The following is a 55,379-nucleotide window of genomic DNA, read 5'->3' as shown; positions in this document are numbered from 1 at the left end:
TTCCCTACCGCGATTCCGTCGGTGAAGTTCAGGGCATCATCGGTGGCTGGATCGACATCAGCGAGCGACGTCAGCTGTTCGACGAACTTCGCACCGCCAAGGAGCGAGCCGACGAAGCCAATCGCGCCAAAAGCACGTTCCTCGCCACCATGAGCCATGAAATCCGTACGCCTATGAACGCGGTGATTGGCATGCTGGAGCTGACCCTCAAGCGGGCAGACCAGGGCCACCTTGATCGGCCGGCCATCGAAGTGGCCTACAACTCGGCCAAGGATCTGCTGGAGCTAATCGGCGACATCCTGGACATCGCACGTATTGAGTCCGGTCGCCTCAGCCTGGCGCCCGAACGCGTCAACCTGAGGGAGGTGATCGAATCGGTAGTGCGTGTATTCGACGGCCTGGCACGCCAGAAGAGCCTTAGCCTGTTGCTCGAATTCACGCCAGACCTAGAAGATACCGAAGTCCTGATTGACCCCCTGCGCTTCAAGCAGGTGCTGTCCAACTTGATCAGCAATGCGATCAAATTCACTGAACGTGGCCAAGTAAAAATCAAGGTGCATGTATCCAACACTGAATTGGCGCAGCAGATCGAGATGAAGCTGGTGGTGGAAGATACCGGCATCGGCATCAGCCGGGACGATCAAACGCGTCTGTTCGAACCCTTTGCCCAGGCGGACAATTCGGGACATCTGGCCAGGAGCGGTGCGGGCCTGGGGCTGGTGATCTGTCGCAGCCTGTGCGCGATGATGGGTGGGCAACTAAGCCTGAGCAGCGTGCCTATGGTCGGCACTCAGGTGCATGTGAGCCTGAAGATGAATCGCCTGCAGGCACTGCCGGTAGTCGACGAACTCAAGCCAACAACACCTGCCAGCGTGTCTGTGCTCAATGTACTGGTGGTTGATGATCACCCGGCGAATCGCCTGTTGATGTGCCAGCAACTCGGCTACCTGGGCCACCAGTTCACCGCTGCCCAGAACGGCGCAGCGGGCTTCCAGGCCTGGCGCCAGGAGCACTTCGACTTGGTAATAGCCGACTGCAATATGCCGATCATGAATGGTTACGAGCTGAGCTGCTCAATCCGTGAATACGAGCAACGCGAGAATCTAACCCCTTGTGTGGTACTGGGCTTTACCGCCAATGCCCAGCCAGAAGAGAAAAAACGCTGCGCACAGGCGGGCATGAATGACTGCCTGTTCAAACCTATCAATCTCACGGCGCTGGAGCAGCAACTGGCGAAAATCAGTCCTCAACCCACCGGCCTGATCCAGGACATTGGCAACTTCGAGGCCCTTACCGGTGGCGATCCGCAGATGAGTCGTCTGCTGCTGGAGGAGTTGCTGAGCAGCAGTCGTCAGGATCGCCAGGAACTGGTCGCACTGATGGTTGCGCAGGCATCGCCCCAGGACATCATCGAACAGGCTCACAAGATCAAGGGCGCGGCTAGAATTGTCCAGGCCAGTACGCTGGCCTCGCGGTGCGAAGCCCTCGAACAGGCCTGTGCCCGTGGTGATGACAGGCCCTTGATCGAAATAGGCGTGAAGTCATTGGAAAAGCTGATGTTGGAACTTGAAAGGATGCTGCAAGAGCGGCTTCAAAGACTGGATGGCCAATAAGGGGCGGGTTGCGCCCCTCACTTGATCAGCAGTCGGTCAAGCGGAGGAAAATTGCCGCCAACTGTTCGATTCCGGCCTGATCCTGAGGGGTAAAGCGGGCCAACGACGGGCTATCGAGGTCGAGGACGCCGATCAACTTACCGTCCTTGAGCAGTGGCACGACCAGCTCACTGTTAGACGCGCTGTCACAGGCGATATGTCCTGGGAATGCATGCACATCCTCTACTCGCTGGGTCTGCTGCGACGCTGCAGCAGCGCCGCAGACCCCTCGGCCAAACGGAATACGCACACAAGCGATCTGCCCCTGGAAGGGGCCAAGCACCAGCTCTTCATTGCGATTGAGGTAAAAGCCGGCCCAATTCAAGTCATCCAGTTGGCTAAAGAGGAAAGCGGAAAACTGCGCGCTGTTGGCGATGAAATCGCGCTCATCAGCCAGCAGCGACTCCAATTGGGCACACAGTAGGGCGTAGCCACCGAGACCAGTGCCGGCTTGTTGTAAATCGATCATGGTTGACGCTCCAGTAATTTGAGACCCACCCAGTAACGGGCAAATTGATACGCGCAGCGGCCGTTGCGGTTACCGCGCCCGGTCGCCCAGCGCACCGCGAGAATGTCGAGGGCTTCGTCGCGCTGCCATTGCAAACCGGCCTTGCTCGCTAGCTCACCGATCCAGTGCTCGACCACATCCAGGAAATGCTCTTGGGTGAACGGGTAGAAGGACAGCCACAAGCCAAAACGGTCTGACAAGGCAATCTTGTCTTCCACGGCCTCGCTGGGGTGCAGTTCCCCATCCACCCTCTTCCAGTTGTCGTTGTCACTCTGATTTTCCGGCACAAGGTGACGGCGGTTGGACGTCGCGTACAGCAGCACGTTTTCAGGCGCCTGTTCCAGGGAACCATCCAGCACGCTCTTGAGCACACGGTAGTCGCCCTCGCCGGCTTCGAACGAAAGGTCATCACAAAACAGGATGAAACGCTGCGGCAGCTTGAGCAGTTGCTCAACCACACGGGGCAAATCCGCCAGGTGGTCACGCTCGATTTCGATCAGGCGCAAACCGGCCTTCGCGTGATGAGCGAGCAACGCGCGCACCATGGACGATTTACCGGTGCCGCGCGAGCCCCACAGCAACGCATGGTTGGCAGGCAGTCCATCAAGAAACTGCTGGGTGTTACGCGCCAATGTTTCACGCTGCTTGTCTACACCGATCAGGTCGGAAAGACGCATGTCCAGGCTTACGTCCAGTGGCAACAGAAAACCGCTGCGGCCTTCGCGCTGCCAGCGGGCGGCCAGACAGTGGCTCCAGTCGATGGCTTGGCGTGGCGCGGGCAACAAGGGCTCCAGGCGAGCGAGCACTGCATCGGCTCGCTCCAGAAAGGCATTCAATCGAGAATCCACGATTATTCCTCTGGCAAGTTCTTGTAAAAGATGGCGTATTGGCAACCCTGCGACAGACCGCTTGGGGCTGCGTAAAAAACGGTTCATGCCGGGCAAGCCTCAGCCTGTGGATGTTCAGCTATGCTTGCCGGGCGAAGGGAAACGTGAAGTGGTTCAACACTCGATGGATATCAAGTTCGCCCACCGCTTGTCTTATAAACAAGCCAGATTGACTGTGCTGGTCGGTTTCGTCTTGGGAACCTTGCTCAGCCTGATCCAAATCGGCATTGATTATGCCAGCGAAGACGCATCCATCAACCGTGAAATACGCTCACTGATCGAAATCAGCCATAACCCAGCATCACGTATTGCTTACAACATTGATGCTGAATTGGCCCAGGAACTGACCCTCGGACTGTTGCACTCCCCTGCCATCATTCGTGCGCAGTTGATCGACAACAATGGCGTGGTGCTCGCCGATGTCGACCGGCCTCGTAGAGAAAGCACCTACCGGCCTATCAGTGACTTCATGTTTGGCGCCAACCGCCAGTTCGAAGACCAACTGTTCCTGAGCCATATGCCCAACGACCCACTGGGTGTACTGCGTCTGGATGTAGACACCTACGCCTTCGGCAGCCGGTTCCTACACCGCGCCGAGATCACCCTGCTCAACGGATTCGTACGCAGCCTATTACTGACCGGGATTTTGCTGGGTCTTTTCTACGTGATGCTGACCCAGCCGCTGGTGCGCATCATTCGTGAGTTGAGCACTCGCAAGCAGGCCCACCTGGACTGTCCGCCCGGGCATGAAAATGACGAAATCGGCGTACTGGTGAACGTCGCCAACCAGCAATTTGAAAATATGGAAACCGAAATCCAGCAGCGCCGCCACGCCGAAGACCGACTGACGGAATACCTGGGGCAACTGGAAGATATCGTCTCCGCCCGCACACTTGAACTCAAGGCTAGCAACCAGCGACTGACCCAGTCCAACGATGAGCTCGAAACGGCGAAGATGAATGCAATAGGCATGGCTCAGGCTCGGGCAGCCTTCCTGGCGAACATGAGCCACGAAATCCGCACCCCGCTCAACGGCCTGCTAGGCATGATCGCGCTGTCGCTGGACAGCGCGTTGAATGCTGAGCAGCGCCAGCAACTGTCTATCGCCCATGACTCCGGCAAAGTGCTGGTGGAGTTGCTCAACGACATTCTCGACCTGTCCAAATTCGACGCTGGTCAGTTGGAGCTGGAGCGCATCCCGTTCGACCTTGGTGCACTGATTGAAGATACCGCCAACCTCTTGTCGCAGAATGCCGCACCGAGCGTGGAACTGACGTGTTTGATCGACCCGCAGTTCCCGGCCCAAGTGCTAGGTGACCCGACCCGTGTACGTCAGATCGTCAGCAACTTACTGTCCAACGCTCTGAAGTTCACGCGATTCGGTCGAGTTGATGTGCGCCTGCGCACTTACGACGGCGGCGTGAGCATTGAGGTCTGCGATACCGGCATCGGCATTGCGCAGGAAGCGCAAGTGAAAATATTCCAGCCGTTCACCCAGGCCGGCGCCGGGATCACTCGTCAGTTTGGCGGGACAGGGCTGGGTCTGGCGTTGACTCACAATCTGTGTGAAGCCATGAAGGGACGGTTGAGTATCAGTTCAGAGGTAGGCTTTGGCAGCCAGTTCTGTGCGCAACTGCCATTACCTACCCACTTGCCCGCCGTGCAGCCACCGCCTCTCACAGGCAAGGTCGTTGCCATCACCAACATCGGCGGTGGCCTGACCGAGTTGCTCACGACCCTGCTGCCCAGTTGGGGCCTTACCCCCCAATGTTTCACCATGGATGACGACTTGAGCGGGCAAACGCCTGACTTGCTGATTACCGACTGCCCTGAATGTCTGTTCCGTATACGACCGGGCATTACCGCGCCCATCCTGCTGGTGACGGCCTATGGCAATTTCATGCCCAGCGAAGAGGTCGCGGCGTTGGCGCCTTTGCACCAGCAAGCACGCCCCTTGAGCCGCAACGCGCTGTACCAGATTCTTCAGCGCAATTTACGCACCGACATGCACCTGGTTCTTGACCCCATCCAACTGGATGCCGCCCCACTCGCGCATCGCGGCTGCATACTCCTGGTGGAGGACAATCCGGTAAACCAACTGGTGGCCAAGGGCATGCTCAGCAAGCTGGGCTGCGAAGTGATAGTGGCCGCCCACGGTGGTGAAGCACTAAAGTTTCTTGAAGAACAACGCTTCGATATGGTGCTGATGGACTGCAACATGCCGGTGATGGATGGCTACGAGGCCAGCCGGCAGATTCGCCGCAGCGGGCGCTGGCCAGACCTGCCGATTGTCGCGCTGACTGCCAACGCCATGCCCGAAGAACGAGAGCGCTGCCGTGCGGCGGGGATGAATGACTATCTGGCTAAACCGTTCCGCCGCGAAGAGCTCAATGCGCTGCTGGACCTGTGGGTGCCTCGGACGACAGCGCTCTGATCTGCGCCAATAACTGATCCAGGCCATCGCGCAAGGTGTCGGCCTGATTCAGATCAACCCCACTGTCGCACAACAGCCGAGTCTTCAGAGCGAGGGCCTGATCACGCAGTTCCACGCCGGTGTCACTCAAGCTCAGATGCACCTCCCGTTCATCCTGGGCACTGCGCCGGCGCCGCACCAGTGAAATCTGCTCCAGCCGTTTGAGCAAGGGTGTCAGCGTGCCCGAGTCGAGCATCAGGCGTTCGCCCAGAGCTTTGACTGTCGGCTGCTCAGGGGCTGCGTCGTGCCATTCCCATAACACCAGCATCGCCAGGTATTGCGGATAAGTCAGGCCCAACTGGTCGAGCATCGGCTTATAAGCGCGGGTCACGGCCCGTGAGGCGGCGTAGAGTTTGAAACACAGCTGGTTATCCAGTGCCAGGGACACCGCGGGCAAGTCGGTCATTTGAGCAGGGCTTCGATCTCTTGGGTAAGGTCTTTTGGCTTGGTGGTAGGGCCGAAGCGCTTGACCACCTGGCCGTCACGGCCGATGAGGAACTTGGTGAAGTTCCACTTGATGCCCTTGGACCCCAACAGGCCCGGCGCCTGTTTTTTCAATTGCACGAACAGTGGATGGGCATCGCTGCCATTGACGTCGATCTTCTTGAACAACGGAAAGCTGACACCGAAATTCAGCTCACAGAACGTTGAGATAGCGCCTTCGTCACCGGGCTCCTGCTTGCCGAACTGATTGCAGGGAAAGCCCAGCACCACCAGGCCCTGGTCTTTGTACTGCTGCCAGAGCTGTTCCAGCCCCTTGTACTGAGGGGTGAAGCCGCATTTGCTGGCAGTGTTGACCACCAGCACGGCCTTGCCGGCGAAATCGGCCAAGGTCTTTTGCTCACCCTTGATGGTGGTGCAAGGGATGCTCAGCAGGTCGTTGCTCATGGCAGTGCCTCGATAAAAGCGGAAAGAAGTAGAAACATAGTAGGCAATTCAATTGTGTGCAATTGAATTGATCAAACTGATGATCCGTTATGGGCGCACGTGGTGAGGGAGGATGCTCCCTCACCACGCAGGCTTAACGCGGGACCAGGTCCAGGCACACCGAATTGATGCAATAACGCAGGCCGGTCGGCGGCGGCCCATCCGGGAACACATGGCCCAGGTGCGCGTCACACTTTGCGCAGGTTACCTCGGTACGGATCATGCCGTGGCTGACATCACGAATCTCGATCATCGCGCTGTCGGCAATCGGCGCGTAAAAGCTGGGCCAGCCGCAGCCGGAGTCGAATTTGGTGGTGGAATCGAACAGCGGCTCATTGCAGCAGATGCAGTGGTAAACGCCGTCGGTCTTGGTGCCGTTGTACTTGCCGCTGAAAGGCCGTTCGGTGCCTTTGAGCCGGCACACGTTGTACTGCTCCGGATCGAGCATGGCCTTCCACTCTTCAACGGTTTTCTGCAACTTTTCCATCGGTACACCTCGGCAACTGAAAAAGCCTGATCTGTGTCTTTTCCATGGATCAGGCGGCACGTATGATTGCGCCTCTTCAAAACGCCAGTCTGGCACCCGCGCTATCGGCATTCAAACGTATTTATGGGTGCGGGCCTCGCAGGATTCGCAGTACGGTAGTGCACACACCGTCTGGATCGTTCATTTTCAGGATCACATCGCCATGCAGGTCAGCAAATCGAACAAGCTCGCCAACGTCTGCTACGACATTCGCGGCCCAGTGCTCAAGCACGCCAAACGCCTGGAAGAGGAAGGTCATCGCATCCTCAAGCTGAACATTGGCAATCCGGCGCCTTTTGGTTTCGAAGCACCGGACGAAATCCTCCAGGACGTTATCCGCAACCTGCCTACCGCTCAGGGCTACAGCGACTCCAAAGGCCTGTTCAGCGCGCGTAAAGCGGTGATGCAGTACTACCAGCAGAAGCAGGTGGAAGGCGTCGGCATTGAAGACATCTACCTGGGCAATGGCGTGTCCGAACTGATCGTGATGTCCATGCAGGCCCTGCTGAACAATGGCGACGAAGTGCTGGTACCGGCACCGGACTATCCACTGTGGACCGCTGCCGTGACACTGGCCGGCGGCCACCCGGTGCACTACCTGTGCGACGAAGGCGCCGACTGGTTCCCGGACCTGGCTGACATCAAGGCTAAGATCACTCCGAACACAAAGGCACTGGTGATCATCAACCCGAACAACCCCACCGGCGCGGTGTATTCCAAGGAAGTGCTGCTGGGCATGCTGGAACTGGCACGCCAGCACAACCTGGTGGTGTTCTCCGACGAGATCTACGACAAGATCCTCTACGACGACGCCGTGCACGTATGCACCGCCTCCCTGGCACCGGACCTGTTGTGCCTGACCTTCAACGGCCTGTCCAAGTCCTACCGCGTGGCGGGTTTCCGCTCCGGCTGGATCGCCATCTCCGGTCCCAAGCACAACGCCCAGAGCTACATCGAAGGCATCGACATGCTGGCCAACATGCGCCTGTGTGCCAACGTACCGAGCCAGCATGCGATCCAGACCGCTCTGGGCGGCTACCAGAGCATCAATGACCTGGTACTGCCCCAGGGCCGCCTGCTGGAACAACGCAACCGCACGTGGGAGCTGCTCAATGCGATCCCCGGTGTGAGCTGCGTGAAACCCATGGGTGCGCTGTACGCTTTTCCACGGATAGACCCGAAGGTATGCCCGATCCTCAACGACGAAAAGTTCGTGCTCGACTTGTTGCTGTCGGAAAAGCTGTTGGTGGTTCAGGGCACCGCGTTCAACTGGCCGTGGCCGGATCACTTCCGCGTGGTGACCTTGCCGCGCGTAGATGACTTGGACATGGCGATTGGCCGTATTGGCAATTTCCTCAAGACCTATCGCCAGTAGTAGCATGGCGCTGTACGACCGACATTCGGTCGTACAGCGATTATCTGGCAACACTTCTCCGATCTCGCCCTTTTTCTGTATGGCACTTGCCTCTCTCAAGCCACGTGCCCCCTATAATTGCAGGGTTGTGAGGCAAAAAGTGGGGCATCTCTGGTGACATTCCTAGTCGGAAAATCCCTTCAAAGCTCTACATTCAGGCTGTAGGACACAGTTTGAAATAGTCGCTCGGTTGAATCACCCCATGCCGCACCTTATATACCCCGCAGTACGCGACATATTAAGCATGAGGAGAACTCTACAACCATGATGCGCATCCTGCTGTTCTTGGCCACTAACCTGGCGGTCGTGCTGATTGCCAGCATCACCCTGAGCCTTTTCGGCTTCAACGGGTTCATGGCGGCCAACGGGGTTGATCTGAACCTCAATCAGCTGCTGATTTTCTGTGCGGTCTTTGGTTTTGCAGGCTCGCTGTTCTCGCTGTTCATCTCCAAGTGGATGGCGAAGATGAGCACCAGCACCCAAGTCATCACCCAACCACGCACTCGCCATGAACAATGGCTGATGCAAACCGTGGAGCAGTTGTCTCAAGAAGCAGGTATCAAAATGCCCGAAGTCGGGATTTTCCCTGCTTATGAGGCCAATGCCTTTGCGACGGGCTGGAACAAGAACGACGCGCTCGTGGCCGTCAGTCAGGGCTTGCTCGAACGCTTCTCACCCGATGAAGTAAAGGCAGTACTCGCGCACGAAATTGGTCACGTAGCCAACGGCGACATGATTACCCTTGCGCTGGTACAGGGTGTGGTCAACACCTTCGTGATGTTCTTTGCGCGGATTATCGGTAACTTTGTGGACAAAGTAATCTTCAAGAACGAAGGCGGTCGCGGTATCGCCTACTTCGTGGCGACCATCTTTGCCGAAGTGGTGCTGGGCTTCCTGGCCAGTGCGATCGTGATGTGGTTCTCGCGCAAACGAGAGTTCCGCGCAGACGAAGCCGGCGCGCGCCTTGCAGGCACCAATGCAATGATCAGCGCGCTGCAACGCTTGCGTTCCGAACAGGGCCTGCCAGTGCACATGCCTGACAGCCTGACCGCCTTTGGCATCAACGGCGGCATCAAACAGGGTTTGGCTCGTATGTTCATGAGCCACCCACCACTGGAAGAGCGTATTGACGCGCTTCGTCGTCGGGGCTGATACCTGGTAATGCAAAAAAGGGGCGATCTGATCGCCCCTTTTTTTGTGGGCACAGTTTTATGCCCGCGCGACTCTGTAGACCCGCTCGTCCAAGCCCGTGACGCCGTCCTGCACGAACTTCCAGCTCTCACCCAGAATGTCTTGCTTCTCGATCACCTGCAGGCTCCAGTGTGCTCCCAACAGCACCTTTACCTCTTCATCCGTCACCGCAAACGGTGGGCCTGCCTTTTGCGTCTGGTCGTAGTCGAGGGTGATCAGCAAACCCTGGCAGCCTGGACGTACCATGTTGTTCAACTGCTCGGTGTATTGCGAACGCATCAACGGCGGCAAGGCGATCAGAGCGGCACGGTCATAGACCGCAGTGCAATCAGCCAGAACCTCAGCGTCGAGAGCGAAGAAATCGCCGCACCACACTTCGATCAAATCAGCCTGATACACCGTGAACACACCGCGCTGAGTGATTCGCGGCGTCAGGCTCTGCTCGCTGAAGAAGGCTTCAACCGCCTGTTCTGATAGCTCAACGCCGAGTACCCGATGACCCTGGGTGGCCAGCCACATCAGGTCCAGGCTTTTGCCACACAGCGGCACCAGTACCTTGGCGCCCTCCGCGAGCGCCAACGAAGGCCAATGCCGTTGCAAATAAGGATTAACCTCAGGCAAATGAAAGCCGAGCTGGTTTCTCGCCCAGCGCTCCTGCCAAAACTTGGGCTCCATGGAATCACCTCCGATAATTCGATCAAAACGCGCTAAAACTTATATTAGATTTAGATCAATGATCTGATTGAAGATGGCTACATGTTAACGCTCAGGACTCTTCTTATGTTCCCCAGCCTGTTTATCTCCCACGGTTCGCCCATGCTTGCCCTTCAACCCGGCGCCAGCGGACCGGCTTTGCAACGCCTGGCTGCCGAAATGCCGCGCCCTAAGGCGATAGTGGTGGTATCGGCACATTGGGAAAGCCACGATTTACTGGTCAGCGGCAGCGCCGCACCCGAAACCTGGCACGACTTCGGCGGCTTCCCCCGCGAGCTGTTTGCCGTGCAATACCCCGCACCGGGCAACCCACAGTTGGCGGGAGAGATTGTCGGGCTGCTGCGCGCCGACGGACTGAATGCACGCATCGACGACCAGCGCCCCTTCGACCATGGCACCTGGGTGCCTCTGTCGCTGATGTACCCCGCGGCGGATATCCCAGTCGTGCAGGTATCCTTGCCCAGCCGCATGGGCCCTGCCCTGCAGACGCGAGTCGGGCATGCATTGACCAGTTTGCGCGAGGAAGGCGTACTGCTGATCGGTTCCGGCAGCATCACGCATAATCTGGGCGAACTGGACTGGCACGCAGGGCCTGAAAGCATCGAACCTTGGGCGCGGGGCTTCCGGGATTGGGTGGTGGATAAGCTCGCTGCCAACGATGAAGCCGCGTTGCACGACTATCGGCGCCAAGCGCCCCACGCCGTGCGCAGCCACCCAAGCGATGAACATCTGTTACCGCTGTACTTTGCGCGTGGGGCTGGGGGGGACTTCAGCATCGCGCACCAAGGCTTCACCATGGGCGCCTTGGGCATGGACATTTACCGCTTCGGCTAACTCTTTATTGTTAAAACGGCGAGGCAAAAAAAATCCCCGAACCAGTCGGGGATTTTTTATGTGTGATCAATCAGCCCAAGGGCGGATCAATCTTCGCGGTAGCGACGCAGCTTCAACTGCTTACCGGCAACGCGAGTGTCTTTCAGCTTGGTCAGCAGCTTCTCCAGACCGTCTTCCGGCAGCTCCACCAGGGAGAAACTGTCACGGACCTGGATACGGCCGATTGCTTCACGTGCCAGGCCACCCTCATTCAGGATAGCGCCCAGCAGGTTCTTGGCAGCGATACCATCACGCGCGCCCAGCGCGGTACGGCAACGAGCACGACCTTCAGCCAATGGAACCGGAGCACGACGCTCACGATCACCACGGTCTGGACGGTCGCCGGTACGCTCTGGACGATCACCGCGTGGCGCGTTGTTCGGTACCAGTGGGCGCTCTTTCTCGATAGCTGCCAGGGTCAGGGCCTGACCGTTTGTAGCCTTGCGCAGCAGGGCAGCAGCCAGGGCACGTGGAGTGCAACCGATATCGGCGGTCAGGCGGTCCAGCAGGTCGCCGTGAGTCGATTCAGCGTCAGCCACCAGAGGCGACAGGCTGTTGGTCAGTTTCTTGATGCGGGCATCGAGAACGGCCTGGGCATCCGGCAGGCGGACTTCGGCAACTTTCTGACCGGTTACGCGCTCGATCACTTGCAGCATGCGGCGCTCACGTGGAGTCACCAGCAGCAGTGCACGACCTTCGCGACCGGCACGGCCTGTACGGCCGATACGGTGAACGTAGGATTCTGGATCGTAAGGCATGTCAACGTTGAACACGTGGGTGATACGCGGAACGTCGAGACCACGAGCCGCTACGTCGGTCGCAACAACGATGTCCAGACGGCCATCCTTGAGGGAGTCGATCACGCGCTCACGTTGGTTCTGGGCAATGTCACCGTTCAGCGCAGCGGCTTTATAGCCTTTGGCTTCCAGGGCACTGGCCAAGTCCAGGGTCGCTTGCTTGGTGCGCACGAACATGATCAAGGCGTCGAAGTCTTCGACTTCCAGCAGGCTCAATACAGCCGAGGTCTTCTGGTCAGCGTGAACCAACAGGTGAGCCTGTTCGATCGCGGTAACGGTCTGAGTCTTGGTCTGGATCTTCACGTGTTGCGGATCGCGCAGATGGCGCTCGGCAATGGCACGGATCGACTGTGGCAGGGTGGCCGAGAACAGTACGGTCTGACGGGTCGGTGGCAGTGCCTTGAAGATGACTTCCAGGTCATCCATGAAGCCCAGCTTCAACATTTCGTCAGCTTCGTCGAGAACCAGGTGGTTCACGGTCGACAGTACTTTTTCGTCGCGACGCAGGTGGTCGCACAGACGGCCTGGGGTAGCCACGACGATCTGAGCGCCATTACGGATGGCTTTCAGTTGCGGGCCCATCGGCGCGCCGCCGTAAACGGCAACAACGGTAACGCCCGGCATTTGCTTGGCGTAGGTTTCAAAAGCGGTTGCTACTTGCAGCGCCAACTCACGGGTTGGCGCCAGGATCAGGGCTTGCGGCTCGCGCTTGGCAGGATCGATGCAGTGCAGGATAGGCAGGGCGAACGCGGCGGTTTTACCGGTACCGGTTTGCGCCTGGCCAATCATGTCTTGGCCGGCCATGATGATCGGGATCGATTGCTGCTGAATCGCCGAAGGTTCTTCGTAGCCGGTCGCAATGACGGCAGCAAGAATGTTCGGGTTAAGATTAAAAGCGGCGAAGCCGCCGGTTTCCTGGGTCATGGGTCTGCCTCTAAGTGCATCCGCAAAGACCCATGCTCCAAAGCTGCGCATGCCGTGTTGAGACTCAAGAGTCGCCCTGGCTGCTTTGTCGGCGGGGATTTGCGAAAACGAATGAATGAAAAAGATTCGTTAAGGAAGAGTCCGCTGTGCGGACATGCAGCCGAAGCTGACTTCGGGGAATTGCGCTACCTAAACGCGGCCCGGTTAAAGGCCGGCGCGCACTATACCGGAAATACTTGAAAAAGGGAGCTTTTTTTATCGCAAAGCACCGATAAACCGTGGTGCGTCACAGTCTTTGCAGATAACCCTGCCAGGGTCTATTTTTCAAAGGCCCGGCCCTGTTGGTCATAAGGCTTAAACGATTCACCCTTAGACCAAGACCTTTGGTCTGAAACCCTTCTCTCCACCCGAGGGCACACCCAATGAATCACGCCAGCAGCAGCCGCGTCAGCCGTGAACTCCAGAGCCATGTCCTGCTGTTGGGCCTGAACCGGGTGGCCAAGCGCAACGCCTTCGACCTGGATTTGCTCAATGAGCTGAGCTTGGCTTATGGCGAATTTGATCGAAACGATGACGCACGAGTGGCCGTAGTATTTGCCCATGGCGACCACTTCACCGCCGGCCTGGACCTGGCCAATGTCAGCGGGGTAATGGCGGGCGGCTGGCAACCGCCGCTGGGAGGCTGTGATCCCTGGGGCGTTTTCGCAGGCCCCAGGGTCAGTAAACCGGTGATCGTCGCCGCCCAGGGCTACTGCCTCACCATTGGTATCGAGTTGATGCTCGCGGCGGATATCAACCTGTGTGCGAGCAATACCCGCTTTGCGCAGATGGAAGTACAGCGTGGGATCTTTCCGTTTGGCGGTGCGACATTGCGCTTTCATCAGATCGCAGGCTGGGGCAACGCCATGCGCTGGCTGCTGACCGGCGACGAGTTCGACGCCCATGAAGCCCTGCGCCTGGGTTTGGTGCAGGAAGTCATGGCCAGTGAAGACCTGCTGCCCCGCGCCATCGAACTGGCCAGTCGCATCGCGCGCCAGGCGCCGCTTGGCGTCCAGGCCACCTTGATGTCGGCCCGCCTGGCACGTGTGGAAGGCGAAACCGTTGCGGCCGCCGCGCTGCCGCCGATGGTGGATAAATTGCTGAACAGCGAGGATGCCAAGGAAGGCCTGCGCGCGATGGTCGAGAAGCGGCCGGGGGTATTCAAGGGCATTTGAGTCGCCTATACCGACGCCATCGGGGCAAGCTCCCTCCCACATTTGAAATGAGTTCCAAGTGTGGGACGTGCGGTGCGACGATTCGACTCGCCCCCGATGGCGTCGGTACAGGCGACTACGTAGCCGGCCGAATCGCCTTGATCAAGGGCTGCAACGAATACCCCAGACGCGGCGCCAACAACTCAGCCCGAGTAGAAAGGGCGTCAAGATCCAGCTCCTGATCCAGCTCCGAAGGTACCAGCAAAATCACATTGCCCTCCTTCACCGGCAGTTCCCAGTAGTGCCGGTGATACAACCCACGCAACAACGCCGCGCCCAGCGGTTTGCCGTCGTCAGTCGCCCACTGATTGATCACCAGCCAGCCGCCGGGGTTGAGTTTCTTCTGGCAGTTTTCCAGGAAGGTCCACGCCAGGTGCCCAACGCCGGGGCCGACATCGGTATAGAGGTCGACGAAAATCAAGTCCGCCGATTCAGCGGTCTCCAGCAACTCCAGGGCGTCGCCGATGCGGATGTACAGGCGCGGATCATCGTCCAGCCCCAGGTACTCAATGGCCAGGCGCGGCACATCGGGGCGCAGCTCGATGGCTTCGACGTCTTCCAGCGGGAGGAACTTGAGGCACGCCTGGGTCAACGTACCGGCGCCCAGACCGAGGAACAAGGCGCTCTCCGGCTGTTCATGGCACAACGCGCCGATCAGCATCGCGCGGGTGTAGTCGTACTCCAGCCAGCTCGGATCTGCAGTGAACACGCAGCTTTGCTCAATGGCGTCGCCGAATTCGAGAAACCGGTAATCGGCCACTTCGAGCACACGGATCATGCCGAAGTCATCATGAACTTCGGCGAGCAGGCGCTCGACACGCTCCTCTGTCATCACTACTCCTAACGGGTTTGCTGTACGGCAAAGGCGCGATTGTCGGCCAACCGGCAGCAGCAGGTCACGCACTAATTGCTGATAACATTGGCGCCCGACCGTCAATCAGCCAATCGAGTTCATGATGAGCCAACCCTGGAGCCCCGACAGCTGGCGCGCCCTGCCGATCCAGCAACAACCCCAGTACCCGGACGCTGCACACCTGTTGCGGGTGGAGCAGAGTCTGGCCAGCTACCCGCCGCTGGTGTTTGCCGGGGAAGCCCGCGAGTTGCGCCGCCAGTTTGCCGAAGTGACCCAGGGTCGCGCCTTCCTGTTACAAGGCGGCGACTGCGCCGAGAGTTTCGTCGAGTTTTCCGCCGCGAAAATCCGCGACACCTTCAAGGTGTTGTTGCAGATGGCGATTGTGATGACCTTCGCCGCCGGCTGCCCAGTGGTGAAAGTCGGGCGCATGGCCGGCCAGTTCGCCAAGCCGCGTTCGGCCAACGATGAGACCATCGACGGCATCACCCTGCCCGCCTACCGTGGCGATATCGTCAACGGCATCGGCTTCGACGAAAAAAGCCGTGTACCCGATCCGGACCGCCTGCTGCAGTCGTATCACCAATCCACCGCTACCCTCAACCTGCTGCGCGCCTTCGCCCAGGGCGGTTTCGCCGACCTGCATCAGGTGCACCAGTGGAACCTGGACTTTATCGCCAACTCCGCCCTGGCAGAGAAGTACAGCCAACTGGCAAACCGCATCGACGAGACCCTGGCCTTTATGCGCGCCTGCGGCATGGACAGCTCGCCGCAGTTGCGCGAAACGAGTTTTTTCACCGCCCATGAAGCGCTGCTGCTCAACTACGAACAAGCCTTCGTGCGTCGCGACAGTCTGACCAATGACTATTACGACTGCTCGGCCCACATGCTGTGGATCGGCGACCGCACACGTCAGTTGGATGGCGCTCACGTCGAATTCCTGCGCGGGGTGAACAACCCGATCGGCGTCAAGGTCGGCCCGAGCATGAACCCGGAGGATCTTATCCGCCTGATCGACATCCTCAATCCGAACAACGATCCGGGCCGCCTGAACCTGATCGCGCGCATGGGCGCAGGCAAGGTCGGCGACCATCTACCCAACCTGATCCGCGCCGTGCAGCGCGAGGGCAAGCAGGTACTGTGGAGCTCGGACCCGATGCACGGGAACACCATCAAGGCCAGCAGCGGCTACAAGACCCGCGACTTTGCGCAGATCCTCGGCGAAGTGAAGGAGTTCTTCCAGGTGCACCAGGCCGAGGGCAGCTATGCCGGCGGGATTCATATCGAGATGACCGGGCAGAACGTCACAGAGTGCATCGGCGGCGCGCGCCCGATCACCGAAGATGGCTTGTCGGACCGCTACCACACCCATTGCGACCCTAGGATGAATGCCGATCAGTCGCTGGAGTTGGCGTTCCTGATTGCCGAAACGCTGAAGCAAGTCAAACGCTGAAATTTTAGTTGGCAGAATTGAGGCCATCGGGAGCAAGCCCCCTCCCACAGGGAAACGTATTCCAAGTGTGGGAGGGCGCTTGCTCCCGATGGCGCCCTAGAAACCAGCGCCGCCATTGAGCATCGCAAGCCGCAACCGAGCGGCGCTCGGGCGCTGGCAATTGAGCTGTACCTGTTCCAGCCCCAACCAATCGGCCATCTGCCGCAGGTTCAGCGCAAGCGCAAGCATCCCTTCATCATCCAACCCCAGCTCTTCCTCGTGCACCGCATGCACCGCCAAACGCCCGTTGGCGCGCTCCGCTCGCAGGTCCACCCGCGCGGCAATACGTTCGTTGTGCATAAACGGCAGCACGTAATAGCCATACACCCGTTTGTCTTGCGGGGTGTAGATCTCAAGCCGGTAACGGAAATCGAACAGGCGCTCTGTGCGGCTGCGCTCCCAAATCAGTGAATCGAACGGCGACAGCAGCGCACTCACCGATACTTTGCGCGGCACTTTCGGTTCTGGCAGGCAGTAAGCCGGTTGCTTCCAGCCTTGCACCTGGCACACCAGCAATAGCCCCTCTTCGACCAATTCGGCCAGACGCTTGCGACTGTCGGCGGGATCGAGGCGGAAGTAATCACGCAGGTCTTTTTCGGTGCCCACCCCCAAGGCGGTGGCGCTGTGCAATAACAAGCCGCGCTGGGCCTCGGCTTCAGTCAACGGGGCTTGCTTAAGGATATCGCCAGGGATAACGCGCTCGGGCAAGTCGTAAAGGCGCTCGAAACCACGACGACCGGCAACGGTCACCAGGCCGGCGGCGAACAACCATTCAAGCGCGTGCTTTTCATTACTCCAGTCCCACCAGGGACCTGCGCGCTCTTCGCGGGTGGACAGGCTACCGGCACCGAGGGCGCCTTGCTGTTCGACGGTCTTCAGCACACGCTGAATGATGGACTGCTGCTCCCTTCCGAAACGCGCCATCTGCGAATAAATGCCTTGCCCCTGCTGCGCCCGCGCCATGCGCCAACCCATCAAGGGGTACATCGCCATGGGCAACAGCGAGGCTTCATGCCCCCAATATTCGAAGAGCGAACGCCGCCGGCCCTGGCTCCAAGCGGCCTGCTCAAGCAGTAAAGGAGAATAGCGACCCAGACGGGAAAACAGCGGAAGGTAATGGGAACGCACCACAGCGTTGACCGAATCAATCTGCAATACACCGAGGCGTTCGATCAGTCGATTGAGGTGCGCGGACTTGATCTCTGCAGGCGGCTGGCGCCCGGAAAAACCTTGGGCCGCCAGCGCCATGCGTCTAGCTTGCTTGAGGGAAAAAGACTGGTCGGCGGGCATGGGAATCTCCTTGAAGGCGCGCGACCTACCCTACTGCATCCGGAGTCATTTTCGCAGCGGGTCTTCCCAGAAGTGCAGATGGCTCTCCTGCTCCACATCAGCGCGGCTAAGGCCGATGTCCTTGAGCGCTTCATCGCTCATGCTCGCCAGCATTCGGCGCTCTTCGTGCAATGCTTGCCAACGGGCTACGGTTTGAAACAACCCGGCAAACGGCCACTTCGCCATCAACGCAAAACCACTCTGACCTTTCATCTTCTCGCCCTCCCTTGGGGATGACGTCAGTGTGTGCGTGGCACTATGATCAATCCAACGAATGTTTCTTATGCAATACATCTCTGGGATTGATCAATGTCCAGCTACCCAAGCATCGACACTGAAGTGCTGCGCACCTTCGTCGCCATCGCCGACCAAGGCGGTTTTACCCGCGCTGGCGAACTGGTCAACCGCACTCAATCGGCGGTGAGCATGCAGATGAAGCGCCTCGAAGAAGACGTGTTGCAGCGCAAACTGTTCGAGCGCGACGGCAGGCAGGTGCGCCTGACGCCCGAAGGCCAAGTACTGTTGGGTTATGCGCGGCGAATCCTGAAACTGCATAGCGAGGTGTTCAACACCCTGCGCGAGCCGCATATGGTGGGGCTGGTGCGGATCGGCACGCCGGATGACTACGTAATGCGCTTCCTTCCAGGAATCCTCAAGCAATTTTCCAAAGCGTACCCGCTGATCCAAATCGAACTGCATTGCGAGTCGTCAACGGTGCTGATGCAGCGACGCGACCTGGCACTGACGGTAATCAGCCGCGAACCTGGCAAAGAAATCGGCGAACTGTTACGCACTGAACGGATGGTCTGGGCAGCAGCGCCCTGCTTTTGCGTGGAAGACCACGATGCCGTGCCCCTGGCAGTCTCCGGCGCCGACTGCTTGTATACACAGTGGACCCGCGCCGCTCTGGATGCTTCCGGCCGAGACTATCGCCTGGCGTACCACAGCACCAACGTGGCGGCGATCCAGGCGGTGGTGAGTGCTGGCCTGGCCGCGATGATCTGCATGGAAAGCCTGGTGACTGAAGACTTGCGCGTACTCGGCAGCGACGAGGGTTTCCCACCGCTGCCCTCGATGAATCTGCACTTGCTGCGCAATCCGCAAATCACCTCGCCAATCACCGAGTGCCTGGCCGAGTACATCCTGGAAGGCTTCAGACTTTAAAGGTCAGCATCACGGCACACACCACCAGGAAACCGCAGAACAGGCCACGCAACAGGCGCTCGGGTAATGCGTGGGCAACTTTCACGCCCCAACTGATACTCAGCAGGCCACCGACCGCCAGGGGTATGCCGATCATCCAGTCCACTTCGTGGTGCCAGGCGTAGGTGACGAGGGTCACGCCCGTGCTGGGCAAGGCCAAGGCCAGGGACAAGCCTTGAGCGACGACTTGGGTGGTGCCGAACACACTGGTCAGCACCGGAGTGGCGACCACCGCGCCGCCGACACCAAACAGGCCGCCCATGGAGCCGGATACGGCGCCCAGCACCCCGAGCCAGGGCCAGGAATAACGCATTTGCGCGGTCGGCGGCGCGTTGCGGGTGAACATGCGCAGCAGGTTGTAGCCCGACAACGCCACCAGAAAGGCAATAAAGCCAATCCGCATCGCGCCGGCATCAAGGCCTACCGCCCAGATCGAGCCCAGCCAGGCAAAGCTGAAACCCATAATCCCAAGCGGCAGCGCGTGACGCAGTTCAATTCGGTTGCGCTGGTGGTAACGCCACAGGGCGAGCATCACATTTGGCACGACCATCACCAGCGCGGTGCCCTGAGCAATTTGTTGATCCAGGCCAAACAATACGCCGAGCACCGGGATCGCAATCAGCCCACCGCCAATGCCAAACAACCCGCCCACCGTGCCCAAGGCAGCGCCCAGCACCAGGTACATCGCTAAATCCCACACCGCTCATTACTCCACAATCCCAGGCTCTGCATGCTACGCAGTCGGCCCTGGCGCGGAAACGCACAGCAACGCACAATGGCTGTGCCAATTTTGCACAAGCACTCAGCCATGAACCCCAATACCCTCACTGATCAGTTGAGCCTGTTTCTAGATGTGCTCGAAACCGGCAGCTTTTCCGCAGCTGCACGCCGCCACCCACTGACGCCCTCCGCGGTGGCGCGGCGCATCGACAGCCTGGAAAGCTCAGTGGGTAGCCGCTTGTTCCAACGCAGCACTCATGCGGTAGTGCCGACGCCCGCTGGCCTGGCGTTTGCCGAGCGGGCGCGGCGGATTGTCAGCGAATTGCAACTGGCGCGCGCCGAAGCGGTGTCCCTGAGCCATGCGCCCGAAGGCTTGATCCGCGTGGATGCGCCCGCGGCGTTTGGTCGACGGCATCTGGCACCGGTGATTGCGGACTTTCTGAAGGTCTACCCCGGCCTGGACGTGCACCTGCATCTGATCGACAGTTTTGTGGATATGCAGGGTGCGCACTTGGGCAAGGTCGATCTGGTACTGCGGGCCGGGCATATCGTCGACACCCGGTTGATCGCCACGCCCTTGGCCAGCATCGTGCGCATCGCCTGCGCCAGTCCCGCCTACCTCAAAAGCCGCGGCACGCCGACACATCCGCGAGAGTTGAGTGACCATGACGGCTTGGACTGGGATGGCCTGGCGCCGATGTTCGCGTGGCGCTTCGAGTTGGACGGGCGCCGCGCAACCTATCGCCCGCGGCGCATCCGAATGAGCGCCAACAATGCCGAAGCGCTGCTCTCAGGCGCGTTGGCCGGGTTGGGCATCGCCCACCTGCCCACTTGGCTGGCCAGCGAATACCTGGTGCGCGGCGAGTTGCTGCCGCTGTTTTGCGAAGATGGCCTACCCAGCCCGGAAACCACCGGAATCTATGCGCTGCGACTGGAACAGCAGGCCAACGCGCGCAGCCGCTTGCTGCTGGAGTACCTCAAATCCCGTTTCAGTCCAGTGCCGCCATGGGATCTGGCGCTACAGAGCGGCCTGGTCTGAGCGCCTGGACCGAATTATCTGGCGCATTAAAGATTTGCCCGCTAGATTTCAGCCCATATACGTTTTTAAGGCACCGCCATGAGCAAAAACCCTGATCCGTGCGAATCCCTGATGCTGAATAACCAGCTGTGTTTCGCCTTGCACTCCACTTCATTGCTTATGACCAAGGTCTACAAGCCTCTGCTGCAAGCTCTCGGCCTGACGTACCCGCAGTACTTAGCCATGATGGTGCTGTGGGAAGAGGACGGTTTGACTGTCGGCGAAATCAGCAGCCGCCTGCTGACGGACCCTGGCTCACTGACGCCACTGCTCAAGCGCCTGGAGGCCGAAGGCCTTCTCAGCCGCACCCGCAGCCGCGAAGATGAACGGGTGGTGGTGGTGGAATTGACTGCCGCGGGACGTGCCTTGCAGGACAAGGCAATGGGTATTCCGCAGTGCATCCTCGGGGCCAGCGGTTTGGAATTGGAGCAGTTGCGCAAGCTGCAAGCTGATCTGATTGCGTTGCGCAGTAACCTGCAAGGCGCCGTTTAGCCACCCTCACGCATTGACTTGCAGCACTCTCCGGAAAACATTTCAAAAATTATCTTGCGCACTAAACATTAGCGCGATACATTTGCCCCACAAACTAATTAGCGCGCAAATATTTTGCGAAACACTAGACCGAGGACGACACCATGCAAACTCTCTACACCGCAGTAGCCACCGCCACCGGCGGACGTGATGGTCGCGCTGTTTCCAGCGATAACATTCTCGACGTTAAGCTCTCCACGCCTAAAGAGCTGGGCGGCGCCGGTGGCCAAGCCACTAACCCGGAACAACTGTTCGCTGCTGGCTACTCGGCCTGCTTTATCGGCGCGCTGAAATTCGTTGCCAGCCAGACCAAACGCAAAATCCCGGACGACGTCTCGATCACTGCCCACGTAGGCATCGGCCAGATCCCCGGCGGTTTCGGCTTGGACATCGACCTGCACATCAGCCTGCCAGGCCTGGCCCAGGATGACGCGCAAAGCCTGGTCGATGCGGCTCACCAAGTCTGCCCGTACTCCAACGCCACCCGTGGCAACGTCGATGTGCGCCTGCATGTAACCGTATGAAAAACACCCGCCCATAAAAAAACCCGACGTGAAGTCGGGTTTTTTTATGGGCGGAGCCAGAATTACTTCTTGGCGCGGCCTTTGTACGAACCGCCTTCGCGGGTGTCGATCTCGATCAGGTCGTCGATTTCGATGAAATCAGCTACTTGCAGCTCGGTACCGTTAGCCAGCTTGGCAGGCTTCATCACCTTGCCCGAAGTGTCGCCGCGAGCGGAGCCTTCGGTGTAGGCAACTTTACGCACGATAGTGGTTGGCAGTTCAACGGAAACCAAACGCTCTTCGAAGAAGATCGCTTCGCAGATATCTTCCATACCTTCTTCCACGAACGGCAGAACGGCTTCAATGTCTTCAGCGTTCAGCTCGTACATGGTGTAGTCAGTGGTGTCCATGAACGTGTAGGTGTCGCCGCTGATGAAGGACAGGGTCGCTTCTTTGCGGTCGAGGATTACGTCGTCCAGTTTGTCATCGGCGCTGTAGACGATCTCGGTCTTGTAACCGGTCAGCAGGTTCTTCAGCTTGGTCTTCATGATTGCGCTGTTACGACCAGACTTGGTGAACTCAGCTTTCTGAACCAGCCAAGGGTCGTTTTCGAGACGGATCACTGTACCGGGTTTCAGTTCTTTACCAGTTTTCATTGCATATATCCGAAATTTGGATGGGATTTACAAAAATCAAGGTGGCGTATCATATCCAACTTTCATAAAACTGTACCAGCGCCGTCGCAAGATCAGCCTGCAAGCCCTGTTCCAGACACCACGTTTCGGCGTGTTGAGTGACTTCCGGCCAGTGCTCCAACAATTTTTTCCACGGCTGTGCCATGTCACCCTCGGTGTTCCAAGCCTGCCAAAGCGCGACCAACGCCGCCTTCGCGGCCGGTGATAAGGCGGCGGTGTACAACTCCAGGAAGGCATCTAGCTTGTCGAGGTGTATGTCTTCGTCCTGGCGGTAGATGTGCCACAGCAACGGGCGCCCCGCCCATTGGGCGCGGACGAACGAGTCTTCACCGCGCACTGCGTTAAAGTCACAGCACCACAGCAGGTGGTCATATTGCTCCTGACGCACGAACGGCAGCACCTGCACGGTCAGAGACTTACGTTGATGAATATCGCCCGCGACGAGCCCTCCTACACCGAGCCAGCGCTGTACGTCACCGAGGATGCGGCCCTCCGGCACCAATAGATGAGTGGCACGCCCATCCGTCGATAAGACGTCCAGCCATCCGGCGAGACCAGCGTTTTCGTAGGCAAACAGTGAGAACAGCCGCGCCCCATCATGCGGAATCACACCTAAGGTTTGCAGGAATTGTCGCTGCGCAGCGACATCCAGTTGAAAAGCGTGACGCTTTTCCAGCAACCCCGCCTCACGGAGCAAACCGCCAGTACCAGGTCGGAAGCCGGGGAAAAAGAAGTACTTCTGTACTCCCTTGAACTTCACCGACGGCAGGCGATGGCAGCCCACCACCCAGTCCTCGGCACTGAGGTAATCCAGGTTCATCCACAACGGCGTGCGCTCACGCTCGGCCATGGCTTCCATATACTCAGGCGGTAACTGGCAGGCGAAAGCGGCAATCACCACATCTCCGGCAGGAGTTGGAGACCATTGGGCTGGCCAGTGGTGTACATCAACGCCCTCCTGCCACTGTTGCTCCCGCTGCACATCCACCTCGGGGCACATGCGTTCGAAGGCCCGCAGGTCATCAACCCACAAGCGCACCTCGCAGCCATGCTCCACCACCAATTGCCGGGCCAGCCGCCAAGTCACGCCGATGTCGCCGAAGTTATCGACAACACTGCAAAAAATATCCCAGCGGGCTTTCATTCCGGGCTCCAACGCTCAAAGGCTCGATTGTCCGCATAAATGCGCCGATGCAGAAGGCTTGATCGCGATTATTCTGCACAGTGGCTGTGCGACAATCGCCGCTACGCCGCAAATGCCCGCCAGGAGGCCATCATGTCGGATCAATCGTTGTCGCTGCTCAAGCTGTGCATCGCTATCGCCTTGGGTGTATGGCTGGGGTTTATCGCCATTGCGCTGACCACCTGGCTGGCGTCGAGCTACCTGTTCCCGCAAAGCCTTGCGCCGGTGGCGCAGGCAGTCCAGCAATTAGGCAAGCCGACCGTTGTCGCGCCTGAGCCACCCAACCGTATGTTTGAGCAGTACCAGCAGAACCTGCACAAGCAGGAACAGCAACAAGCCCTGGATCAGGCACGTAACAACGCACGTAACCTGTCCAACCCCAAATGCCAGTTCTGGCTGCAACAGGACCAGAACGCGCCCAATGAAAAGAGCCGGGCCAATGTCCTGCAATTCTGCGAATGATCAAGCACAACCATGAATAAGCACGCCGTCCTCCAGTTGATCCTGGAAAAACTCACTGTCGATCTCGATATCGCCCAACGCGCCGCGCAGACCGCCTACGAAACCGCGACTCACGAAGAGAACATTGCGGAAAACAAATACGACACCCTGGGGTTGGAGGCTTCGTATCTCGCGGCCGGGCAGGCCAAACGGGTCGAGGAAATCAAGCAAGCGCTCGCGCTGTGCCAGAACCTGCAGTTGCGTGCCTACGATGATCAACGAGGCATAGAAGTCGGCGCGCTATTGGGCCTGGAGGACGAGAACGGTCGCCAGCAATGGCTATTCCTGGCGCCTGATGCTGCAGGCTTGAAGGTGGATGTGGTCGGGCAACCGGTGACTGTCATCACCCCGCGCTCGCCCATGGGCAAAAGCCTGCTGGGCAAGTTCGAAGGCGATGAGGTAGAGATTCTGGTGGCAGGCGCCCGGCAACTGTTTACGGTTACCGAGGCCCGATAAACCACTCAGTGGACGGGCAATTCAACGCCGTCGAACAGCTCTTCCAGTTCCTGTTTGTTATGGCACTGGATCGCCTTGGCCATCACTTCGCGGGTCAGGTGCGGCGCAAACTTCTCGATGAAGTCGCACATGAACCCACGCAGGAACGTGCCACGCCGGAAGCCGATCTTGGTCACGCTGGATTCGAACAACTCGCTGGCGTCGAGAACCACCAGGTCTTTGTCGAGGTTGGTGTCGACGGCCATCTTGGCGACGATACCCACGCCCAGGCCCAGACGCACGTAGGTCTTGATCACGTCGGCGTCGGCGGCGGTGAACACCACTTTCGGTGTGAGGCCGCGATGGCTGAAAGCTTCGTCGAGCTTGGAGCGGCCAGTGAAACCGAACACGTAGGTCACGATCGGGTATTCAGCCAGGGCTTCGAGGGTCAGCTTCGGCAGTTTGGCCAACGGGTGCCCCTGCGGTACCACAACGCAACGGTTCCAGCGGTAGCAAGGCATCATCACCAGGTCACCGAACAGTTCCAGGGCTTCGGTGGCGATGGCAAAATCGACGGTGCCATCAGCAGCCATCTCGGCGATTTGCATCGGCGAGCCCTGGTGCATGTGCAAGGCCACGTCCGGGTATTGCTTGATGAAATCGCGGATCACCGGAGGCAATGCATAACGCGCCTGGGTGTGGGTGGTGGCGATCGATAGAGTGCCTTTTTTCTCGTTGGAAAATTCCTGAGCGATCTGCTTGATGCTTTCGACTTTACGCAGGATCTCGCCGGCAGTAGTGATGATGCGCTCACCAGCCGGGGTGACACGGGTTAGATGCTTGCCGCTGCGCGCGAACACTTCGACGCCCAGCTCGTCTTCGAGCAGGCGTATCTGCTTGCTGATACCGGGTTGCGAGGTGTACAGGCTTTGAGCGGTAGCGGAAACGTTGAGGTCGTGGTGCGCCACTTCCCAGATGTAGCGCAGTTGTTGAAGCTTCATATGTGTCCCTCAAAGCAGATAGACGCCACGGGTATCAGCGACGGTATATAACTATATTAAAGGTTAGACGGATAAATCTAGAACTTTTTATCGTTTTCTACCGGTCATACGTCATCAATGCGTCGACCTTGTAAGGACGGCACCAAGTAAACCGGCACCGTAGACAGCTGCAGCACCCGTGCCGCGGTACGCCCAAGCGGCGCTGTCGTGCCGGTTGCATGGCTGTGGCTACCGACGATCAACAGGTCGACGGACAGCTTGCGAAGTTGGTCGAGAATCACCTCGCACGGGTCCCCCTGAATCACACGTACCGAGCGGATCAACTTCAAGTCCTGCTCACCCTCCCCCAACTCCTCGCGGAAACTGTCGAGCACCCGCTGCTCGATGGTCGCCATCACCGTGCTAAGCCCTTGAGTCTGCCATTCACTCAACGCAGCTTCATCAAGGTAGCTCTGCAGCACCGATTCGGCGAACAGCCCAATAGGCTCGACCGCGTGAATCACATACAGGTCAGCCTTGAACGTTCGCGCCAGCGCCAGTGCATGCTGCATCACATAGGGCGCGTACAGACCGAGGTCCGTGGCGTACAGCATCGAACGAATCATAAAACCTCCTGGACTGCCAGGGTGGAGGAGATTGAATGAGCTTAGCAGCGGCCCTAACTCTCGGCCTGAATCCTCACCTCATTACTGATGCCATGGGGCACGTGCCCCGTGGCCACCACCTCCCTGGCTTTCTCGCAATGACCGGCTTGGTCATCGAAAAATACATCAGCGGCAAACGCTTCCAGGAACGCGGACTTCTCCAGACCGCCAAGAAACAAGGATTCGTCCAAGCGAATATCCCACTCACGCAACGTGCGAATCACCCGCTCGTGAGACGGCGCCGAACGGGCGGTTACCAAAGCTGTGCGGATCGGACAGGCCTCTTCAGGAAACTCACGCTGCAATACGTTCAGCGCGGCCAGAAACCCCTTGAACGGACCGCCGTGCAAGGGCTGGCGCGCCGATTCGCGCTCGCTGGCCTGGAACGCGGCTAACCCGCCGGCCTGGTACACGCGCTCCGACTCATCGGAAAACAACACCGCGTCGCCGTCAAAGGCGATGTGCAGTTCCTCGCTGGAAGCCCGTCTCGGGCCGCCCGACAAAATCGTCGCCGCTGCAAAGCCGGCATCAAGGGCACTGCGCACATCCTCAGCATGGGTCGAAAGAAACAGATGGCAACCAAAGGCGGCCAAATAAGGATAAGGGCTACGCCCTCCTACGAAAGCGGCGCGGGAAATATCCAGGCCGTAGTGCTGAATAGAGTTAAATACGCGCAGGCCAGTGTCGGCACTGTTGCGCGATACGAGCACCACTTCAACCCGGGCACGACCCAGGCTGGCGTTGAGGCTCAACAGCTTTTTGACCAACGGGAAGGCGTCGCCGGGCTCAAGGATTTCTTCCTCGTGTTCGATCTGGTATTTGCGGTAGGCCTCCACCCCTTGAGCGAGATAGACCTTGTGGCTGTCGCTCAGGTCGAACAAGGCCCGCGACGAAATCGCCAGCACCAGTTTGTCGCCCAATCCCTTCGCCATGCATTTACCCCCGAATCAGCGGTTATGCCGATCAATAAAACTCAAGGCCTGATACAGCGCCTGCATACGCGGTAATTCGCAGCCCGCGGCTTTGGCGGCTGCCAGAGGGCGAGCATAGATGGCCTCCAGCTCCAGCGGGCGCTTATGTACGTGGTCGTGGTACATGCTCGGCAAGTAATCGTCCATGGTTTCGGTCATGGCAAACATCTGCTCAGCGTAACTCTTGGGGATTTCCTGGCCACAGGCATGGGCACCCTGCACCACTTCAGCCATCAGCGCCTGGATCAGTTGGCGACTGGATTCGTCGGCCATCAGGGCCGTGGTGCCAGTCCCCAACACTACCGAAAGGCCGTTGTAAGGCACGTTCCACACCAGCTTGTGCCAGCGCGCCTGATGCACATTGGCCATGGCCTGGGACTCGATACCAGCCTTATGAAACAACGCGGCGCCTGCCTCGACAATTGCTTTCTGACGAACCTCATCGTTAGCAGCAGAACCGCTGTGATAGCCCAGATTGACCCGGCCCAAGGCTTGATGCTCAACCACACCCGGACCAGAACGGTGCACGCCGATATAGCACAGGCCGCCGAGCAGATGCAGCGACAGCGGCAGGTGTTCTCGCAGGCTGTCTTCTACATCCAGGCCGTTTTGAAGCAGCACCACTTTGGCATCCGGCGCCGCGATTTGGGCAATGGTCGGCGCCAACTCAACATTGCCCGTGGACTTGGTGCCCACTAGCAACCAGTCACACGGCGGCATATCGGCGGCGCGCGCGTAGGCCTGAACCGGGTACAGGTGCAACTTGCCGTGCACCGTGCTGTTGATGTGCAAGCCGTGCTCGCTGACCGCGGCATATTCGCTGCGCAGCAGAAAGTGCACATCGAACCCGGCGCGCGCCAGCATCACACCGTAGAATCCCCCGATGGCACCGGTTCCGATAATGCCAACGCGTGGCGACTGTACTGTCATGGCAAATCCTCTGGAGTACGGATCAACGCTTGATTGATCGCGTCGGCAAGATCGGCAGATGTAAGACGTGTCTGTAATTGTCCGAGGAATTGACCCTCGCACACGACGAACAACGCGGGCAAATGAAAGATCTGGTAGCGTTCAACCGCGCCACCGTTGTGCCCGGCATCCACCCAGCACACACGGTCCACCGGCAAGTGCCACCCGGGCAGTTGCTGGCGCGCCCAACGGCAGCTGGAGCATCCTACGCTGGTGAACACCACGAGCGAAATCCCTGGCAATCCCAGCAATTGCTGGTCAATATCCAGGTCGGTCAATTCCAGTTCCTTCACTATACTGCTGCCACCGCCGTCTACAGGACGGTGCTCGGAGTCCGTGTACATGGGTCGTTTTTTACCTCACCCTGATGATGTCGCTGTCGAGTTAATCCAACGCCCCTCTCCCGCCATACCCCGCCAACGCCTGCTCTCTAACGGCCTGGGTGGCATTGCCTGCAATTGGCCGCGCGCCTGGCGCCAGGGCACGGCCGTTGACTTGCACATTCCATCCCTGGGTGCCACCGCCCGATACCCAGGCTACGTGGCGTGGTGTCGCAAGGTGGAAAACGGCTACCGCGTCGGCATTTCGTTTACCGATGAACATGCGTTGTTCGGTGCGCGCATGGGCGAACAAGCATGCCGGATAGAGCGCTACTGCCGCCAGCACGAAGATGCTGAGCCTAGCCCTGCGAAAGTCGAAGCCCTGGCCCGCGAGTGGGTGGCGCGACACGCCAGTGACTTCTCCCATGAGGCGTTTGTGCGGCCAGCAGGGGATTAAAGGGGGCTTTGCCCATTGTCGCGGGCCCGTGTTACGCGCTAAGGTTCCTCCCCCCTGCATCCAAATCATGCTGTGCTCCGCCGCACGGGGATAGCTGGCGGCCGGCACCCGTGACCCTGACGAGTAACACGATGGCTGATTTACCGATCAATGACCTAAACGTCGAATCCAACGAGACGCTGATCACGCCCGATCAGCTCAAGCGCGAAATCCCCCTGAGCGACGCTGCCCTGCAGACCGTCACCAAGGGCCGCGAAGTCATCCGTGAGATTCTCGACGGCACCGACCACCGCCTCTTTGTGGTAATCGGCCCATGCTCGATCCATGACCTCAAGGCCGCACACGAATATGCTGAGCGCCTCAAGGTACTGGCGGCAGAAGTGTCCGACACCTTGTACTTGGTGATGCGCGTCTATTTCGAAAAGCCGCGTACCACCGTCGGCTGGAAAGGCTTGATCAACGACCCGTACCTGGACGACTCGTTCAAGATCCAGGACGGTTTGCACATTGGTCGTCAGTTGCTGCTGGACCTGGCCGAAATGGGCCTGCCCACTGCCACCGAAGCGCTTGACCCGATCTCCCCGCAATACCTGCAGGACCTGATCAGCTGGTCGGCCATCGGCGCGCGTACCACCGAGTCCCAGACCCACCGTGAAATGGCGTCCGGTCTGTCATCGGCCGTGGGCTTCAAGAACGGCACCGACGGCGGCCTGACTGTGGCGATCAACGCGCTGCAATCAGTTTCCAGCCCCCACCGTTTCCTGGGTATCAATCAGGAAGGCGGCGTCTCCATCGTCACCACCAAGGGCAATGCCTACGGTCACGTGGTACTGCGCGGCGGCAACGGCAAGCCCAACTATGATTCAGTCAGCGTTGCGTTGTGCGAGCAAGCGTTGAACAAGGCCAAGATCAAGCCAAACATTATGGTCGATTGCAGCCACGCCAACTCCAACAAGGATCCGGCCCTACAGCCGTTGGTGATGGAAAACGTTGCCAACCAGATCCTCGAAGGCAATCAGTCGATCATCGGCCTGATGGTCGAGAGCCATTTGAACTGGGGATGCCAGGCGATTCCAAAAGACCTGGCCGACTTGCAGTACGGCGTGTCGATCACCGATGCCTGCATCGACTGGGCCGCCACCGAAAACACCCTGCGCAGCATGCACGCAAAGCTCAAGGACGTATTGCCGACACGCAAACGCACCTGAACCGCAACTGCACACACAAAAACGCCGGGCTAAGCCCGGCGTTTTTTTATTGTCTGCTGATCACTCAGAGCTTCGCGGCATGACGCTGGTGGCGCTCCATGTAGCGTTCGACATAGGAGCAGGAAGGGATCACCGTGTAGCCAGCCTCTTCGGCAAACTTTAAGGCCTCTTCGGTCAACGCCGCCGCAATGCCACGGCCCCGCAGTGCGTTAGGCACGAAGGTCCGATAGATATCCAGGGTCTGCTTCCCGAGGTCCATATAGGTCAGATAGGCACGATGACCGTCCACATTGGTCTCGAACTGATGACCAGCCTGGTCATGGTGGATGGACAACGCCTCGCTCATCACTACTCCTCGCGGGTCTTGAATTCTGACCCCTACCTTACCGATGTTTTTCCGGCGAAGGAACATCTACGCCACCCCGTGCCGGTTTCGACAACGAGAAAACCTTGAGCGCTAACAACCAGCACGTAGGGAATAGTAGGCACCAATCCTGAAATTGCTCAAGGCGCACTCGTCATCCTCTGCTGCTGGTGGATATAGAAGGGGCCTCGACCAAACACAGGTCGAAAGCCTGAACATTGCCGGCAGTTGAACCTTGAGACGAACAGGCGCTCTTAAAGTCACCTCTACATGCGTAAAAGATGTCCGGCCAAGCAACGCCAAACGCAACGTAAGTGTCGGCCCGAATATATAAATTTTCATCTATATACAAAGCTTAACGCATGCAGGCCGGCGCTTTCAGCCTGGATCCAATCTTCACCCGTATGAAAAAAATTGGACGGTTTTTATACAAACCTCCAAAAGATTAGCCAAAATAGATTAGGTGCGAGAATTTTTTTTGCTTCTTGCGCTACGTCAGTTTACTTACTACAAGTAATGGGTAGTATGTACGCCGGCTATTAGCTCACTCTGAGAAAGTAGCCATTTAATAGAAAGTCCTTGAAGGGGAACACGATGAACAACGTTCTGAAATTCTCTGCTCTGGCTCTGGCCGCAGTTCTGGCTACCGGTTGCAGCAGCGTCTCCAAAGAAACCGAAGCTCGTCTGACTGCAACTGAAGACGCAGCAGCTCGCTCCCAGGCCCGTGCAGACGAAGCCTACCGTAAAGCTGATGAAGCTCTGGCTGCTGCTCAAAAAGCACAACAGACTGCTGACGAAGCTAACGAGCGCGCTCTGCGTATGCTTGAAAAAGCTAGCCGCAAGTAATAATCCCTCGGGATTGTTATCAAGCCGATCCATTTATGGATCGGCTTTTTTATTGTCTGCGATTCGCACCTGAACGCAGGCAATAAAAAGCCCGCCGCAGCGCAAGGCTGTGGGCGGGCTTTTGATCGAGCAGAGTTACTGCTGAAGATCGATCAGCGAGCTGGACGCTATAGGCGCCCCACCTGGCACGCCGATTTCAGTCGGCAAACCATCTTCCGCGGCCACCACATCACGCACCTGATCCCAATTGACCCGCAGGTTATTGGCCAAGTCTTCACGCTTGAGCAAAGCGTTGATCACCGCCGTGTGCTTGTCGACCACCGATGGCGTTCCATCATCATTCAAAGGCGTATGCGCTTCCAGATAGACCTTGCCGCCGCTGCTGCCGAACTTGTAGGCATCGTTGATGATGCGCACCGACGTACCTACCGGCACCATGCCCGCCATCTCCAGCACATTATTGTTGAACATGCGGAAACAGCCATGACTGGTACGTGTGCCAATACCGAACTTCATGTTGGAGCCGTGGATCAGGTAACCCGGTGTGCCCAGGGTGAACTTGAACGGGCCCAGCGGATTATCTGGGCCGGCAGGCACCACGTTAGGCAAAGGATCACCGTTGGCGGCGTGTTCGGCCTTGATCGAAGCCGGCGGCGTCCATGTCGGGTTCGGCGTCTTGGCGATAATACTGGTGTGGGCAATGGGCGAGCCCCAGCCCTCACGACCAATCCCCAACGGGAAGGTGTAGACCACGTTCTGGCCCTTGGGGAAATAATAGAGCCGGTATTCCGCCAGGTTGATCACGATGCCCTCACGAGGCCCCGGCGGCAGGATAAAACGCGTCGGCAGCACGATCTCGGTGCCCGCTCCCGGCAACCAGGCATCAACACCTGGGTTGGCCGCGACCATTTCCGAATAGCCCAGGTCGTAAGTGGTGCCCAGGTCGGCAAAGGTGTCTTCGTACTTGGCCTTGATCACCTGGACCTGGCCGACGATGTCTTCACCCGGAGGTGGCAAGGGCAACTGCAAAGCAGATGCAGAACCCGCCGCACAGAGTGCAGCGAGAGACAGGCAGCAGGTGACGACGGAAAGGCGCGACAACATCCGGAAAATCCTTCGCAGAACGACGTGTAGGTAAAAATCGATTGTATACGTGATGTGAGCTTCTAGCTGCAAGCGTGTCGCGGCCGCTAGAGTTCGAAACGCAGCTCAGGCCAGATCGGCGGTGTGCCGCGCTTTTGGGACTCCAAGATGGCCCGGCACAAGGGGCAAAGGCGCTGGTCCTGGAAAATCGAGCGATCAACCCGCGACCAACGTGGCTGCGCTGGCAGTAACGTGCCGCACAGCGTGCGATCGATGGAGCCGCCCAGTTCCAATTGACGCGCCACTAAATGCACCCGCACTTCCTGGCAGGCGAAGAGATCCAACTGCTCGTCCGGCTCGATCAGTTGGTAGTTAAACAGTGACCAGGCAGGACGCGACATCGGGGGCTCCAGATCGGGGGGGCGCCACCTTAGCCGAAAGCCTGCCAGTAGAAAAGCGTCATAGCAGCGGTTTTAGCGTAGGCCAGACATTTTCCAGCAACTTGCCTTGAGCAGCGACAGCCGGGTGCAGCCCGTCAGCCTGCATCAATTGCGAATTGCCGCCGATTCCTTCAAGGAAAAACGGTACCAAAGGCACCTTTTTCTGCTGGGCGACATCAGCAAATACTTTGGCGAAGGCGTCGACATAACGCTTCCCATAGTTAGGTGGAATCTGCATGCCCAGCAGCAGCACCTTCGCGCCGCTGTCCTGGGACTTCTGGATCATCGACGCAAGATTTTGTTGCAATTGCGTAGGGGGCATACCGCGCAGGCCGTCATTGCCACCCAGTTCGATAATCACTACCTCAGGCTTATGCTCTGCAAGGGCCGCCGGCAGCCGCGCGAGACCTCCAGCACTGGTATCACCACTGATGGAGGCGTTGACCACTTTATCGTCGAAACCTTCCTTCTTGAGCCGTTGCTCCAACAAGGCAACCCACCCTTTGCGTGTATCCAGGCCGAAACCGGCACTGATACTATCGCCAACGATCAGGACTGTACCCGCCGCTGCGTTCTGGGCCATGCACATCAAGGCCAGGCCAGCACTCAAAAACCACATTCGCATCGGATTCTCCATGGGCGCAAGCATTCTCACCGCGCGGAACCTTAGCAAAGTGGTTCCCAGCGCGGAAGGTGAACTGACTATCCTGCACGAACTGAGCCTCGAACTGAACAAGGGCGATAGCCTGGCTATCGTCGGCAGCTCCGGCTCCGGTAAATCCACCCTCCTCGGCCTGCTGGCCGGACTCGACCTGCCCAGCAGCGGCGAAGTCACCCTCGCCGGACAAGCCCTCAGCCGCCTCGACGAAGACCAGCGCGCACGCATCCGCGCCGAACACGTAGGCTTTGTGTTCCAGTCGTTCCAACTGCTCGACAGCCTCAACGCGCTGGAGAACGTCATGCTGCCGCTGGAGCTGGATGGCCGCAAAGACGCCCGTGAGCGCGCCAAACACCTGCTGGAACGCGTGGGCCTCGGCCAGCGCCTCACACACTCGCCACGCCAACTTTCCGGTGGCGAGCAGCAGCGTGTAGCCATTGCTCGCGCCTTTGCCGCCGAACCGGACGTGCTGTTTGCCGATGAACCCACCGGCAACCTCGACAGCCACACCGGCGAGCGCATCAGCGACCTGCTGTTCGAGCTCAATAAAGAGAGCGGCACGACCCTGGTGCTGGTCACCCACGACGAGCGCCTGGCCCACCGTTGCCGACGCCTGATCCGCCTTGAAGCCGGCCTGATGGTCGCGCCCCTGGAGCCTTGATGGCACGTTTGCCGCTGTTGCGCCTGTTCAGCCTTGCCATGCGTCAATTGCTTCGCGATGCCCGCGCTGGCGAATTGCGCGTGTTGTTCTTTGCCCTGCTGGTGGCCGTGGCCGCCAGCACTGCTATCGGTTACTTCGGTGCACGTCTCAACGGAGCCATGATGTTGCGCGCCACCGAGTTCCTAGGCGCCGACCTGGTACTTGAAGGAAGCTCACCAGCCCGTTCCGAGCAAATCCGCTCCGGGACCGAACTGGGTCTGGATCACGCGCGAGTCGTGGAGTTCTCCAGTGTTATCGCCACAGATAACGGTATCCAGCTTTCCAGTATCAAGGCGGTCAACGAGCAATATCCGCTGCGAGGCGAACTGAAGAGCGCTGCTGCGCCCTTTGGCGATGAAACCCCTGGCGGCGGCCCCAAACCCGGCGAAGCCTGGGTGGAGGCGCGGCTGCTGACGGCACTGGACCTCAAAATCGGCGACAGCGTCGATGTCGGCATGAAAACCCTGCGTCTGGCCCGCGTACTCACCTACGAACCAGATCGCGCCGGCAACTTCTACAGCCTCACGCCAAGGGTGATGATCAACCTGGCAGACCTGGACGCCACCGGCGTGGTCCAACCCGGCAGCCGCGTCAGCTACCGCGAATTATGGCGCGGGCCGCCGGAAAGCACGGTGCTGCAAACCTATCGCGACCTGCTCAAGCCGGGGCTGGCCGCCAACCAGCGACTGCAGGACTCACGCGACGGCAATCAACAGATTGGCGGCGCCTTGGGCAAAGCCGAGCGCTACCTGAACATGGCCAGCCTGGTGGCCGTGCTGCTGGCCGGCGTGGCCGTGGCTTTGTCGGCCAACCGCTTTGCCACCCGACGCTTCGACGCCAGTGCATTGCTGCGCTGCCTGGGACTGTCACGACGCGAAGCCATGTTGCTGTTCAGCCTGCAACTGACCGTACTGGGTTTGCTCGCAAGCCTGGCCGGCGCCCTGCTCGGTTGGCTGGCACAGTTCGGCCTGTTCTATTTCCTACACGACCTGCTGCCCGCGGATGTTCCCCCCGGGGGACTGTTGCCGGCCGTTGCCGGGATCGGCACCGGGCTGGTGGCTCTCGCCGGTTTCGCCCTGCCGCCGTTGGCAGCACTCGGTCGGGTACCGCCGTTGCGGGTGTTGCGCCGCGACCTGCTGCCAATTCCGTCCAGCACCTGGATGGTTTACGGCGCTGCGCTGTTCGCACTGGGCCTGATCATGTGGCGCCTGAGCCTGGATCTGGTGCTGACCTTCGCCTTGCTGGGCGGTGGCGTGGTGGCTGCGCTGGTCCTCGGCGGCTTGCTTTTGCTGCTGTTGCAAAGCCTGCGGCGCCTGCTGGCTCGCGCCTCCCTGCCCTGGCGCCTGGGCTTGGGCCAACTGCTGCGCCACCCATTGGCGGCGGCGGGCCAGTCACTGGCGTTTGGCTTGATCTTATTGTCCATGGGTTTGATCGCCCTGCTGCGCGGCGAATTGCTGGACACTTGGCAAAACCAGTTGCCCAAGGACGCGCCTAACTACTTTGCGCTGAACATCCTGCCGGCCGACAAGGACGCCTTTAGCGCCCGCCTGCTGGAAGTGCAGGCGCAATCAGCGCCGCTGTACCCCGTGGTGCCGGGCCGGTTGATTAGCATTAATGGCGACCCGGTACAGGACATAGTCAGCAAGGACTCCAGCGGCGACCGCGCAGTACAACGCGACCTGAGCCTGACCTGGGCCGCCGACCTGCCACCGGGCAATACGCTGACTGCAGGCTCATGGTGGTCGCAACGACCCACCGAGGATATTCCTGGCGTCTCGGTAGAAGCCAAAGTTGCTGAAAGCCTCAAGCTCAAGTTGAACGATCACCTGGTGTTCACCATTGCCGGGGAAAATCGTGAAGCGCGGGTCACCAGCCTGCGAACCATCAACTGGGATAACTTCCAGCCGAACTTCTTCATGATTTTTCAGCCCGGCACGTTGAAGGACCTGCCGGCCACCTACCTGACCAGCTTCTACCTGGCGCCAGGGCATGACCAACAAATCGTCGATCTGTCGCGAGCCTTTCCGGCGGTTACGATCCTCCAGGTTGAGGCCCTGCTGGAGCAATTGCGCAGCATCCTCGCCCAAGTGACCCTGGCGGTGGAATACGTGCTGTTGTTTGTACTGGCTGCCGGGATGGCCGTGTTGTTCTCCGGTTTACAGGCCACGCTGGACGAGCGCATCCGCCAAGGCGCACTGCTACGAGCGCTGGGCGCGGAACGCAAGTTGCTGGTCAAGGCACGGCGTATCGAGTTTGGCTTGCTGGGCGCCGTCAGCGGTTTGTTGGCGGCATTGGGTACCGAACTGGTGACCTGGGTGCTGTACCGTTATGCCTTTGACCTGGTCTGGCACCCGCACCCATGGCTGTTGCTGCTGCCGATCATCGGCGCCGTACTGATCGGTGCCGCAGGAGTATTCGGCACACGCCGCGCGTTGAATGCCAGCCCACTGACGGTATTGCGCGAAGGCTGAAACGCCGATGGCCCGCACTCTTCAAAGACTGCGGGCCATCATTGCCTATTTCACATATTCGATCCCGGTGATCCACCAGCACACTTCGCCACCGGGAGTCTGCACGATGGCCTCATCGTCGACCTCCTTGCGCAACAAGGCACGAGCCATCGGTGAGTCGATAGAAATGTAATCCATCCGGTCATAAATCTCGTCATAGCCGACTATGCGAAAACGCTTGGTCTCTCCCTGCTCGTTTTCAATATTGACCCAAGCACCAAAAAAAACCCTACCTTCCTGCTCGGGCATGTACTCCACCACGCGCATGTCTTCCAGACGCTTGCGCAGGTAACGCACCCGTCGGTCGATTTCTCGCAGCAGCTTCTTGTTGTACTGGTAGTCGGCATTCTCACTGCGATCCCCCAATGAGGCGGCCCACGTCACCTTGCGCGTGGTATCTGGACGTTTTTCGCGCCACAGATAATCCAGCTCTTTCTTCAGCGCCTCATGACCTTCTTTGGTAATCAGCTTGGTACTCAAACGCATGCATCCCCAGGCAATGTCCATAGATGCCGATAGGCCAGGCAATAACTCCCTGACGTCGGTTCGCTGGGGTTGATGATAAATGAACCCGGGAAAGTAGCCAGGGCAGTCTAACCATCCAGGGTCTGATCCAGCTCAAGCAGCACACCGCGCAAACTCTGGCGTAAACCCGACACTTGCGAAGTCATCACTTTCAGGGCTTCGGTCCGCTGACTGACGGCCAACGATTGGTCATGCAACTGAGTGGTGCGCTGTTCCAATTCGCGGGTCCTTTCATCCAATTGACTCTGCTCTTGCTGCAATCGGGCCTGCCATTGATCAAGGGCTGTTTCGCGTTCCATTGCAGCGAGTTTTTGTTGGGTGAGTTCCTGAGCGACACGAGCAAGGTTGGTCAGCGTACTGTCCACTTCGAACAGGTTGCAGCGGTCTGTTGGCGCCAGTTGCTTTGGCTGCGCCGGAGCGTCGGGCTCATTCATTACGGCTGGTGCAGTCCGCAACACGGTCACCGGCTCATTGATTGGCATCTGCCTTGGCTCTTCTGGCGTCTGTTCATTTACGGGCAACTGGGCAGGCTCGGTTGGGTCCGCGTCCCTGGGAGGCGCACTCATTTTCGACGAGAAGCGAATGGAAGGCACAATCAATGAAGCACTTTCGATGGGTGGCATCACCGGAGCAGACATTCCCAGGGTGATCACCTTCATCACCAGGGCCTTCTTGATGGTCACCGAATGATGCTCTTCAGGCCTCGCAGGGGGCAGTTTGCACCCTTTCAAATCGAGAAAATGATAAGAAACTTGAGTGTCGGTTACACTGCCGGTCTTAATACCCGACGCCGATGTAAGAATCTGCTTAAAAACTTGCATTGCCACCTGTAAGTCTTCCTTGGACTCTACCCCATCCAGAAAATACCGATCGAGTTTTTTGCGCAGGGTTGCGATATAGACCCTTGAACTCGCCGGCTCCACCTCTTCATCCAAGCTATAAACAAGAAAGTTTGAGGCAATCTGACCAACAGCAAATCCACAGAGCAACGCCCCGTTGACCGGCGTATCTTGGCCATCGCGTTCAAGAACAAGAGTACGTAGAAGCATCATGATAATCAGGTCTCATTAGACATTCGGAAAATCTCTACAACTCCCAGACAAACACTAGGCAGTTAGAGATTACAAACACAAAACAATTGTTCCAGCGACCTGCCTAGCGTGCACGTAGGACTTTTCCTATTAATGCTTATCGGAGTTCCCAAAAACCACTATTGCTCGTATTCTTTTTCAACATCTTCGCCCTGCGCGCACCAGACTAAATGATCAAAATAACCAACCTGACAAAACATCTAAACAAGAAAACAATAATCAACGATTTTTCATTTAGCGCCTGCAAACATGAATGCCTGGGACTATTCGGAGAAAATCCTACAGTTAAAACAGCACTTCTCGATTTAATCTCAGGCTCGACACTCCCCTTCAGCGGACATATCAACATCCAAGGTATCGATACAACCACCCAATCGCATAAAGTAAAAAAGATAGTCGGCTACCAAATTAACAAGTGTGTCAGTCACCCGACGATGCTGGTTAAAGAGTTCCTTGACTACATCGCAGCCATCCGCGGACTTTGCGGCACCGAAAAGCGCGCAAAGGTTGAACAGGCTGCTGCACGATTGGAATTGTCATCGGTGCTCAACGCGCCCCTTGATGCGCTGTCGATCGGCCTTAAGCGCAAAGTCGCCATCGCCCAAGCCATCTTGCACACCCCTACGCTGCTGTTACTCGATGAGCCAACTGAAGGGCTCACTCCTGATCAAAAACACAAATTCAGGGCGCTTATCCAGTCGTTGAAACAAGACATGACAGTGATCGTCGCCTCCCGCCACTGCGATGAATTGTCCGAGTTCTGTACTCGCGCGCTGGTTATCGCAGGCAATCGCCTGGTGGCCGACACCCCAATGCCCGATTTGCAACGCAACTCTCGTCATTTTCAGGCGGTCACCCTCGCCGCAGACGCTCCGTTGGACTTGTTGGCTCTAGCCGTACTGCCAGGTGTGGCAGGGATCGAAGAGCATCGGCATGCACCCGGTACGGTGACCGTCCTGGCCATGCCGGGACACACCATCTACCCCCACATCAATGCACTCATTGCCCATCGCCGATGGAAAATCAACTCACTGAACCTAGAGCCCGGTCGACTGAGCGATGTGGTTCATCATCTGAGCCGTGAGGCCCGTCTTTGAAACTGCTGCCAGTCATTTTCAAGCGTCAACTTCTCCACTACGCCTGCACACCCAGCACTTATCTGAGCGTTGCCATTTTTTCAGTGCTTTACGTGGCACTCGGGTTGCACATGAGTCCGTGGCCTGAACACGACATCAATACCTTGCAGGTTTTTTTCCAGTTGCACCCTTGGCTATATCTATTATTGATTCCTTCACTCGCGACGCAACTTTGGTCGGACGAATCCAATGCAGGCTTTCTCGACCTGATGAAAACAGTGCCCGTCACGACGCATGAATGGGTTGTTGGAAAATTTCTAGCAGCCTGGGCCGTGGTGGGCATGGCCCTGATGTTGGCGTTCCCCCTCGTCATCATTGCCAACTACATGGGTAATGCAGACAACAATATTATTGCCTCGCAATTTATGTCTAGCTGGCTGCTGGCAGGCAGTTATTTATCTGTCGGATTGTTTATTTTCACACTACTGCCTCAGCGCACTGTCCTTTTCATACTGACAGTAGGCCTGCTGCTCACCTCCAGCGCTCTTTCTTATTTGCTTGATGCACTAGAGCATCAGGCGCCCATCTGGGCAATAGACAGCCTGGCCTCCCTAAGCCCTTTTTCAAGGTTCAGCGCTATTGACAACGGAAAGTTCACGCTTCGCGACATCCTTTACTTCATTAGTATAATAGTCGCCTTCCTCACAGCCACGACAGTAACCCTCAATTACCGACACCGCTGAGAAGGAAAGCCCTCCATGCAACCTACTCTGCGCAAAGGCATTACACTCACTGTCATATTGTTATTATTTCTAGCGTTCAACTTAGTTTGGATAGCGAAAATTCCTGATATTCGATGGGATCTCTCGCGACATAAGGTCCACACCCTCTCCCCACCCGCTAGACAATTACTTTCGTCGCTTGAGTCGCCAATGGACTTGTATTACTTCAATACCAATAACGACCCGAAACGAAGCTTCGCCCTAAAGCGCCACGGCAAGCACATAGAAGACCGGTTGCGGGAATACGAAAAAGCAGCGAAGGGTATGATCAATCTGCACCTTATTGATCCCGGATCTTTTTCAGAAGACGCCTACAAAGCCAGGCTTTTCGGTCTCGACGACCAGGCGGGATTTCTGGGGCTAATCGGCACCCGAGCCGGCCACGGAGCGCAACGTATTGAATCATTCAGCCTGGACCGGGAGCCATTGCTCGAATATGAAATCAGCCATCTGATCTATAAGTTGCAGTACCCAGACCGCCCCGTTATCGGACTATTGTCTGGTTTAGCGATGGGAGACTATGCAGGCCAGTTGGTGACGGAAATGCAGCGTCATTTCAACCTGGTCAATCTGGAGGCGACCACCGAGCGCATACCGGAACACGTCAAAACGCTTATGGTCGTGCGTCCTGAAGCGCTGCCCGAACAATCGTTGTATGGGATTGAACAATTTGTGTTGAGGGGCGGTAAATTGATGATGTTTATCGACCCCATGCCTGAGCAAAGTTCGAACATCACGTCCGCCAATGCCCGTCTGACAGAGGTGCTTTCCGCTTGGGGCGTAGAGATGCCAGCAGACAAGTTTCTAATCGACCACCGCTACGCGGAATCGGCGGCACCTGAGCTGGGTAAGCTCCCAGTGCAGTATCCGGGCAGATTGAAGCTGCCTCGGCAGGCAATGAACACGCACGACATCAGCACTTGGAAACTTAATACTGTGACGGTATCGAGCAGTGGTGCGCTTTTTCATCGCAAAAAAAGCGGCACCACCCTCACCCCGCTTCTGCAAAGTTCCGGGCAATCCAGGTTGCTGGAAACCAACCGATTTACCTCAGCACATGAGATCGACTCAACGGCCGATAACGCATCCACTCGAGCGCAACACCATGTGATTGCTGCTCGTATAGAGGGGCCAGCCTACTCAGCATTCCCCGATGGCATTAAGGAGCAGCCCGCAGGTTTGCAAAAAGCGGCACAGATCCATGTGGTGGTAGTGGCCGACACTGATTTGCTCACGGATCACATCAATAGCTCAGCGCCTGACAGCAACGCAGTCTTTATCTTAAATACGCTGGATAACCTGTCCGCAAGCGATTCACTGGCCAATATCCGCCCGCGCGCACCGATGGACAGATCGAAGAACATAATGGAGCGGATACGCGACAACGCCGAACAAGCCTACGAGCAGAAGGCGACTGAATTGGAACGGCGTCTGTTACGAACGGAACAGGAATGGCAAATGCTTAACCCACCGGCAGCCCCCCTCGGCTCCCAAGCAGTGGACACCACCCCCCAATTGGTGGCGCTCAACAAGGAGCGCCTGCGCTTACCCATGGAATTACACGCTTTGAGGGCTCAGACGCACGCTGAGGTGCATCGCCTGGAGCTCGCGATAAAGCTGTTCGTGACCTTGGCAATCCCGGGCGTGCTCTGTCTGGTCGCTTGGGTGGTTTTTGTAAGGAATAAACGGCGCCGATTACAGGCGAGTGTCGGACTCTCCTGAGCCCTCAACGCCTGGCAATCAGCCCCTGCCGGGCAATACGTGTGAGTTGACGAATCACTTCAGCCGCGTCGCTGGCACTGGGCGCCTGGATAACTGCCAGGTCGAAGCTATTACTCGCAAAACGGGCCAGGGAACCGCCATCTTCGACAAACTGGATCAGGAAAGCCGAAGGCCGCCCGGTGCGACGTGGCCAGCCGTCCAGGTAACGCAACAGCGTGGGCTGGTGCTTACCGCCCAAGAGGATTTTCGGATTGCGTTGAGTAAGGTCCGCGGTGATCGGAGCCAGGCGTATCAGGGGGCGTAGTGCATTCATAGTGTCGTGTCTCTGCCTCAAAAGTCTGCGGGCAGGTGAGAGGCAACACCGAACCAGCGCTTTAGCGGTATTTCGAAGCTGTTTCCTCAGGGGAGAACAGGCTTCTGTCGGGCTGCATCGAGTCCCAGTGGCGCCCCGCAATTAGCTGTTTAAATCGGCGCATGGGCAGCATCCTAGAGAAGCCGGATGGCCGATGTCAAGAATCCCGAGCAACGAAAAGGCCCGCACATGGCGGGCCTCTTCAGGTGTTGTAGAGGGGTCAGTTGGCTATTGCACGGTCGGCAGACAGTTTGCCGGCACCTTCCAGCAGCACTGCCACGGACCCGCCCAACAAGGCTAATGCGAACTCGTAACCGTTGTTGGCCATGAACAGACCGTTATGGATATGCACCGAGAAGATCGCCACCACCGACAGAATGGTCAGGCCCAACGCAGCAGGGCGTACCAGCAGACCGATGATCAGGGCCAGGCCGGCGAAAAACTCGGTTCCGCCCGACAGCAGCGCCATCAGGGTACCCGGCGCCAGGCCGATGCTTTCCATCCATTGGGCAGTGCCCGCCAAGCCGTAGCCGCCAAACCAACCGAAGAGTTTTTGCGAACCGTGGGCGGCGAAGATGATGCCAACAACAATGCGCAGGATGGTCAGACCGTAGCCGGCACGAGTGGACAGTAGGCTTTTGATCATTGGGCTCATGGAGTAAATCCTTTTCGAAGTAGGGGTTGGTTGGCCGCTATATTAATCAGTTTAAACAATGATAAAAGCCGAAAAAATGCCTGATTAATATCGATAAAATCGATTACTTCCGTGAGGCAATTTTCGGTGCTGGCGGCTCCAGGGACTCACGCTCCCGATCGAACGCCAAGAAGTACTTGTTGACGCTATTAACATAGCTGACGCCGCCCATTCCCACCTGCTCCATGGCAATGCGCTCCACCTGGAAGAACCATTGGTTGGGGTTCAATCCCCGGCGCCGGGCCTCGGTGCGCATACCCTGCACGCGCTCCGGGCCCATGTTGTAGGCCGCGAGTACAAAAGCCATGCGCTCACGCTCGTTGAGCTTGGGGCTGGCGAAGAACTTGCGACGGATCAACGCCAGATAACGCGCCCCCGCCTGCACATTACTGTCGAGACTTTCGATATTGTTGACGCCCACCCGTTGGGCCGCTGAGGGTGTGATCTGCATCAAGCCGGTAGGACCACCGCTGTTGCGCGCGCCAGGATCGAAGGCGGATTCCTTGAAAGCCAGCGCTGCAAGGTTAAGCCAGTCCATGCCCTGCTCGCGGGCATGTTTTTGCAGCACTGGCCGCAGCTTTTCCAGGCGCTGGCGGTCGGCGCGGGCCAGTGGGTTCCGCACCTGGTAGAGGCGTCGATAAATGCGTTGAAACGCCACGTCCTGGTCGGAAGGCGTGCGATAGGTCTTGAGAAAGCGATCAATACTTGCACGCAGCATCGAAGCGTCCTGGCGAACAAACCAGTATTCATCGCCAGGTTCGCTGATGACGACTTGTTTGTCGAAGCGCAACTTGGGCAGGATCTTCGACCAGCGTTCGGCAATCGGTTTCTCGACAATGGTGAGGTGGAAAATCCCCGCCTGCACCATTTCCAGAACGTCCTCCACTGCCAGGGTCGGGTCCACCCATTCCACCTTCACCGGTGGCTGCTTGTGCAGGGCCAGCTTCTGATTGACCTGGCTGATGGCATCCGCTGCCGCACTGCCAGTGGTCAGCGCCAGCGTTCGTCCTGACAGTTGCTCCAACTTGGTAAAACGCCGCTCTCCCTTCACCCCCACCAGCCACAACGGTACAGCGCTGGCAATCGGGCTACTGGTGCTGATTTTGTGAGCAGCTTTCACATCAAGCAACTCCCCAGGAGCAACCAGATCGCCTTCACCACGGGCCAGAGCGCCGAGCAATTGATCCTTGGCCTTGGGGATTATCTTGAGGTTTATTTCCTGGCCATCACGGGCGTGACCGTTGAGGTATTGCTCGAAGGCGCGTAGGCGGTGGTATTCAACTCCGATGGCCTGGCCCTGCACTTCGCCGGAACTGTTGCGACTTTGGTTGACCAATACCCGAAGGGTGCGACTTGAACGAATCTCCGCCAAGTCACGGACCTTGCCAGGCTTGGTCACTTCCAGCGGCCCGTCCAGACGCGCAACCGCCGCCAAAGGCAACAGTAACGCCAGGCACAACATAAGCAACGCCGAGGGTCGGATCATCCGCTCTCCGGAAAGAATACTGGCCAACGCGCTCGCGAAAAACGACGCGGTGGAGGTCAGAAACAGAGCGCTTTATGCGCAGGCTTTGCGTGCAACGGTGGCACAGTGCAGGACGTTCAGCCAAACACGATGTCACTTGCGACGTTCAAAGACAGCTATAACTCATTGTAGTTCTTCGTTTTTCTTATAAATCTACAGCTCTGATATGCTTTCCGGCCGCAGGCGGAGATAGCACCATGCAACTCATTGATATCGGCGTCAACCTGACCAACCCCAGTTTCGACGACAAGCACCAGGCCGTTCTCGACCGCGCCTACGCCGCCGGCGTGCAGCAATTGGTACTCACCGGCACCAGCGTCGACGGCAGCGAACAGGCTCTGGAACTGTGCGTCAACCTCGACGAAAGCGGCCAACGCCTGTTCAGCACCGCAGGCATCCACCCCCACTCCGCCAGCGACTGGAACGGCGACAGCGCCCAGCGTTTGCGCGGTTTACTCAGCGAAAGCCGCGTACGTGCCGTGGGCGAATGCGGCCTGGATTTCAACCGGGATTTCTCACCGCGCCCGCAACAGGAAAAAGTCCTGGAAGAACACCTGGCCCTGGCCGTCGAGCTAAAGCTCCCGGTATTTCTCCATGAGCGTGACGCTAACCAACGCCTGCTGGAGATCCTCAAGGACTACCGCGACCACCTCACCGCCGCCGTAGTGCATTGTTTCACCGGCGAACAGGCGGCGCTGTTCAGCTACCTCGACCTCGATTTACACATTGGCATCACCGGCTGGATATGCGACGAGCGCCGTGGGACGCACCTGCACCCACTCGTCAAAGAAATTCCCCGGGGCCGCCTGATGCTGGAAAGCGATGCGCCTTACCTGCTGCCGCGCACCCTGCGCCCCAAGCCGAAAAACGGTCGTAACGAACCGGCTTATCTGACGGAAGTACTGCGCGAAGTCGCCCTGCACCGCAACGAAAGCGCGCAAGACTTGGCCGACCACAGCACTGCCTGTTCACGCGCTTTTTTTGGGTTGCCGACCTTGGATTGATGCGGCGCATTGACCCATGTCAAAACCGGTTTTCTGAGTAGCGGCACAATAATGGCACCTTGCCAATGCTGTTTCCGCTATCAGAGAAAACCTTACATGGGTGCCTGGCTTAGCAATATCTCGCTGAAGTACAAATTCTGGGCCGTCAACGCGGTCGCCTTCATCACCACCCTGCTGCTGGTGCTGTACGCCGTGCAGCTCGAACAACAAGCGCGCAGCACAGCCTCCCAGGTTTCGGCGCAGGCCCAGGGCCGATTGCTGGGGGCCTGGCCAACCAACCAGCCGCTCCCCAAGGACGCGCATTGGCTGACGTTTGCCCGAGGCCAAGTCCCACAGTTGGGCGATTTGGATCTGTCAGCCCTGAGCACCACCACCGGCTGGGTCGAACTCAATCACATGCCGCTGTTTGGTGAAAATCCATTGATAGGCGCTGAAGTCATTGCCCGCCCGGATGGGCAATACATTGGCGTACTTGCCTACGCGCCAAGCTTGAGCCAGGTCTTCAGTGAGCGCTTCGCTAATTACGCTGTGGCTGTCGCAATCCTGATGCTTGTGATGCTTGGTGCTTCGCAACTGCTGATCCGCTTCCTGCTCAGTCAGCTCAACACGCTCAAGGATGTCATGCTGCACGTGGAGAAAACCGGCGACCTGTCGGCTCGCGTTCCCCTGGCCTGCAAGGATGAAGTCGGCCAGATGGCCAGCGCGTTCAATGCCATGCAGGCTGGCTACCAGCGCGTGGTCAGCACCGTGGCGCGCACCGCTCGGCAACTGGACGAAGGCGCTGCACGTCTGGCCAGCAGCATGAATGAGGTGCAGCACGGCATGCTCGGCCAGCAAAGCGAAACCGACCAGGCCGCCACGGCCATCAACGAGATGACCGCCACCGTCTACCACATCGCCCAACATGCTGGCGCCACGCGAGATTTGTCCCAATCCGCCGACACCCTCGCCGGTAGCGGCCAGGAAGTGGTGACTCGGGTAAGACACTCGATTGCCGGACTCTCCAGCGGCGTGCAACAAACTGCCGTAATGATCCAGAAGCTTGCTGAAGACAGCCAGAAAATCAACGGTGTGGTCAGCGTGATTCACAGCATCGCCGAACAGACCAACCTGCTCGCCCTCAACGCCGCTATCGAAGCTGCCCGCGCTGGAGAAATGGGCCGTGGCTTCGCAGTAGTCGCCGACGAAGTGCGCAATCTGGCCAAGCGCGTGCAAAGCTCCACCGACGAGATCACCCGTATGGTTTCAGCGCTGCAAGCCGGTACCCGCGACGCGGTGGACTTTATGCAGGAAAGCTCGTTCAAGGCCGACGACTGCGTGCAACAAGCCCAGGAAGCCGGTGCCGCACTCGCCGAAATCACCGGTGCCGTGGCGCAGATGCGTGAAAGCAACACTCAAATCGCCGTTGCCGCCGAACAGCAAAGCCATGTGGCCGAAGAGATGAACCGCGCAGTGGTCAGTATCCGCGATGTGACCGAGAACACCGTGCAACAAACCGTGGATTCGGCAACGACCAGCAATGAACTGGCGACGTTGGCAGGGGAGTTGAGCAAGGCGATTGGGCAATTGAAACTGTAGGACTGGCTATGAGCCCCATAGCGAGCCCCAATTCGCCCACGCGCCCGCCCCCACCTAAACTCTCTCCATGTTGTTTCAACGGACAGAGGAATCACCATCATGGGCAAACGTCATCCCAATCTCCCCGCCTGGCAATGGCATAGCTACCCGCAGACGCACCAGCACCCAACGAACCTGGCCTTGAACCTGATCGCCGTGCCGCTGTTTATCGTTGGCTTTCTATTGATCGTTTCTGGGGCCTTTAGTCTGAGCCTGGCCAGTTTCGCCGTTGGCGTAGTCGGCATTCTGGCCGGCATGGCATTGCAGCGTCATGGTCACAGCCTGGAAGCCCAGGCGAGTCAGCCGTTCAGTGACCGCAAACAGGCGGTGAGCGCCTGGTAATTGAGCAGCTCGTGACCTCTGCGCGCGTTGTGTCAAGCAGTGGCGGGCGGCGCGCCTGGCGCCAGCGCCATCTGCACTGATGCTTAAGCGAATACCACAACAGTCTGGCGGCTGATAGCAATCAATCCGCCAGTAGGGCTCCACAGCGCAGCGGCAGCATGGCCGTAGCCGTCGCGGGCGTGTTCGATGTTGACGCAGTACTGACACCAATCGAGGGTGGTCAGATCCTGCAACGGTTGGATGAATTCGATGGTCCAGGTCAGGGTGCTGCCCGGTGCCGGTTTCTTCAGGTGCGGCAGCAATGCCGGCGGCCAGGCGTCGACCAGGGCGAGGATATGCGCCTCGGTCAACGGCTCTTCTTTCACATCCCCACGCAGGCGAACCCAGCCCCCCATTTCGCGGGACTTATTACCGGTGAATGGCAGGCCGCCGACGCTCCAGCGCATTGCCAAGTGACGCATAAATTCAGGCGTCACGCCCTTGATATAGGGCAACTCCTGGCACTCTTCCCAGTGTTTGAACACCGGCGCCGCGTCGCTTGCCACATCTATCTCTGACTCACGGGATGCGCCGAAACTGGCTTGCACCAGGGTCGCCACTTCACCGTTCTGAACGACGCGGCCTAGCAACTGACTGACTGCCTTGCCTTCGCGCAACACTTCGACTTGATAACTGGCGGGCACATCGGGCGCCACCGGCCCCACGAAGGTTATTGCCAACGACCGCAATGGTCGATCCGCAGGCACTTGGGCACGCAGTGCTTCGTATTGCAAAGCGGCGACCAGCCCGCCAAACGTCGCGCGACCTTGGGCCCATTCGGCGGGGATGGTGACATCCAGCGGGTGGCTACGGGCAGCGTCGAGCAAATCACTAAAGCGCATGGCGACCTCAGGTCAAAGGAAACAGATGAGGGATCTTAACCATCGTGCAGGTGAGGTACAGCGCGTATTCCGGCCAAAAACCGGACCGATTCAGAAACAATCCGCGCTGAGCTTGTCCAGCACCCGATCCGCCTGTCCCTCGGCTTTCGCCATGGTTTTGTGCCATACCGCCACACACGGTTGCAGATCCGCTTGATCTTCAGCCTGGGCCAGCCACTGCCAGCAATCATGCCAATCGCCCAGGGCACCTTGGGCTTTCTTCAGGCGCGACATGGCATTGGCGGGCAGTTTGTCCAGTTCCGGATACGCCTCGGCCGCATAACGCACGCGCTTGATCAACAAACGCAGACGGTGGCGATCATGGCCGGGATACTTGAGGGCTTCACCGAGGGTTTTCCATTGCTTGGCCAGACGCTTCTCGATGCGCGAGCGCAGGCCTTTGAGCAATTTCTGATGTTGGGAGGCGCGAATAAAGCGTGGGAAGGCATCCAGAATCTGCAGCAAGTGCGCCAACTCCGGACTTTGCGCTACCTGGCGATACGCGTCGGGCTGTAGGCGCAGACGCCGATCTGCCGCTTCGTGATGACCATGCTGATGCAGATAAGCAGCCAGCACTTCACGATCACGCAGGGGGGTGGTCAATCGGCCAACGGTGCTGGCAGCCAATTCGAGCTGTTCGACGCCTGGCAACCCACGCAAGGGTCGCAACAGGCTGCGCAGGCGCCGCACGGTGGTGCGCAAGTCATGCAGCGCTTCATCGTCGGTGACGGCGGCGAGGCGAGCCTGGCAGCTCAGCAACCCTACTTCCAGGCCAATGACCTGAGCGACTAACTGATCAACCAACGCTGACATCCTGCCCCCGCCTTTTGATGAAAAATCCTACTTGCTGCCCATGGCTCAACGCCCGGCGCGCGACTCACGAATATAGAACCGTGCCTTCTCAGCCTTGTTGGAGCAGCCTTCAAACGCTTCAAACTGTTGCTGTGTCTTCGCACCGGTCAAGAGGGACAAGGCCTTGGAATAGCTGACGGTACCGGCGAAACCTTCGGCCTTGGCCAGGTCCAGTTCTTTCCAGGCAGCGTCCAATTGCGCGCCGCAGCTGTCGCGGTAAGCGGTTTTCCCGGCACAACCGGCCAGGGCCAACAGAATCACAGGCACACACATCCAGGCTTTCATCAATGACACCTCAAAATAAAGAAAAACAGTCGTACGGTTGTAGACGTTGCCTACAACAAAAAGTGCCTTGTCCTTAGCCTGAAATCGATAGTACCTATTGCCAGAGCATACCCGAGCCTACTCGCTATTCTGGAAAAATATTACGCAGTTCAGCGAAGATTGAAGCGGCCCCCTCAATGGGTGCATTGTGAGGACCTGCCGATCAAAGGATATGGACCATGAAGAAACGTGTTGCCTTGGTGCTGGGCTCCGGTGGAGCCCGGGGCTACGCCCATATCGGGGTGATCGAAGAAATCGAACGGCGCGGCTATGACATTGCCTGTATCGCTGGCTGTTCCATGGGCGCGGTGGTGGGTGGGATCTACGCCGCGGGCAAGCTGGACGAGTATCGAAACTGGATTGAAAGCCTTGATTACCTCGACGTGCTGCGTCTGGTGGACGTGAGTTTTCGCCTGGGAGCGATTCGTGGCGAGAAGGTCTTCGGACAGATCCGCAAGATCGTCGGCGAGATCAATATCGAGGAGCTGCGCATTCCCTACACGGCCGTGGCCACCGACCTCACCAACCAGCAGGAAATCTGGTTCCAAGAAGGCTGCCTGCACCAGGCCATGCGCGCTTCGGCCGCAATTCCCAGCCTGTTCACCCCAGTGATGCAAGGTAACCGCATGCTGGTGGACGGCGGCCTGCTTAACCCACTGCCTATCGTGCCGGTGGTGTCGAGCCATTGCGACTTAATCATCGCAGTCAACCTCAACGCCACCAACCAGAAACACTACCAATTGCCGGTGATCCAACGTCCGCCGGCGTTCAAGAGCCGCTTCAACAGCTTGGCGAAATCACTCGGCTCGCACCTGCCGTTTCGTCGTAAGCAAGCCGAGCAGTTAATGAAGCTGGAGCAGGAAGCGTTGCAGGCCCAGGCGGCCGAGATCAACCCTTGGCTGGATTCGGCTGAGCCCGAGTCCCAACAACCTGCCGCTGCGCCGGAAAAACCCGGGGCGCCGAAGTCGGCGACCGGTTCGTTCATCATTGATAACGTGGGGCCGGCGTCGTTGCTGGACCTGATCAACCAGAGTTTTGAGGTGATGCAGACGTCATTGGCTCAGTACAAAATTGCGGGTTATCCGCCGGATGTATTGATCAACGTGCCGAAGCGGGTGTGCCGGTTTTTCGAGTTCTACAAGGCGCCGGAGTTGATCGCTTTGGGGCGCGAAATTGCCAGCGATACGTTGGACCGCTATGAAAGTGAACAGCCCTGAGTGCTTCGACAGGCGCCAGACTCTAACCGCCTAACAACCGATACCCGACCCCCGCCTCGGTCACGATAAAGCGTGGCTGAGTCGGATCATCCGCCAGTTTCTGGCGCAGATGGCCCACCACAATCCTCAGGTAGTGACTGTCCTCGGTATGGGTCGGCCCCCAGATATCCTTGAGCAGTTGCTGCTGGGTGATCACCCGTCCCGAGTGCCGCGCCAACTGCGCCAACACGGCATATTCCTTTCGAGTCAGCGCCACTTCGACACCGTCCAGCAGCACACGGCGATAGGCCAGATCGACCGTCAGCGGGCCGAAACTCAACGCTGCTTCCTGCGCCTCACCTGCGGGCGCCTGGCGCAGGAGCGCGCGAACCCTGGCGAGAAACTCCTGGATTCCAAAAGGCTTGGTCACATAGTCATTGGCGCCGCCGTCTAGGGCTTGGACCTTTTGCCCTTCGCTGGCGCGCACCGACAGCACCAATACCGGCACCGTCGACCACTCGCGAAACTCACGCAGCACTTGCTGGCCGTCCATGTCCGGCAAGCCTAGGTCGAGCACCAGCAAGTCCGGCTTGCTCAAGGCCGCCTGGGCCAAGCCTTCGTTTCCGGTGCCCGCCTCAATCACTTTGTAACCCTGGGAGGCCAGGCTGATGCGCAAGAACTTGCGGATCTGCGGTTCGTCATCAATGACCAAAATCGTCGCGGTCTGGCTCATGGTGTCCCATCAAAATCCGTGGAGAAAAGAGGGTAGCTCACGACTCAGGCTCCAGGCCAGGCTGTGTAGGCAATGGAAGGAACAAGGTGATGCAGGTGCCGCGCCCTTCAATGCCATCGGCCACGCTGATATGCCCACCGTGCGCCCCAACCATCCCCTGGCAGATCGCCAAACCCAGGCCGGTGCCCTGCCCGCCCCGATCACCGCGCGCAGCGGTGTAGAACATATCGAAAATCTTCGCGCGCTCATCCTCGGGGATGCCCGGCCCCTCATCGGCTACCGCGAAAAACAGTTGCTTATCCGACACGCCGGCACTCAACTGCAAACGTCCCTGAGGGGGTGAAAAGCGTGCGGCGTTCTCCAGCACATTGACCAGCGCCTGTTCGATCAGCGCCGCATGCACATACAGCAACGGCAGCTCAGGCGGCACCTCGGTGCTCACCTGCAATGGCGCCAGTACCGCACGCAAACGGCCAAGGGCGCTGCCGACGATATCCCCCGGCGACACCCAATCACGCGCCAGCTTGAGGGCGCCATGGCCCAAGCGAGTCATGTCCAACAGGTTCTGGATATAGCGATCGAGACGCTCGGCCTCATCACGCGTGCCTTCCAGTAATTCGCGACGGTCCTCCAGGGGAATGGCTTCACCCAACGCCAGCAGGCTGTCGATACTGCCGCGCATGGACGTCAGCGGCGTACGCAAATCGTGAGACACCGACGCAAGCAAGGCACTGCGCAGTTGCTCGGTCTCGCCGTGAAGGCGTGCGGATTCTAGCTCCTGCGCCAACTGCGCACGGGCCAGGGCCTGGGCCAGAGGCTGACTCAGAGCAGTTAGCAAGCGGCGGCGCTGACCGCTCAACGCCTGGCCCGGTTTGGCACTGACACCGAGCAAGCCCAGCGGACCTTCCTCGCCCGACAACGGCCACCACCACCAGCGCCCAAACGGCAAGGTGCCGGTGCCCATGCCCGCGGGTTGGTCATGTTGCCAGGCCCAGTCGGCGGCGGCGCGTTCGGCTTCGCTGAAGGTCAGCGGGCCGCCGGTTTCGATCTTCCAACCACCCTGTCCATCGCGATTGACGAGGCACAGGTCCAGGTCGTTCCAACCTTCAAGGTGATGGGCCGCCGCGCTGACCACGGCCTGGCGATCGGTGGCGGCGGTGAGTTTGCGTGACAGGTCAAGCAGCTCGCTGGTTTCCTCCTGGGTATCGCGCAACGCCTGCAATTGTCGACGCTGACGCGCCGCGAGGTTGCCGGTGAGCGCTGCCATCAGCAGGAAGAACAGCAGGGTCAGCACATCTTCTTCACGCTGGATGGAGAAGGAAAAATTCGGCGGAATAAACAGGAAGTCGTAGGTCAGAAATGATAAAGCCGCGCAGACCAGGGACGGCCCCAGGCTACTGCGTACCGCGACCAGCAATACGGCAGCAAGAAACACCAGCGAGATATTCGGCAACGGCAACACACTGGACACCGCCCAGGCCACGCCGGCAGCAATCACCGTCGCCACCACTGCCAAAAAGTAGTCGAACCACACCAGCCCGCGGACCTGCGGCAAGCGCGGCGGCGCGGGAGTATCGTCACTGTCGAGCACGTTGATTTCCAAGCCGCGCGCATTGCGCAGCAAACGCGCCGCCAGGCCTCCACCGAATAAACGACGGCGCCAGCGCATCCGTGACTGTCCCACCAACACCAGGCTGGCGCGGCGTTCGCCGGCGTGCTGGATCAAGGTTTTGGCCACCTCCCCCGCCCGCAGCAACACGACTTCCCCGCCGAGACGTTCGGCCAATTGCTGGGCGTTTTGCAGGCGCAGACGCGACTGCTCATCCCGTGCCCGGCCGTTATCGATATGCACCAGGCTCCACGGCAAATGTCGACGCTGCGCCACACGACTGGCATGCCGCACCAGGCGTTCGGCCTGCGCGTCGCCATCCACACCCACCAACAAGCGGCCGCGCACCGCCGGCGCGGCCTGGCCGAGCTGGCGATAGCCCTGGGCCAAGTCGTCATCGACATGGGCTGCGGCCGTCTGCATCGCCAGCTCGCGCAGGGCCATCAGGTTGGTCTGGGTGAAAAACGCATCGATGGCCGCACGGGCCTGTTCCGGAACATAGACTTTGCCGTCGCGCAGGCGCTCCAGCAGCTCGCGGGATGGCAGGTCGATCAGCAGCAGTTCGTCGGCTTCTTGCAGTACCCAGTCCGGCAGCGTTTCACGCACCTGCACGCCGGTGATCCCGCGCACTTGGTCGTTGAGGCTTTCCAAGTGCTGAACGTTGACCGTGGTAAACACGTTGATGCCCGCAGCGAGCAGTTCCTGAATATCTTGCCAGCGCTTTTCATGGCGGCTGCCAGGCGCGTTGCTGTGGGCCAGTTCGTCCACCAGCACCAGCTTGGGCTTGGCGGCGAGCAGGCCGTCGAGGTCCATTTCTTCGAGCATCACACCGCGATATTCGCTGCGCAGCAACGGTTGCTGTGGCAGGCCGGCGAGCAAGGCTTCGGTCTCGGCGCGGCCGTGGGTTTCCACCACACCGGCGACCAACTTGACGCCTTGGCGCAGTTGGGTGTGGGCCGCCTGCAGCATGGCGTAGGTCTTGCCTACGCCGGGTGCGGCACCGAGGAAGACTTTGAGCCGGCCACGACCATTACGGGGTAGATCGGCTAGCAGGGCATCGGCGCGGCCGGAGTCGCTCATGCGGGCAGTGTCCTTCAGGTGATGATGTAATCGGGCAAGTGAAGATCAACTGTGGGATCAGAGTTTTTCCAGCGCCATGTTCAGCGCCAGTACATTCACTACCGGTGGCCCCACCAATGGGCTTTCGATGTGCTCATCCAACAGCCGTTGCAAGGTCGACACCGGCACATTCCGCGCCGCCGCTACCCGCACCAGTTGATAGGCAATCGCCTGGGGTGGCAAGTGTGGATCAAGACCGCTGCCAGAGGTAGTCAGCGAGGCCAAAGGTACCGGGCCCTGACCTGGCACCAGCTGTTTATTTGCGTCATCGAATACGCGGGTGGCTAACGCTGGGTTACTCGGGCCAAGGTTACTGGCGCTGCTGGACACCGTCGCAAAGGCGCCCGCCGATGGACGCGGGTGAAACCAGCTGTCGCCGGTAAAATCCTGGGCGATCAGGCTGGACCCGCGCACCTTACCATCGGCGTCGCGTACCAGGCTGCCGTTGGCCTGATCGGGGAATGCCACCTGGGCGACGCCGGTCACCACCAATGGGTAGGCGACGCCGGTGATCAGGGTCATGAGCACTAAAAGGCTCAGGGCTGGACGGATGATGTTGAACATTTCAGGTTCCTCAATTCGTTGGATACAGCGACCTTGGTCGCAGTGGGGCTGCTTCGCAGCCCAGCGCGGGGCAAGCCCGCTCACTACAAGGTCTGGCTTATACGAGGTGCAGGGCGGTCAACAGCATGTCGATGGCCTTGATACCCACGAACGGCACCAACAACCCACCCAAGCCATAGATCAACAGGTTGCGCCGCAGCAACGCCGCTGCACTCGCTGCCTGCACGCGCACACCGCGCAATGCCAACGGGATCAACACCACGATGATCAACGCGTTAAACACAATGGCCGACAGGATCGCGCTCTGCGGACTCTGCAAGTGCATGACGTTGAGCACGCCCAGTTGCGGATAGATCGAGGCAAACAGCGCCGGCAGAATCGCAAAGTATTTGGCCACATCGTTGGCGATTGAAAAGGTGGTCAGCGCGCCACGGGTCACAAGCAATTCCTTGCCGATCTGCACCACGTCCAGCAGCTTGGTAGGGTCGCTGTCGAGGTCGAC

Annotated in this window: 58 protein-coding genes and 1 pseudogene (2 of these 59 cut by a window edge); 25 read left to right on the top strand and 34 right to left on the bottom strand. The window is 58.7% G+C overall.

The features are described 5' to 3' along the window. Positions 1 to 1,613: the 3' portion of a transporter substrate-binding domain-containing protein gene (locus BW43_RS08305; protein WP_081797770.1), read on the top strand. It extends 2,023 nt beyond the left edge of the window; 1,613 of the gene's 3,636 nt are visible here — the last part of the coding sequence; its start codon lies beyond the left edge, outside the window; it ends in the stop codon at positions 1,611 to 1,613. Positions 1,614 to 1,638: 25 nt separating this feature from the next. Here BW43_RS08305 and BW43_RS08310 read toward each other — a convergent pair whose 3' ends face one another. Beyond that, a complete protein-coding gene (locus BW43_RS08310) occupies positions 1,639 to 2,121 on the bottom strand; it encodes a GAF domain-containing protein (RefSeq protein WP_032889067.1) in 483 nt (160 codons plus the stop codon). Further along, positions 2,118 to 3,008 (bottom strand): ATP-binding protein, encoded by an 891-nt coding sequence (locus BW43_RS08315; RefSeq protein WP_032889064.1) that lies wholly within the window; start codon positions 3,006 to 3,008, stop codon positions 2,118 to 2,120. Before BW43_RS08315 ends, BW43_RS08310 begins: the two co-directional genes overlap by 4 nt. A gap of 163 nt (positions 3,009 to 3,171) precedes the next feature. Between BW43_RS08315 and BW43_RS08320 the strand changes: the two genes are divergently transcribed. Beyond that, complete coding sequence (locus tag BW43_RS08320; protein WP_032889297.1) at positions 3,172 to 5,481, top strand: response regulator; 2,310 nt, start codon at positions 3,172 to 3,174, stop codon at positions 5,479 to 5,481. On the opposite strand, the gene BW43_RS08325 is transcribed toward BW43_RS08320, so the two are convergent. The 3 genes from BW43_RS08325 to msrB all read right to left on the bottom strand — a co-directional run bounded on the left by BW43_RS08325 (position 5,435) and on the right by msrB (position 6,934). Beyond that, positions 5,435 to 5,926: a MarR family winged helix-turn-helix transcriptional regulator gene (locus BW43_RS08325; RefSeq protein WP_032889061.1), complete on the bottom strand. Its 492-nt coding sequence runs from the start codon at positions 5,924 to 5,926 to the stop codon at positions 5,435 to 5,437. The genes BW43_RS08320 and BW43_RS08325 overlap by 47 nt on opposite strands. After that, positions 5,923 to 6,408 carry a glutathione peroxidase gene (locus BW43_RS08330; RefSeq protein ID WP_032889060.1) on the bottom strand — a complete coding sequence of 162 codons (486 nt, stop codon included), beginning with the start codon at positions 6,406 to 6,408 and terminating at the stop codon, positions 5,923 to 5,925. The genes BW43_RS08325 and BW43_RS08330 overlap by 4 nt, the downstream gene beginning before the upstream one ends. A 133-nt stretch (positions 6,409 to 6,541) precedes the next feature. Further along, positions 6,542 to 6,934, bottom strand: a complete 393-nt coding sequence (gene msrB / locus BW43_RS08335; protein WP_032889057.1) for a peptide-methionine (R)-S-oxide reductase MsrB — start codon at positions 6,932 to 6,934, stop codon at positions 6,542 to 6,544. A gap of 202 nt (positions 6,935 to 7,136) precedes the next feature. Here msrB and BW43_RS08340 point away from each other — a divergent pair, with 202 nt between their 5' ends. Continuing rightward, the gene (locus BW43_RS08340; RefSeq protein WP_032889055.1) at positions 7,137 to 8,348 is read left to right on the top strand and encodes a pyridoxal phosphate-dependent aminotransferase; all 1,212 of its coding nucleotides are present in this window, start codon (positions 7,137 to 7,139) and stop codon (positions 8,346 to 8,348) included. 303 nt (positions 8,349 to 8,651) lie between these two features. Further along, the gene (gene htpX, locus BW43_RS08345; protein ID WP_032889053.1) at positions 8,652 to 9,539 is read left to right on the top strand and encodes a protease HtpX; all 888 of its coding nucleotides are present in this window, start codon (positions 8,652 to 8,654) and stop codon (positions 9,537 to 9,539) included. Between the two features lie 57 nt (positions 9,540 to 9,596). Here the strand turns inward: htpX and BW43_RS08350 are convergent, their stop codons facing one another. Next, positions 9,597 to 10,253, bottom strand: coding sequence for a thiopurine S-methyltransferase (locus BW43_RS08350; protein ID WP_032889050.1), 657 nt, complete (start codon positions 10,251 to 10,253; stop codon positions 9,597 to 9,599). Between the two features lie 105 nt (positions 10,254 to 10,358). Here BW43_RS08350 and BW43_RS08355 point away from each other — a divergent pair, with 105 nt between their 5' ends. Then, on the top strand, positions 10,359 to 11,126 hold the full coding sequence (locus tag BW43_RS08355) for a class III extradiol ring-cleavage dioxygenase (RefSeq protein WP_032889047.1): 768 nt from the start codon (positions 10,359 to 10,361) through the stop codon (positions 11,124 to 11,126). 86 nt (positions 11,127 to 11,212) lie between these two features. On the opposite strand, the gene BW43_RS08360 is transcribed toward BW43_RS08355, so the two are convergent. Continuing rightward, positions 11,213 to 12,886, bottom strand: a complete 1,674-nt coding sequence (locus BW43_RS08360; RefSeq protein ID WP_027606997.1) for a DEAD/DEAH box helicase — start codon at positions 12,884 to 12,886, stop codon at positions 11,213 to 11,215. 422 nt (positions 12,887 to 13,308) lie between these two features. Here BW43_RS08360 and BW43_RS08365 point away from each other — a divergent pair, with 422 nt between their 5' ends. Then, the gene (locus BW43_RS08365; RefSeq protein WP_032889043.1) at positions 13,309 to 14,100 is read left to right on the top strand and encodes a crotonase/enoyl-CoA hydratase family protein; all 792 of its coding nucleotides are present in this window, start codon (positions 13,309 to 13,311) and stop codon (positions 14,098 to 14,100) included. 115 nt (positions 14,101 to 14,215) lie between these two features. Here the strand turns inward: BW43_RS08365 and BW43_RS08370 are convergent, their stop codons facing one another. Then, positions 14,216 to 14,971 carry a spermidine synthase gene (locus tag BW43_RS08370; RefSeq protein WP_032889040.1) on the bottom strand — a complete coding sequence of 252 codons (756 nt, stop codon included), beginning with the start codon at positions 14,969 to 14,971 and terminating at the stop codon, positions 14,216 to 14,218. 124 nt (positions 14,972 to 15,095) lie between these two features. On the opposite strand from BW43_RS08370, the gene BW43_RS08375 reads away from it, so the two are divergent. Continuing rightward, a complete protein-coding gene (locus tag BW43_RS08375; RefSeq protein WP_032889037.1) occupies positions 15,096 to 16,442 on the top strand; it encodes a class II 3-deoxy-7-phosphoheptulonate synthase in 1,347 nt (448 codons plus the stop codon). A 96-nt stretch (positions 16,443 to 16,538) separates the two neighbouring features. On the opposite strand, the gene BW43_RS08380 is transcribed toward BW43_RS08375, so the two are convergent. Both BW43_RS08380 and BW43_RS08385 read right to left on the bottom strand, forming a co-directional pair. Then, positions 16,539 to 17,771, bottom strand: a complete 1,233-nt coding sequence (locus BW43_RS08380; RefSeq protein ID WP_032889034.1) for a winged helix-turn-helix domain-containing protein — start codon at positions 17,769 to 17,771, stop codon at positions 16,539 to 16,541. Positions 17,772 to 17,816: 45 nt separating this feature from the next. Beyond that, the gene (locus BW43_RS08385) at positions 17,817 to 18,023 is read right to left on the bottom strand and encodes a DUF1127 domain-containing protein (protein WP_032889032.1); all 207 of its coding nucleotides are present in this window, start codon (positions 18,021 to 18,023) and stop codon (positions 17,817 to 17,819) included. Between the two features lie 96 nt (positions 18,024 to 18,119). Between BW43_RS08385 and BW43_RS08390 the strand changes: the two genes are divergently transcribed. Continuing rightward, positions 18,120 to 18,974: a LysR family transcriptional regulator gene (locus tag BW43_RS08390; protein WP_032889029.1), complete on the top strand. Its 855-nt coding sequence runs from the start codon at positions 18,120 to 18,122 to the stop codon at positions 18,972 to 18,974. Here the strand turns inward: BW43_RS08390 and BW43_RS08395 are convergent. After that, positions 18,964 to 19,713: a sulfite exporter TauE/SafE family protein gene (locus BW43_RS08395; RefSeq protein ID WP_032889026.1), complete on the bottom strand. Its 750-nt coding sequence runs from the start codon at positions 19,711 to 19,713 to the stop codon at positions 18,964 to 18,966. The two genes, BW43_RS08390 and BW43_RS08395, sit on opposite strands and share 11 nt — an antisense overlap. A gap of 108 nt (positions 19,714 to 19,821) precedes the next feature. On the opposite strand from BW43_RS08395, the gene BW43_RS08400 reads away from it, so the two are divergent. The 3 genes from BW43_RS08400 (at position 19,822) to BW43_RS08410 (ending at position 21,866) form a co-directional block, all read left to right on the top strand. Beyond that, entirely contained in the window at positions 19,822 to 20,772 is a 951-nt protein-coding gene (locus BW43_RS08400; protein ID WP_032889023.1) for a LysR family transcriptional regulator, read from the top strand. Positions 20,773 to 20,850: 78 nt separating this feature from the next. Continuing rightward, complete coding sequence (locus tag BW43_RS08405) at positions 20,851 to 21,303, top strand: MarR family winged helix-turn-helix transcriptional regulator (RefSeq protein WP_032889020.1); 453 nt, start codon at positions 20,851 to 20,853, stop codon at positions 21,301 to 21,303. 143 nt (positions 21,304 to 21,446) lie between these two features. Then, positions 21,447 to 21,866, top strand: a complete 420-nt coding sequence (locus BW43_RS08410; RefSeq protein WP_032889018.1) for an organic hydroperoxide resistance protein — start codon at positions 21,447 to 21,449, stop codon at positions 21,864 to 21,866. Between the two features lie 62 nt (positions 21,867 to 21,928). Here the strand turns inward: BW43_RS08410 and BW43_RS08415 are convergent, their stop codons facing one another. Together BW43_RS08415 and earP are read right to left on the bottom strand one after the other, a co-directional pair. Beyond that, entirely contained in the window at positions 21,929 to 22,501 is a 573-nt protein-coding gene (locus BW43_RS08415; RefSeq protein ID WP_032889016.1) for an elongation factor P, read from the bottom strand. Positions 22,502 to 22,550: 49 nt separating this feature from the next. After that, complete coding sequence (gene earP / locus BW43_RS08420; protein WP_032889014.1) at positions 22,551 to 23,684, bottom strand: elongation factor P maturation arginine rhamnosyltransferase EarP; 1,134 nt, start codon at positions 23,682 to 23,684, stop codon at positions 22,551 to 22,553. Positions 23,685 to 23,816: 132 nt separating this feature from the next. On the opposite strand from earP, the gene BW43_RS08425 reads away from it, so the two are divergent. Then, positions 23,817 to 24,185: a hypothetical protein gene (locus tag BW43_RS08425; protein WP_032889011.1), complete on the top strand. Its 369-nt coding sequence runs from the start codon at positions 23,817 to 23,819 to the stop codon at positions 24,183 to 24,185. 12 nt (positions 24,186 to 24,197) lie between these two features. After that, positions 24,198 to 24,680, top strand: a complete 483-nt coding sequence (locus BW43_RS08430; RefSeq protein WP_032889009.1) for an elongation factor GreAB — start codon at positions 24,198 to 24,200, stop codon at positions 24,678 to 24,680. A gap of 5 nt (positions 24,681 to 24,685) precedes the next feature. Here the strand turns inward: BW43_RS08430 and cysB are convergent, their stop codons facing one another. The 5 genes from cysB to BW43_RS08455 form a co-directional block, all read right to left on the bottom strand. Beyond that, positions 24,686 to 25,660: an HTH-type transcriptional regulator CysB gene (cysB, locus tag BW43_RS08435; protein ID WP_003189876.1), complete on the bottom strand. Its 975-nt coding sequence runs from the start codon at positions 25,658 to 25,660 to the stop codon at positions 24,686 to 24,688. Positions 25,661 to 25,764: 104 nt separating this feature from the next. Continuing rightward, the gene (locus BW43_RS08440) at positions 25,765 to 26,265 is read right to left on the bottom strand and encodes a universal stress protein (protein WP_032889006.1); all 501 of its coding nucleotides are present in this window, start codon (positions 26,263 to 26,265) and stop codon (positions 25,765 to 25,767) included. 53 nt (positions 26,266 to 26,318) lie between these two features. Continuing rightward, positions 26,319 to 27,236: a 5'-nucleotidase gene (locus BW43_RS08445; RefSeq protein ID WP_032889004.1), complete on the bottom strand. Its 918-nt coding sequence runs from the start codon at positions 27,234 to 27,236 to the stop codon at positions 26,319 to 26,321. Between the two features lie 15 nt (positions 27,237 to 27,251). Continuing rightward, on the bottom strand, positions 27,252 to 28,205 hold the full coding sequence (locus BW43_RS08450) for a putative 2-dehydropantoate 2-reductase (protein ID WP_032889002.1): 954 nt from the start codon (positions 28,203 to 28,205) through the stop codon (positions 27,252 to 27,254). Then, complete coding sequence (locus BW43_RS08455; RefSeq protein WP_032889000.1) at positions 28,202 to 28,588, bottom strand: thioredoxin; 387 nt, start codon at positions 28,586 to 28,588, stop codon at positions 28,202 to 28,204. Before BW43_RS08455 ends, BW43_RS08450 begins: the two co-directional genes overlap by 4 nt. On the opposite strand from BW43_RS08455, the gene BW43_RS0127665 reads away from it, so the two are divergent. Both BW43_RS0127665 and BW43_RS08460 read left to right on the top strand, forming a co-directional pair. Continuing rightward, on the top strand, positions 28,587 to 29,021 hold the full coding sequence (locus BW43_RS0127665) for a pilus assembly protein PilZ (RefSeq protein WP_032888998.1): 435 nt from the start codon (positions 28,587 to 28,589) through the stop codon (positions 29,019 to 29,021). The genes BW43_RS08455 and BW43_RS0127665 overlap by 2 nt on opposite strands. Positions 29,022 to 29,152: 131 nt before the next feature. Next, on the top strand, positions 29,153 to 30,229 hold the full coding sequence (locus BW43_RS08460; RefSeq protein WP_032888996.1) for a 3-deoxy-7-phosphoheptulonate synthase: 1,077 nt from the start codon (positions 29,153 to 29,155) through the stop codon (positions 30,227 to 30,229). Between the two features lie 64 nt (positions 30,230 to 30,293). On the opposite strand, the gene BW43_RS08465 is transcribed toward BW43_RS08460, so the two are convergent. Further along, the gene (locus BW43_RS08465) at positions 30,294 to 30,575 is read right to left on the bottom strand and encodes a GNAT family N-acetyltransferase (protein WP_003189869.1); all 282 of its coding nucleotides are present in this window, start codon (positions 30,573 to 30,575) and stop codon (positions 30,294 to 30,296) included. A 612-nt stretch (positions 30,576 to 31,187) separates the two neighbouring features. On the opposite strand from BW43_RS08465, the gene oprI reads away from it, so the two are divergent. Beyond that, entirely contained in the window at positions 31,188 to 31,439 is a 252-nt protein-coding gene (gene oprI, locus BW43_RS08470) for an outer membrane lipoprotei OprI (RefSeq protein WP_003172710.1), read from the top strand. 135 nt (positions 31,440 to 31,574) lie between these two features. Here the strand turns inward: oprI and BW43_RS08475 are convergent, their stop codons facing one another. The 3 genes from BW43_RS08475 to BW43_RS08485 form a co-directional block, all read right to left on the bottom strand. Next, on the bottom strand, positions 31,575 to 32,543 hold the full coding sequence (locus BW43_RS08475; protein WP_032888994.1) for a L,D-transpeptidase family protein: 969 nt from the start codon (positions 32,541 to 32,543) through the stop codon (positions 31,575 to 31,577). An 86-nt stretch (positions 32,544 to 32,629) separates the two neighbouring features. After that, positions 32,630 to 32,923, bottom strand: coding sequence for a hypothetical protein (locus tag BW43_RS08480; protein WP_010211879.1), 294 nt, complete (start codon positions 32,921 to 32,923; stop codon positions 32,630 to 32,632). A 58-nt stretch (positions 32,924 to 32,981) separates the two neighbouring features. Then, entirely contained in the window at positions 32,982 to 33,587 is a 606-nt protein-coding gene (locus tag BW43_RS08485; protein ID WP_032888992.1) for an arylesterase, read from the bottom strand. 10 nt (positions 33,588 to 33,597) lie between these two features. On the opposite strand from BW43_RS08485, the gene BW43_RS08490 reads away from it, so the two are divergent. Further along, positions 33,598 to 34,281, top strand: a complete 684-nt coding sequence (locus BW43_RS08490) for an ABC transporter ATP-binding protein (protein WP_032888990.1) — start codon at positions 33,598 to 33,600, stop codon at positions 34,279 to 34,281. Continuing rightward, positions 34,281 to 36,791, top strand: a complete 2,511-nt coding sequence (locus BW43_RS08495; protein WP_032888988.1) for an ABC transporter permease — start codon at positions 34,281 to 34,283, stop codon at positions 36,789 to 36,791. The genes BW43_RS08490 and BW43_RS08495 overlap by 1 nt, the downstream gene beginning before the upstream one ends. Positions 36,792 to 36,836: 45 nt before the next feature. On the opposite strand, the gene greB is transcribed toward BW43_RS08495, so the two are convergent. After that, positions 36,837 to 37,310, bottom strand: a complete 474-nt coding sequence (greB, locus tag BW43_RS08500) for a transcription elongation factor GreB (protein ID WP_032889294.1) — start codon at positions 37,308 to 37,310, stop codon at positions 36,837 to 36,839. Between the two features lie 113 nt (positions 37,311 to 37,423). Then, on the bottom strand, positions 37,424 to 38,407 hold the full coding sequence (locus tag BW43_RS08505; protein ID WP_032888986.1) for a hypothetical protein: 984 nt from the start codon (positions 38,405 to 38,407) through the stop codon (positions 37,424 to 37,426). Positions 38,408 to 38,616: 209 nt separating this feature from the next. Here BW43_RS08505 and BW43_RS0127660 point away from each other — a divergent pair, with 209 nt between their 5' ends. The 3 genes from BW43_RS0127660 to BW43_RS08515 are packed head-to-tail and all read left to right on the top strand — an operon-like array spanning position 38,617 to position 42,026. Next, positions 38,617 to 39,543, top strand: a complete 927-nt coding sequence (locus BW43_RS0127660) for an ATP-binding cassette domain-containing protein (protein WP_032888984.1) — start codon at positions 38,617 to 38,619, stop codon at positions 39,541 to 39,543. Further along, positions 39,540 to 40,265: an ABC transporter permease gene (locus tag BW43_RS08510; RefSeq protein WP_032888982.1), complete on the top strand. Its 726-nt coding sequence runs from the start codon at positions 39,540 to 39,542 to the stop codon at positions 40,263 to 40,265. Before BW43_RS0127660 ends, BW43_RS08510 begins: the two co-directional genes overlap by 4 nt. A 15-nt stretch (positions 40,266 to 40,280) precedes the next feature. Then, complete coding sequence (locus BW43_RS08515; RefSeq protein WP_032888979.1) at positions 40,281 to 42,026, top strand: Gldg family protein; 1,746 nt, start codon at positions 40,281 to 40,283, stop codon at positions 42,024 to 42,026. 4 nt (positions 42,027 to 42,030) lie between these two features. Here BW43_RS08515 and BW43_RS08520 read toward each other — a convergent pair whose 3' ends face one another. From BW43_RS08520 to BW43_RS08530, 3 genes are all read right to left on the bottom strand, one after another. Further along, the gene (locus BW43_RS08520; RefSeq protein ID WP_032888977.1) at positions 42,031 to 42,339 is read right to left on the bottom strand and encodes a hypothetical protein; all 309 of its coding nucleotides are present in this window, start codon (positions 42,337 to 42,339) and stop codon (positions 42,031 to 42,033) included. A 259-nt stretch (positions 42,340 to 42,598) separates the two neighbouring features. Further along, a complete protein-coding gene (locus tag BW43_RS08525; protein ID WP_032888975.1) occupies positions 42,599 to 43,033 on the bottom strand; it encodes a DoxX family protein in 435 nt (144 codons plus the stop codon). Between the two features lie 103 nt (positions 43,034 to 43,136). Further along, positions 43,137 to 44,558, bottom strand: coding sequence for a transglycosylase SLT domain-containing protein (locus BW43_RS08530; RefSeq protein WP_032888973.1), 1,422 nt, complete (start codon positions 44,556 to 44,558; stop codon positions 43,137 to 43,139). 236 nt (positions 44,559 to 44,794) lie between these two features. Between BW43_RS08530 and BW43_RS08535 the strand changes: the two genes are divergently transcribed. The 3 genes and pseudogenes from BW43_RS08535 (at position 44,795) to BW43_RS0127655 (ending at position 47,640) form a co-directional block, all read left to right on the top strand. Then, complete coding sequence (locus BW43_RS08535) at positions 44,795 to 45,601, top strand: TatD family hydrolase (RefSeq protein WP_032888971.1); 807 nt, start codon at positions 44,795 to 44,797, stop codon at positions 45,599 to 45,601. Positions 45,602 to 45,697: 96 nt separating this feature from the next. Further along, positions 45,698 to 47,179 carry a methyl-accepting chemotaxis protein gene (locus BW43_RS08540; RefSeq protein ID WP_032888969.1) on the top strand — a complete coding sequence of 494 codons (1,482 nt, stop codon included), beginning with the start codon at positions 45,698 to 45,700 and terminating at the stop codon, positions 47,177 to 47,179. Between the two features lie 99 nt (positions 47,180 to 47,278). After that, a pseudogene (locus BW43_RS0127655) lies at positions 47,279 to 47,640 on the top strand (terminase). A gap of 3 nt (positions 47,641 to 47,643) precedes the next feature. Here the strand turns inward: BW43_RS0127655 and BW43_RS08545 are convergent. From BW43_RS08545 to BW43_RS08555, 3 genes are all read right to left on the bottom strand, one after another. Continuing rightward, positions 47,644 to 48,441: an acyl-CoA thioesterase II gene (locus BW43_RS08545; protein ID WP_032888968.1), complete on the bottom strand. Its 798-nt coding sequence runs from the start codon at positions 48,439 to 48,441 to the stop codon at positions 47,644 to 47,646. A gap of 90 nt (positions 48,442 to 48,531) precedes the next feature. Beyond that, entirely contained in the window at positions 48,532 to 49,293 is a 762-nt protein-coding gene (locus tag BW43_RS08550) for a CHAD domain-containing protein (protein ID WP_032888966.1), read from the bottom strand. Between the two features lie 45 nt (positions 49,294 to 49,338). Next, on the bottom strand, positions 49,339 to 49,617 hold the full coding sequence (locus BW43_RS08555; protein ID WP_032888964.1) for a hypothetical protein: 279 nt from the start codon (positions 49,615 to 49,617) through the stop codon (positions 49,339 to 49,341). Positions 49,618 to 49,835: 218 nt separating this feature from the next. Here BW43_RS08555 and BW43_RS08560 point away from each other — a divergent pair, with 218 nt between their 5' ends. After that, the gene (locus tag BW43_RS08560) at positions 49,836 to 50,873 is read left to right on the top strand and encodes a patatin-like phospholipase family protein (protein ID WP_032888962.1); all 1,038 of its coding nucleotides are present in this window, start codon (positions 49,836 to 49,838) and stop codon (positions 50,871 to 50,873) included. Between the two features lie 22 nt (positions 50,874 to 50,895). On the opposite strand, the gene BW43_RS08565 is transcribed toward BW43_RS08560, so the two are convergent. The 4 genes from BW43_RS08565 to kdpB all read right to left on the bottom strand — a co-directional run. Beyond that, positions 50,896 to 51,585, bottom strand: a complete 690-nt coding sequence (locus BW43_RS08565; protein ID WP_032888961.1) for a response regulator — start codon at positions 51,583 to 51,585, stop codon at positions 50,896 to 50,898. 37 nt (positions 51,586 to 51,622) lie between these two features. Beyond that, positions 51,623 to 54,274, bottom strand: a complete 2,652-nt coding sequence (locus BW43_RS08570; RefSeq protein ID WP_032888959.1) for a sensor histidine kinase KdpD — start codon at positions 54,272 to 54,274, stop codon at positions 51,623 to 51,625. Between the two features lie 57 nt (positions 54,275 to 54,331). Beyond that, positions 54,332 to 54,877: a potassium-transporting ATPase subunit KdpC gene (gene kdpC / locus BW43_RS08575; protein ID WP_032888957.1), complete on the bottom strand. Its 546-nt coding sequence runs from the start codon at positions 54,875 to 54,877 to the stop codon at positions 54,332 to 54,334. 97 nt (positions 54,878 to 54,974) lie between these two features. After that, on the bottom strand, positions 54,975 to 55,379 hold the 3' portion of the coding sequence (gene kdpB / locus BW43_RS08580; RefSeq protein WP_177326448.1) for a potassium-transporting ATPase subunit KdpB. 1,653 nt of this gene lie beyond the right edge of the window; 405 of the gene's 2,058 nt are visible here — the last part of the coding sequence; the start codon falls outside the window, past its right edge; the stop codon is at positions 54,975 to 54,977.

Origin of the sequence: Pseudomonas sp. RIT357 (genome assembly GCF_000632245.1) — a bacterium.
In the GTDB taxonomy this organism is placed as follows: Bacteria; Pseudomonadota; Gammaproteobacteria; order Pseudomonadales; family Pseudomonadaceae; genus Aquipseudomonas; species Aquipseudomonas sivasensis.
This window is presented reverse-complemented; position numbering and strand designations above follow the sequence as displayed.

Coding starts and splice junctions, on each gene's coding strand:
- BW43_RS08310 (WP_032889067.1), bottom strand. CDS start 2,121: ATGATCGATTTACAACAAGCCGGCACTGGTCTCGGTGGCTACGCCCTA.
- BW43_RS08320 (WP_032889297.1), top strand. CDS start 3,172: ATGGATATCAAGTTCGCCCACCGCTTGTCTTATAAACAAGCCAGATTG.
- BW43_RS08325 (WP_032889061.1), bottom strand. CDS start 5,926: ATGACCGACTTGCCCGCGGTGTCCCTGGCACTGGATAACCAGCTGTGT.
- BW43_RS08330 (WP_032889060.1), bottom strand. CDS start 6,408: ATGAGCAACGACCTGCTGAGCATCCCTTGCACCACCATCAAGGGTGAG.
- msrB (WP_032889057.1), bottom strand. CDS start 6,934: ATGGAAAAGTTGCAGAAAACCGTTGAAGAGTGGAAGGCCATGCTCGAT.
- BW43_RS08340 (WP_032889055.1), top strand. CDS start 7,137: ATGCAGGTCAGCAAATCGAACAAGCTCGCCAACGTCTGCTACGACATT.
- htpX (WP_032889053.1), top strand. CDS start 8,652: ATGATGCGCATCCTGCTGTTCTTGGCCACTAACCTGGCGGTCGTGCTG.
- BW43_RS08350 (WP_032889050.1), bottom strand. CDS start 10,253: ATGGAGCCCAAGTTTTGGCAGGAGCGCTGGGCGAGAAACCAGCTCGGC.
- BW43_RS08355 (WP_032889047.1), top strand. CDS start 10,359: ATGTTCCCCAGCCTGTTTATCTCCCACGGTTCGCCCATGCTTGCCCTT.
- BW43_RS08360 (WP_027606997.1), bottom strand. CDS start 12,886: ATGACCCAGGAAACCGGCGGCTTCGCCGCTTTTAATCTTAACCCGAAC.
- BW43_RS08365 (WP_032889043.1), top strand. CDS start 13,309: ATGAATCACGCCAGCAGCAGCCGCGTCAGCCGTGAACTCCAGAGCCAT.
- BW43_RS08370 (WP_032889040.1), bottom strand. CDS start 14,971: ATGACAGAGGAGCGTGTCGAGCGCCTGCTCGCCGAAGTTCATGATGAC.
- BW43_RS08375 (WP_032889037.1), top strand. CDS start 15,096: ATGAGCCAACCCTGGAGCCCCGACAGCTGGCGCGCCCTGCCGATCCAG.
- BW43_RS08380 (WP_032889034.1), bottom strand. CDS start 17,771: ATGCCCGCCGACCAGTCTTTTTCCCTCAAGCAAGCTAGACGCATGGCG.
- BW43_RS08385 (WP_032889032.1), bottom strand. CDS start 18,023: ATGAAAGGTCAGAGTGGTTTTGCGTTGATGGCGAAGTGGCCGTTTGCC.
- BW43_RS08390 (WP_032889029.1), top strand. CDS start 18,120: ATGTCCAGCTACCCAAGCATCGACACTGAAGTGCTGCGCACCTTCGTC.
- BW43_RS08400 (WP_032889023.1), top strand. CDS start 19,822: ATGAACCCCAATACCCTCACTGATCAGTTGAGCCTGTTTCTAGATGTG.
- BW43_RS08405 (WP_032889020.1), top strand. CDS start 20,851: ATGAGCAAAAACCCTGATCCGTGCGAATCCCTGATGCTGAATAACCAG.
- BW43_RS08410 (WP_032889018.1), top strand. CDS start 21,447: ATGCAAACTCTCTACACCGCAGTAGCCACCGCCACCGGCGGACGTGAT.
- BW43_RS08415 (WP_032889016.1), bottom strand. CDS start 22,501: ATGAAAACTGGTAAAGAACTGAAACCCGGTACAGTGATCCGTCTCGAA.
- earP (WP_032889014.1), bottom strand. CDS start 23,684: ATGAAAGCCCGCTGGGATATTTTTTGCAGTGTTGTCGATAACTTCGGC.
- BW43_RS08425 (WP_032889011.1), top strand. CDS start 23,817: ATGTCGGATCAATCGTTGTCGCTGCTCAAGCTGTGCATCGCTATCGCC.
- BW43_RS08430 (WP_032889009.1), top strand. CDS start 24,198: ATGAATAAGCACGCCGTCCTCCAGTTGATCCTGGAAAAACTCACTGTC.
- cysB (WP_003189876.1), bottom strand. CDS start 25,660: ATGAAGCTTCAACAACTGCGCTACATCTGGGAAGTGGCGCACCACGAC.
- BW43_RS08440 (WP_032889006.1), bottom strand. CDS start 26,265: ATGATTCGTTCGATGCTGTACGCCACGGACCTCGGTCTGTACGCGCCC.
- BW43_RS08445 (WP_032889004.1), bottom strand. CDS start 27,236: ATGGCGAAGGGATTGGGCGACAAACTGGTGCTGGCGATTTCGTCGCGG.
- BW43_RS08450 (WP_032889002.1), bottom strand. CDS start 28,205: ATGACAGTACAGTCGCCACGCGTTGGCATTATCGGAACCGGTGCCATC.
- BW43_RS0127665 (WP_032888998.1), top strand. CDS start 28,587: ATGGGTCGTTTTTTACCTCACCCTGATGATGTCGCTGTCGAGTTAATC.
- BW43_RS08455 (WP_032889000.1), bottom strand. CDS start 28,588: ATGTACACGGACTCCGAGCACCGTCCTGTAGACGGCGGTGGCAGCAGT.
- BW43_RS08460 (WP_032888996.1), top strand. CDS start 29,153: ATGGCTGATTTACCGATCAATGACCTAAACGTCGAATCCAACGAGACG.
- BW43_RS08465 (WP_003189869.1), bottom strand. CDS start 30,575: ATGAGCGAGGCGTTGTCCATCCACCATGACCAGGCTGGTCATCAGTTC.
- oprI (WP_003172710.1), top strand. CDS start 31,188: ATGAACAACGTTCTGAAATTCTCTGCTCTGGCTCTGGCCGCAGTTCTG.
- BW43_RS08475 (WP_032888994.1), bottom strand. CDS start 32,543: ATGTTGTCGCGCCTTTCCGTCGTCACCTGCTGCCTGTCTCTCGCTGCA.
- BW43_RS08480 (WP_010211879.1), bottom strand. CDS start 32,923: ATGTCGCGTCCTGCCTGGTCACTGTTTAACTACCAACTGATCGAGCCG.
- BW43_RS08485 (WP_032888992.1), bottom strand. CDS start 33,587: ATGCGAATGTGGTTTTTGAGTGCTGGCCTGGCCTTGATGTGCATGGCC.
- BW43_RS08490 (WP_032888990.1), top strand. CDS start 33,598: ATGGGCGCAAGCATTCTCACCGCGCGGAACCTTAGCAAAGTGGTTCCC.
- BW43_RS08495 (WP_032888988.1), top strand. CDS start 34,281: ATGGCACGTTTGCCGCTGTTGCGCCTGTTCAGCCTTGCCATGCGTCAA.
- BW43_RS08505 (WP_032888986.1), bottom strand. CDS start 38,407: ATGATGCTTCTACGTACTCTTGTTCTTGAACGCGATGGCCAAGATACG.
- BW43_RS0127660 (WP_032888984.1), top strand. CDS start 38,617: ATGATCAAAATAACCAACCTGACAAAACATCTAAACAAGAAAACAATA.
- BW43_RS08515 (WP_032888979.1), top strand. CDS start 40,281: ATGCAACCTACTCTGCGCAAAGGCATTACACTCACTGTCATATTGTTA.
- BW43_RS08520 (WP_032888977.1), bottom strand. CDS start 42,339: ATGAATGCACTACGCCCCCTGATACGCCTGGCTCCGATCACCGCGGAC.
- BW43_RS08525 (WP_032888975.1), bottom strand. CDS start 43,033: ATGAGCCCAATGATCAAAAGCCTACTGTCCACTCGTGCCGGCTACGGT.
- BW43_RS08530 (WP_032888973.1), bottom strand. CDS start 44,558: ATGATCCGACCCTCGGCGTTGCTTATGTTGTGCCTGGCGTTACTGTTG.
- BW43_RS08535 (WP_032888971.1), top strand. CDS start 44,795: ATGCAACTCATTGATATCGGCGTCAACCTGACCAACCCCAGTTTCGAC.
- BW43_RS08540 (WP_032888969.1), top strand. CDS start 45,698: ATGGGTGCCTGGCTTAGCAATATCTCGCTGAAGTACAAATTCTGGGCC.
- BW43_RS08545 (WP_032888968.1), bottom strand. CDS start 48,441: ATGCGCTTTAGTGATTTGCTCGACGCTGCCCGTAGCCACCCGCTGGAT.
- BW43_RS08550 (WP_032888966.1), bottom strand. CDS start 49,293: ATGTCAGCGTTGGTTGATCAGTTAGTCGCTCAGGTCATTGGCCTGGAA.
- BW43_RS08555 (WP_032888964.1), bottom strand. CDS start 49,617: ATGAAAGCCTGGATGTGTGTGCCTGTGATTCTGTTGGCCCTGGCCGGT.
- BW43_RS08560 (WP_032888962.1), top strand. CDS start 49,836: ATGAAGAAACGTGTTGCCTTGGTGCTGGGCTCCGGTGGAGCCCGGGGC.
- BW43_RS08565 (WP_032888961.1), bottom strand. CDS start 51,585: ATGAGCCAGACCGCGACGATTTTGGTCATTGATGACGAACCGCAGATC.
- BW43_RS08570 (WP_032888959.1), bottom strand. CDS start 54,274: ATGAGCGACTCCGGCCGCGCCGATGCCCTGCTAGCCGATCTACCCCGT.
- kdpC (WP_032888957.1), bottom strand. CDS start 54,877: ATGTTCAACATCATCCGTCCAGCCCTGAGCCTTTTAGTGCTCATGACC.